Genomic DNA, 57,671 nt, shown 5'->3' with positions numbered 1-57,671 from the left:
GATTTGATGGAACAGCTCGTCGGCTTCTTCGACATTTTCCATGTCTTTCATCATGACAAGTGTGCCGTGAAGCCTTTCAAGCTCTTCTGTTGTAATGGTTTTAGCCGCGAGTGCAGCGATTTCACCTTCAACAAGAGCTCGAGCTTGTGTTAACTCAAAAGCATTCACGCTACTTGCGTTAACGCTTTGTTTTTGGTTGTTCACCACGTAAACACCAGAGCCTGTTTTGACTTCCACTTTTTCACGCACTTCTAACGCAATGATCGCTTCACGGATAGTCGGCCTGCTAACTTCAAACTTCTCTGCGAGCTCACGCTCTGGGGGTAAACGACTGCCTACGGGATACTCGCCACAAGCAATGGCAGCCTCTATCGTATCGACGATTCGCCAAAATAAACGACGGTTTTTCATATACCTTCCTTCGAAAAGTAAAACCAATTAAGTGGTTTAATACTGACATATTATCGGTTAAAACCGTGGCAGCAAACAACTAAATAACATGACATGCCACTCACATTATAAAAACAATAGCACACTGTCATACCATTAATAGCATTGGTAATAACAAATAACTATAAAAACAAACAAATTGGTAAGTCAATTTGGTTGACACGATGTTAATAGTTGGTTAGTTTCTATGCAGGCGCAGAGTAATACTCAATATGCCTTAAAAGCGGAGTGTTCCGCTAACAGAAAGAATGCACAGATCTGGGGTGATTAAAGTGAAATTTAACAAAATAAATGATACTACAAACAAAATAGAAGCGAAAAAACAACCTCATGTAATCATGTTGTGTGCCTCATATCATCATCTTTAATCCTTGAGCTATTCATTAATATCCTTTGACACAGACACGCAACCCCAATGAAAGACTGTGATACTCAAGCGCCAAAACGCATTTATTTATATCAAAGGATATCTGGTCTACCAATTTATACAGATGTATTGGTGGAAAATTAATTAGGTTCTACTAGAGAGACAACATGAGCCCATTCAACTCCCACACACCATTTTCATATGGGTTAGTCACAAAAATATTTCTGTTATCGCTGTTGATTCCTTTAACGGCTCAGGTGAATGCACAAGAGCACTTAGTTGCATCACAAGCACAATATCAACAAGTATTAAAACAACTGCAACCAGGCGATAGCATCATTTTACAAGATGGCACCTGGCAAGACTTTGAAATAGTATTTTCAGCTAAAGGCACAGCTAAACAACCAATCACATTAACTGCACAAACCAAAGGCCGTGTTATCCTGTCAGGGCAATCTGATCTAAAATTGGCAGGCGAATATTTACAAGTATCAGGTTTAGTGTTTAAAGATGGCTTTACACCAAGTAATGAAGTCATCGCCTTTAGAAAAAGTAATCATGATCTAGCTAACCACTCTCGAGTCACTGAAGTGGTAATCGATAATTATAACAACCCAGACCGACAAGAAGCCGACAACTGGGTCAGCCTATACGGGCAACATAACCGCCTTGATCACAACCATTTTGTTGGTAAACGTAATGCTGGTGTCACAGTAGCCGTTCGTCTAGAAGGCAAAAAAAGTCAACAAAACCATCATAAAATTGACCACAACTACTTTGGTCCTCGACCGATTTTAGGCTCTAACGGCGGTGAAACAATCCGAATTGGCACCAGCCCATATTCACTCACCGATTCATTTACCGTTATCGAAAATAACTATTTCGATCGCTGCGACGGTGAAGTTGAAATTATCTCGGTAAAATCAGGCAAAAACCGTATTCAAAATAACGTCTTTTATAGTTCACGCGGCACATTAACCCTAAGGCACGGCAACGGAAATATTATCGACAGCAATGTATTTTTAGGAAATGGCGTAGAACATACCGGTGGGATCCGCGTCATTAACCGCGATCAAACTATCACCAACAACTATCTAGAAGGGCTAACCGGTAACCGCTTCGGCAGTGGCTTTACCATCATGAATGGCGTACCTAATTCAGCTATCAATCGCTACCATCAAGTAGTTAACGCTAAGGTCAGCCATAATAGCTTTATCAACCTTGAGCATATCGAACTGGCCGCTGGCAGTGATAACGAGCGCACAGCAATACCACTCAACAGCACATTAAGCCAAAACTTATTCATAGGCTCAACCTCACCATTTACCATAAATGACGACATCAGTGGTCTTGAGTTTATCCAAAATGCAAGTAACTTTGACACTAAAGCACTCAACGACGCGCTGGCTAAGGGGATAAGCTCACAAACAATCACCATGGTACGAGCCGCAAATGGGCTGTTATACCCTAACAATGAAAAACTCGCTAAATACGGGGCGAACACATCACTCAAGCCAATATTAAAGCAAAATACTGGCGCACCTTGGTACCCTAAATCAGAACCCACAATAGCCTTCCAGTCTGGCAACACGATTAATGTAACGGCGACCGACGATGACTTAGTCAATGCGGTTAAACATGCAAAATCAGGCGACATCATATTACTCAGTGATGGAAAATATAACGTCACCCACATACTCAACATCAATAAAACATTAACCTTTAAAGCCGCTAACCCGCACAAAGCCATCATTCGCTTTGAACGCCCAACCCTATTTGAAATTCAAAACAACGGCAACTTGCAACTAGATGGTTTAGTGATAAATGGCTTAAGCAGCCCAGATTCTGCGGGCAATAGCGTCGTAAGAACTCGTAAATGGGGCATGTTAACTAATTATCGTTTTGACATGACAAACAGCATCGTTGAGCAACTTAATGTTAATCAAGCATTTCATTTTTTTGACTCAGGTGACCGTGCATTTGCAGATGCCATTAATGTAAGCCACAGTCAATTTCGTCATATCAGTGGCGACATATTCCGCCTAAATAAAGAAACCGATGACCTAGGGATCTATAACGCAGAGTACCTCACCCTAAACAACAATCAATTCATTGATATTGAAGGTGTTATTGCAACCGTATATCGAGGAGGAACAGACGAGAGCACTTTTGGCCCTCATGTATTGGTTAATAACAATCAGTTTACTCGCGTTAGCCTTGGTAAAAACAATCACACTGGTGCCGTGCTTAACTTACACGGGGTTCAGGTGAGCACGATTGAGCACAATCAATTTAGCCAAAGTGCGCCTATTATTGTTGAGCATACCGTGGGAGAGCCGCAAACACGCATTGCAAACAATCAACTCAATAACACTGCCCATCCTATTGTCACTGAGCTTGTGGCTGTGGGTAAGCAAACCGCAACAATCAACAATAATAAAGCGCAATCACTATGAACAACATCAAGCTAGCAACAGGCCACCCCATACCATCGTATATATTTACAAGCGCATTTTACAGACTAGCAATGTCAATAACTCGCCGTATTGGCAGCATCGCTTTACGGGTTTTAATCGCTTATACCGTGTCATTTTCGGCCACGGCTGCACAGCACCCTAATCTTGTCATCAACCAGCAAGATGTGGCCGACATGAAACAAGCCATTGCGCAACCTGGTGCATTTCAAGAGGCTTTTAACGCCACATTAGCGCGTGTGGACCAAGGGTTAACTCAAGCTATTGAAGTGCCTGTTCCACAGGATGCTGGCGGCGGTTATACCCACGAAAAACATAAAAGCAATTATCAGCAAATGTACGATACTGGCATTATTTATCAGCTGACGGGCGATAAAAAATATGCCCAATACGTTAAACATATGCTGCTGCAATACGCCAAGCTTTACCCAACACTGCCGCTGCATCCAAAACGTAAGAGCAGCAACGAAGGCAAACTGTTTTGGCAAGGGCTTAACGAGGCAGTGTGGTTAGTCCACACAATTCAGGCATATGATTTTATTTATGATGCCCTAACCCCTGCAGAACGTAACAGCATTGAAATGGGCGCAATAATGCCAGTGGCATTATTTTTATCTGAACAGTCGCCAAAAACATTTAATAAAGTCCATAACCACGGCACATGGGCAACAGCAGCTGTGGGTATGACGGGTTATGTATTAGACAAACCATTGTGGGTTGAACGTGCATTATATGACCTAAATCTAGCCAAAAAAGGCGGCTTTATGCGCCAGCTAGATGAGCTATTTTCACCCGACGGCTATTACAATGAAGGGCCATATTATCAACGCTATGCCTTAATGCCTTTTGTTACGTTTGCAAAAGCCATTGAGCAGAATGAGCCACAGCGTAAGATATTTGAATATCGAAATGGCATCTTACTTAAAGCCATCACAAGCTCGGTTGAGTTAAGTTACAACAAACTGCTTTTCCCGCTAAATGACGCCATTAATAGCAAAGGCATAGACACTATTGAATTAGTCCATGGCATTGCCATTGCTTATGGTCTTAATCACGATCCACGCTTACTTGATATCGCCCAGCAACAAAATAATATTTTACTCACTGGTGACGGCCTAAAAATCGCTCAAGGGTTAGATAACCAATTACAACAACCTTACCCGTTTGTGTCGTCGTTATACCGCGATGGCCAACAGGGTGATAACGGTGCTTTAGTGGTGATGCGTCAAGGTGGTAAAACCGATCAAACCTTGGTATTTAAAGCCACAGCACAAGGCTTAGGTCATGGCCATTTTGATAAACTCACGTGGCAATTTTACGACAAAGGCAATGAAATTGTATCGGACTACGGCGCCGCACGCTTTTTAAATATTGAAGCCAAGTTTGGTGGAGGCTACCTCCCAGAAAACAACTCGTGGGCTAAACAAACTATTGCCCATAATACCTTGGTGGTTGATGAGCAAAGCCATTTTAACGGCAAACTTAACATGGCCAATAAGCACCACCCACAACTTAAATTTTATGAGTCGCAGCCAAACTTAACCATTGCCTCAGCATCAATAGACACCGCTTATGAAGATGTCGCATTTAAACGCACACTTGCTCTGGTTAATATTAAACAGCGTGATGCAGTAATTGGTATTGATATCATGCACGTCAAGGCAAACAAGCCACACCAATACGACTTGCCTGTGCATTACCAAGGACAATTGATTGACACTAACTTTCAACGCAAAGCATCGCTCAATCAATTACAAGCTTTAGGGCAGCACCATGGTTACCAGCACCTATGGTTGTTAGCAACCGCTAACTTAACCACCCACAGCATGCTTAATCGATTGGCAAAAATTACCTGGCTTAATAACAATGGCCGTTTTTACACCTTAAGCACGTTAGTAAACGCCAACTCATCACAGCACAACGATGAGCAAATGTTATTTACACAGCTAGGGGCAAACGATCCCAATATGAATTTACGTCAGCAACAAGCGTTTATTCATCGGGTTAATGCCACAAACCACACCTTTATTAACGTGATAGAACCCCACGGTGAATACAACCCGTCAAAAGAATATACCCTTGGGGCCACCAGCAATGTGGCGGAGCTTAATCATTACCAACAAGCAGAATTAGCAGCGTTAACCATTCGTTTTACTGATGGTCAGCAATATCTACTCGCGATGAATCATTCAAATAACGTTGTAACAGAGCAAACCCAAAGCGTGATTACTGTTAATGGAGCCCAGTATCCATTTAAAGGCCGCGCACAGCTTATTGGGCCGCTTGCTAGCGCCCAGGCAATCCAATCAAAAAATTCGAAATAAAATAGGAGCTCCGACGATGAAACAGAATCAACATTTTGGCTTTGGCAATAAAACAGAAATACAAGACATTGGCGGCGGATTAAAGCGTCAAATGCTTGGATATAACCATGAATTGATGGCGGTTAAAATTTGGTTTGATAAAGGTGCTGAAGGCTACGTACACGCCCATCGTCATTCGCAAGTGTCATATGTTGTAGAAGGTGAATTCCATGTCAATGTCGACGGCGTGATTCAAATACTTCATGCTGGCGACAGCTTCTTTGTTCCCCCTCATGTAGATCATGGCGCAGTGTGCCCAACCGGAGGTATTTTAATTGATACCTTTAGCCCACCACGTGAAGACTTTGTTGAGGACTTAGTATGAAAAACAGTCCTTTTAAGCTAAATCATCTTCGGTGGTTGGTGGTCAGTTTAGTCGCCATTGCTACCGTGATTAACTATATCGACCGCTCAGCCCTTGCCATTATGTGGCCTGGCATTGCCGAAGATTTAGGCCTAGATAAAAACGATTACGCTAACATTATTACCGTATTCATGATTTCTTACGCCATTGGTCAATCACTGTTTGGTAAAATTTTTGATGCCATAGGTACACGGTTAGGCTTTTTATTATCAATCGTTGTCTGGTCGGTATCTATCGCCTTACACGCCATTGCAGCTACGGCTATGTCATTTGCCATCTTCAGAGCCATTTTAGGTCTTGGTGAAGCAGGTAACTGGCCGGGTGCCACCAAAGCCAACGCCGAGTGGTTTCCCATTAAAGAACGCGCGTTAGCACAAGGTATTTTTAACTCTGGCGCTTCGCTTGGCTCTATTATTGCGCCGCCATTAATTGCATTTTTGTATGCGTTTTTAGGATGGCAGGCCACCTTTATTGTGATTGGTGCACTCGGGCTTATTTGGATAATTCCATGGATGATTATTTATAAATCAGCCCCCGACTCTCACCCTTGGATCACCGAAACAGAACGCCAATATATTCTTACCGGCCAGCAATGCTCAACCGAAGAGAAACAAGCAAAAGAATACGTGCCAACCACAGGACAGCTACTGCAACACCGCGAAGCTTGGGGTGTTATTGCTGCACGCTTTTTTATTGATCCTATTTGGTGGTTATTTGTTGCCTGGTTACCCTTATATTTAAACGAAAAATTTGGCTTTGATGTTAAGCAAATCGGTGCATTTGCATGGCTGCCGTATGTTGGCGCGGCAATTGGTGCGTTATTTGGTGGCTGGTTTAGTGGTCATTTAATGAGCCGTGGCTGGACGGTGAACAAAGCACGCCGAAGCGCCATTGTACTCGGCTGTTTAGTGATGCTGCCAGCACTGCTGCTGACATCTCAAGCAGCCACACCTTGGCTAGCAATGGGATTAATCGCAGTAATTTTATTTGGCTTTCAAACGGCGATTGGCAATGTGCAAACCTTGCCGAGCGATTATTTCTCGGGTAAAACAGTGGGCACATTAGCTGGCATTAGCGGTACGTCGGCGGTGTTAAGTGTCATCATCACCATTCAATTAGTGCCTATGATGACTCAAGGCGGTGACTACACTCCATTCTTTATTTTGGGCGCGGCACTTGTACCATTGGCGTTAATATCATTATGGTTAGGCGGAAAAATAGAACCCGTAAAACCTAAGTTATAATATCTACTTTATCGGTAAAAAGGCTTGCTAACCAAACGTTAGCAGGCCTTTTTGTTTATATAAATACCATTCATCAATTAGCATACTGACAAGCAACCCAGTAATATGATGGTCAATAGTGAAAAAAAACAATAAGAAGACACAAAAATGGACTACATAGCAATTAATAAACACGCATGGGATCAGCGTACTAAAATTCATCTAAACTCATCATTTTATGACTTACACGCTTTTATAGCTGGCAAGTCATCATTAAATCCTATTGAACTTGAGCAAGTTGGCAATGTACAGGGTAAAAACCTGTTACACCTGCAATGTCATTTTGGTCAAGACAGTTTATCTTGGGCAAGACTTGGCGCAAAAGTCACTGGGGTAGACTTATCAGCCGAATCTATCGCCACCGCTCAGCAACTGGCAAACCAACTACAACTCGATGCACACTTTATTAACAGCGACATCTACCAGTTTGGGCAAGACAACACCGCACAATATGACATCGTTTTTACCTCATATGGCGTACTTGCCTGGTTACCCGACTTAACCCGTTGGGCAGATACTATTGCTGGTGCTTTAAGGCCTGGTGGTGAGTTTCATTTAGTCGAATTCCACCCTTTTAATGACGTGTTATCTGGCTATGGATATTTTGCACAGTTACAACCAGATGTAGAAGATGAAGCCACCTACACTGAAAATCACAACAACCAAATCGAAACTGTCGCCACATGGCCGCATCCCATAAGTGAAGTGATTAGCGCACTCATTAACGCAGGATTAACCATTGAAATATTTAACGAGCACCAATACAGCCCATATAATTGCAGCGAAGGGTTAACATTTGTGGATGGCAAAGGCTATCAATTTGAACACCAAGGCCACCCAATCCCGCTGATTTACTCTATTAAAGCAAAGAAACTAAGTTAGCTAGATTAAGTATCTGAATGAGTAGATTGATGTGTAGTAGGTGGAGAAAATAGTATCTGCAAACGCTGCTTTAGTGATAACGACTTTTGGCTCACATCACGCCACATATCGCGCCATTCGCTAAAGGTCACCACTAACGGATTAAAGCTGTTTACGGGTTTAGTAATACCATATTGCACGGTTTCATTTTCTGGCTCGAAGGTACCAAACATTTTGTCCCAAATGATTAATACTCCCGCGTAGTTTTTATCAATGTATTGTGGGTTACGCCCATGATGAACGCGGTGGTGCGACGGCGTGTTAAAAATCCACTCTAACGGGCCTAAGGTTTTAATCGCCTGGGTGTGAACAAAAAACTGCAGGCCTAAATTGAGCAATACAGCAAACACCACCCAGTTGGGGTCAAAGCCTATCACCACCAAAGGTAGCCAAAATAGCCACATACCTGCAAGTGGATACATTAAGCTTTGCCTAAAAGCGGTAGTGAAATTCATGTTTTCTGAACTGTGATGCACCACGTGGGCTGCCCACATCCACCTAATGCGGTGACTGGCACGATGAAACCAGTAATAACAAAAGTCCTGCGCAATAATTAATATAGCAAAGGTTAATAATGTCATTTCTATATTAAACAAACGCCAACCAAAAAAGTGTAAATACACCTTTGCAATCAGTAAGCCAGCAATAATGTCAGCCACTTGATGCATAGCCGCCAAAGCAAAATTACATAACACTTCAGTTAGGCGATATTGAGCATTTGCCGGTAAACGCTTAGCGCGCACACCAAACCACCACTCCAACAAAATACAGCCAAAAAAGATTGGGGCTAAAACAAGCAACAGCCACTCAGGGTGGGCAATTAATAAATCCATATCCATATTCACAATCCATTTATTGTTATTTTTTATTATTTTTTATCATAAAGTTATATCGAATACGTTACATTGTAAGCTAATTACCATTTGGCAAAATGATCTTCAGTAAGCCCAAGCTGATTGTGTAGCCGATATTGATGACCATTATTATCACTGATTATCCCGCTAAAATAGCCGATATATTGCCTAAAGTTATTTTTTAGCCAAATCAAATTGAGTTTTTCACTGCGCTGATTAAGTGGCCTAAAATACAAATCTACCTGGCCATCATTAGTGGTGATATGCCACATATCTGGCTGTGAATACCGATTAAAATCAAAGTGTGCAGCACCCAATAAATGACGCTCACCATTTATCCACATGACGTTTTCAGTTTGACCAGTCTCATTAACCCCCGCAGCAAGGTTAAGCCCGATAACCCCAGCCTCAGTTTGCGCATTAATCGACGCCCAGCGCCAACTGGTTTCGCGACGCATAAAGCCTGCCGAAAAATCGTAACCGGCAAGCGCATATTGCAATGGTTGCGGTTCATGGTGAATCGTTAACTGCCCAGACACAGCTAAGCCATTATGTTTTTGGGTATAAGTCCAGCCGTTATAGCCGGTTGGAGTGCATACACATAGTGGCAAACTTAGGGGGGCGGGTTGTATCTGCAAATTGGCCTGAATATCCGCCAAATTCATTTCAACATGCCATTGACCATCGACAATCTCAATGGCGATGTTTTTTCGGTTGTTACCTATTGCCGCTCGACCTTTTTTAGGTGAATCGCTTAACCGACACCCAATCCCTAACGGGGTTAGCCACTGGGTCTGGCTGAGTTTGTTAGCTTTAATGTCATAAAGGTAACAAAAACCATTAGCAACATAGCGGATATCAGCAATGGCGAGCGCAACTATGTAACGAGGAGTGATAATGTTAACAAATTGAAATTGCTTAAAATCAACATATTTCGATAACCTAGATGCTGGCTTGTCCATCTCGTTGTAATAAGCAAACTGTTTTACATTGAGTGCATCAACAATACCATCAAACACACCAAAAACAGGTTGGCCATCTTGGGCGATCAGTTTTTGTGGTGCTAATTGCGAATGAACATGCTGCATTAGATTTCCTATCAAGGCATCAATTTAATCTCACTAAACTGAATGAATGACCACCACAAGTCAACTTTTAGGCCAACACAGAAACAAATGCTGTAGCAAGGTATTCCACATAAGAGCATTTGCAGCAACAAAACGCTATTACACTGGAATGCCAAACAATTTCTGGTATCCTTTAACTACCTTTTGTTAAATAATATTGTCTTATGAAATCATTCATTGCGGTTGTACTGTCATCTTTATTACTGTCGGCTTGCGCCAGTTATGAGCCCACTCAAATTGGCTTAAATCCAACGTTGGGCCAGGTTAAGTTGCAGACCGAATCTGACCTTCCAGTGTTAATTGAAACCATCGACACCCGTGAAGCAAGTTATGTTTTACGGATCACCGAAGACGATAAAACACCTCAGTTGATTGGCACAACAGAGCCAATGCGCCAACAACTCGATAACGTGTTTCGTAACGGTATGATAAGGGCGGGTTATGCAGTAGATCCTGCCGCGCGAAACTCTATTCAATTTCAATTAAACTATTTACTAGCAGACGTAACTGACACTACATTCAGCTTTGAATCTAATACACGCCTAGTGATTAATGTACTGGCAAAAAATGCTCAGCAACAATTTACCAAATCATACAGTGCTAATGGCTACCTCAAAGGCTCACTCAGCCCTGACTTTGCTACACTCGAATTAGATATAAACCAGTTGATAGACAAACTGACAACCGAAATTCTTAATGATGATGAGCTGCATCAGTTTATACAACGCTAACCTACACCCCATCGATTTAATTTAGTGCATTGCGGCATTCATATAATGCCGCTATAAGGACACCAGCATGTTTAAGTGGATCATCTCCAGTTTGTTACTTGTTATGAGTTTATCAACTTCTGCAGCCGTTGATATTCAAAAAGACACCCTTTACCCACAAGTCGAATTCGACACATCTATGGGTAAAATTGTGGTTGAATTAGACCGAACTCGCGCGCCGTTAACCATAGATAATTTTTTAACATATGTGGTTAAGGGTGAATATGACAATACGATTTTTCATCGGGTGATTGCGGAGTTTGTTGTTCAAGGTGGTGGATTAACCACTAAACTTGAAGAGCGCCCATCGATGGCGCCAATTGTTAATGAGTCAGGCAATGGCTTATCTAATGCCATGGGCACCATTGCAATGGCACGCGATAACGACCCACACTCAGCAACAAGACAATTTTACTTCAATGTGGGCGATAACAAAAAATTAGACCCATCAAAACGTCGTTGGGGCTACACCGTATTTGGTGAAGTCACCGAAGGGATGGATGTACTTGAAGCTATCTCAAAGGTTGAAACCGCTCATAACAGCACATTAAATTGGCCTGATGTGCCGGTTAACACTGTGCTACTGAAAAAAGCCACGTTATTACCTCGATAAAACACCCATGGCGCGCTTAATCAATAACACAGATTAAGTGCGTTATCGGCTCCATGTCTATTTTCTAAACACACGTTACATTTCTGCAAAATATTTTTATTGTTCCTCTCACGCAAAAAAAAGCCTAAACACTTAATTTAATTGCAGATAGCTTTAAATTTTAACATAAATTAATTTTGTCATATTTCCCTGTCATGACCCAAATTTGTGTCTATACTCTAATTTTAATCAATCTAATCGCTGTTTCATCGTGCATTCATGACCAAGGACATTCTTTATGACAGCAAATGATTTTATCGAAACCAAAGCACCACAACTCGCTTACTATGGTAAAGCTTTTTTAGATAACCAATTAGATTACAAAGAAATTCAACTTTACATGTGGGACGTGTTAGAAGAATGGCAATGTATCTCAGGTTCGCAGCAGGCCGAACAACCGAGCGACACAGAGAAAGTGTTTTGGCATTTGCTTTATTGCTTCGATCACTGGTCTGGCTGGGCCATCAAAGGTAACCAGTATCTTAGACAGCAAATACATGAGTGCTGTGATTACATCAATATCGGCGGCAATGTTCCTCAAAGCTGTATAGGCATAAGGCCTTAAGCATTGTTAACCTAGATTGAATAAACTGCATGAATGGCTTGAACCTAAACCCCTTGCAACATAAGCTAGAGCCATTCTCCTTTATCTAGTTGTCTTATGCTGGTTTTCTTTGCTCAAATCCGTGAAGCCTTGTCGGTTTATTACCACAAACGCGTATTCATTTTACTCTTGCTAGGTTTTTCTGCCGGCTTACCCCTTATGTTGGTATTTTCAACATTAAGTTTTTGGCTGCGAGAAGCGGGCGTTGATCGGGCCGCCATTGGGTATTTTAGCTGGATAGCCCTTACCTATGCCTTTAAATGGGCATGGTCTCCATTAGTTGACCGCATGTCGCTGCCTTTATTTACGCGTTTTTTTGGACGGCGTCGTGGCTGGATGCTGTTTGCACAGCTTTGCCTAGTGGCAGCTATTTTAGGCATGTCAATCAGCGACCCGCTGGTTAATCTAGAACGTCTAGCGTTATGCGCATTATTACTCGCCTTCGCCTCTGCAACACAAGATATTGTTATCGACGCATTTAGGATTGAATCAGCCCCTGAAAAAATGCAAGCGGCACTAGCTGCGGCTTATCAAGTGGGTTATCGCAGTGCAATGATTATTGCCACCGCAGGCGCATTAACCATAGCCGCCTGGGTATCTCCTGGCGACGACTCTTATAATTTAGCCGCCTGGCAAACCGCCTATTTTGTGATGGCATTGCTGATGGGAGTGGGTATTCTCACCACGCTTTTTAGTCAAGAACCACAAGTGGATACCAAACAAGCCGACGAAAAAGAGCGGTTATTACGAGCCGAATTTGCGGCTAAATACCCAAAAAAAATGGCCAACTCAATGGCGTGGCTTTATAGCGCCAGTGTTTTACCCTTTATTGATTTCTTTAAACGATATGGTAAAAGCGCCATTTTAATCTTGTTGCTTATTTCTTGTTATCGTATTTCAGATATCGTCATGGGTATTATGGCCAACGTGTTTTACGTTGACATGGGCTTTAATAAAGAAGAAATCGCATTTATTAGCAAAGTCTATGGCTTAATTATGACCCTGGTTGGCGCTGCCTTTGGTGGCGTATTATTGATGCGTTATGGCACCATGAAAATCCTATTTTTAGGCGCATTGTTGGTGGCTATCACTAACTTATTGTTTGCATGGCAAGCCTACATTGGTTACAACATCCCTTTTTTAACCTTTGCCATTTCGGTCGATAACTTCAGTGCGGGTATTGCTACTGCTGCATTCATTGCCTACTTGTCTAGCTTGACTAGCAGCGGCTACAGCGCGACACAATACGCGTTATTGTCATCAATTATGCTGCTGTTTCCAAAGTTTATTGCCGGATTTTCTGGCGTGTACGTGGATGCATTTGGCTATATCAACTTCTTTGTTGCGGCCAGTTTGATAGGCTTTCCTGTGTTGCTGTTAGTGGTATTAGTCAATCGATCACAAAAACCTTTGGTGGTTACCGATATATCAACGCCAAGCAATGAAATGGATGCGGAAAAACCGCCACTATAAAAATAACAAAGGTACTACACCGCAACAATTTCTGTATCCTAAAATACAAAAAAGCCGATAAGGTTTCCCTATCGGCTTTTTATTTGGGTATTCAACGTTAACGCACAAGTGGCGTTAAGCGTTAGTCTTTAAAGTTATCAAACTGAAAAGGCTGGCCTAAGTCTGACTCTCTGGCCAATCTCATTACCGCTTGTAAATCATCACGTTTTTTACCTGTAACGCGAACTTTGTCGCCTTGAATAGCTGACTGAACTTTTAACTTACTGTCTTTAATTGCTTTAACCAGCTTTTTAGCCACTAAGGCATCGATCCCTTGCTTAAAGCTCACTTTTAAACTGAAGGTTTTACCGCTGTGTATCGCTTTGTCGTCAACCTCCATTGCAGATGGATCAACATTACGCTTACTCAGTTGCATGCGCAATATGTCAACGAGCTGCTTACAAATGAAGTCATCTTCCGCTTTTAAAGTCACTACATTGTCTTTCAGGTCAATATCAATCTCTTTGCCACGCAAATCAAATCGACTAGACACTTCACGACGGGAATTCTCTACCGCGTTGCGTAGCTCTTCTTCATTAATTTCTGACACAATATCCATAGATGGCATGTTGCTTTCCTCTTCGATACATCACGGGCTATTCACCCAAGCGCTATTCGTTTGAACCTATTTTACACTAGGTAGGATTATCGGCATAGTGAAGCAGTCGCTTCGCGCGTCTCTCAACTGAAAACTGCTACAAAGAATTACTTGATGAACAAAAAATCACTAAATGGGTGTTTTTGCTAAAATTGTATCTACAACGCCTATAATCATTGAAAAACTGTCATATCTATTCGCCATTCTTAAGACTGAAAAACAGCGCTTTAGAACAATTATCAACTCCATTAGAGGTTTATTCGTGACAATATCAAGCAGGTTTCTTATTATTAAGCATATTCTGATTTCACAAGGCTGATGTAACGCTCGTGATCACTTACAAAAACATGTTTAAACTTGCGTTAGTTGTCGCCGTGATTGTGACTAGCTATTTAGTTTTTTCAAAACCCAATTATCCACAATCCTTTTCACATATGGATAAAGTGGGTCATCTAGGCAGTTTTTTCGCGCTGTCTTATCTTGCTCATTATGCCTTTAAACCCAAATGGTATTATCTATGCGCCGCGCTGGCCACTTATGCTCTTTTAATTGAACTGGTTCAATCACGTCTACCTTATCGCAGCGCCTCTGTTGGCGATGTTGCGGCAGATCTTGGTGGCATAGCATTATTTTATCTGCTTCATTTTTCGATACTGCAATATCGAAAATTAAGACATAAACCTTAATTACGCATTACAATAAGGCCAGAAACGATGGTACATACAACAGCTCCCGCCTGTTCACCCAATATTGCAATATTAGGCGCCGGCGCTATTGGCCAATTGATGTATCATCAGCTGTGTCATACCAGCCCAAATCAACCGAGTCATGACGTCGTCTTAATTAGCCGCCAATCTCACACCCAGCTGCAGCCACTTAGGTTTACCGATATTAAAGGCCAGATCCATAATACTGATGCAGTGCTATTAGGCACCAAAGATCCTCGCCTTAATGAAGTCAAATTATTACTCGTGTGTGTTAAGGCTTATCAAGTTGAAGAAGCGCTTATACCACTGTTAAGTAAGTTATCACCTCAATGCCATATTATCTTGCTACATAATGGTTTAGGTCCTCACATTGCTGTGTCTACTGCCCTTAGACCATACCCAGAGCAAGGGTTAACTCTTGGTACAACATCTTTGGCCGCATTAGCAATAAATCAGTGGCATATTAAACATACAGGCGTTGGTGTAACGCAACTTGGCCATTACTGTGGGCATCCATTAGCAAATCATTTACACGCGCGCATTCAGGCAATAGCGAGCCAGGAGCAACCAGTTGAATGGCATCAGCCGGTATTAGCGGTGTTATGGCAAAAGCTGGCAGTAAACGCGGTCATTAATCCATTAACCGCATTACATCAATGCGCCAATGGTCAATTAGCTGATGATGAGTATCGAGAGCAAATAACGCTAATTATCAATGAGCTTGTCGCTGTCGCTCAATGCGATGGTATTGAGTTAGATCCAACCTTACTCACTGAACGAGTGTATAAGGTCATTGCGCTAACATCGGCTAACTTTTCGTCTATGTATCAAGATGTCACTCATCATAGAACAACTGAAATAGACTATATTAACGGCTATATTTGCCAACGCGCTCAACATCACAAACTTAATGTTCCAGTAAATCAATGTCTTGCTACTAAAGTTGCCTCACTGAGTTAACCCAATTAATTCCACATCACTAATATGGCTGCCAAGGCGATTAGCACTAGACCAGCAACATCGTTTATTTTTACTTTATCTTTAAGCCACAACGCGGCAATCATTAACGTAAAAAACACTTCAATCTGGCCAAGAGTTTTAACATAAGGCACAGCTTGCAAAGACATTGCACTGAACCATCCTATTGACCCAATGCAACTGGTAATACTGATTGATAAAGTGAGCTTTGGTCGTTGCCATAAGGCTGTTAATGTTGATTTGTCTTTTGCCAGTAAATAAGCAATGAGTACCATAGTTTGAATGCTAATCACCCACAGCAATACCCATGCAGCCCGATGAGTAAAAGGGCCTTCTAGCGTTAAACTGGCCTCGCGCACCCATAAAGATGTTAACGCAAAGGCAGTACCACAAGCCAAACCTAGCAAGACGGTGTTAATCGATAACTGTTTAAACCCTTGCTTACTGCTTAACAACATCACTGCAATGCCGCCAACAAGAACACCTATCCAACCTAATAATGACAGCTGCGTACCGAAAAAAAACACGCCTAAAATGGCGGCGACCAACGCCTCACTTTTTGCCAGCCCTGCCCCAATAGCAAAATTCTGCATTTTGAATAACTTAACCATTAAGCCTGTCGCCAATATTTGCATGGTTGACGCACCAATGACAAATCCCCAAAATGAGGAGCTAAAGTCAGGTAAAGCTGTCGGTTGATATTGATATAAACTGAATAAATACAGCGTCGCAATTGGGCCTGCCCAAATAAATCGCGCCAAGGTTACCCCAGCAACGCTAACCTCTTTACTCAGTTTACTCTGAAACGCATTGCGCCAAGCCTGCATAAATGCCGCGAGGAAGGTAAATAAAATCCACATCGTTAATTCCAAAAAGAAAAAGCCCTGACGTTGTAACAAGTCAGGGCTTATACAAGGGGCAACTAGATTACTGTTTACCGTGGATAAAAGACACTCATTGTGTGTCAAATTGATTAAAAATCAACTTACCCTAATTCAGAATCTAAAAACCTAGTTATTTACTGGTATCAATAAACTCAAATGATTTAACGAGTTCATCCACCGCTTTCATCTGAGTTAAATACTGTTCGAGCAAATGCAACGGCAAAGCACAAGGGCCATCACATTTGGCGTTATCTGGGTCTGGATGCGCTTCAATAAACAAGCCTGCTAAACCTAAGGCCATACCACTACGAGCAAGTTCTGTGGCTTGAGCACGACGACCACCAGCAGAGTCAGCTCGCCCACCTGGGCGCTGTAGTGCGTGAGTGGCATCAAAAATCACCGGATAACCGGTTTGTTTCATTTCATCCATACCAAGCATGTCAACCACAAGGTTGTTGTAACCAAAACTACTACCACGCTCACACAAAATAATCTTGTCGTTTCCGGCTTCATTAAATTTGGTGATGATATGACGCATTTCATGGGGCGCTAAAAACTGTGGCTTTTTCACGTTGATCACTGCGCCCGTTTTCGCCATCGCTACTACTAAATCGGTTTGACGAGCTAAAAACGCTGGCAACTGAATCACATCAACAACTTCTGCAACGGGTGCGCATTGATGCGTTTCATGTACGTCAGTAATTAATGGCACATTGAAGGTTGATTTAATTTCTTCAAAAATGCGTAACCCTTCTTCCATACCAGGGCCACGATAAGAATTAACCGACGAACGGTTTGCCTTATCAAATGAGGCCTTAAATACGTAAGGAATACCCAATTTTTGGGTTACTTCCACATAGTGCTCTGCAATAGACATGGCTAGATCGCGAGACTCAAGTACGTTCATGCCACCAAACAGAACGAATGGCTGGTCATTGGCAACCTTGATATTGTTAGCTAATTGAATAATTTTTTGATCCATTGGAACCTCTTTGCGCATTAACCTGCGACAACTTGTAATAACTGACCACATAGCCATGCCATGTAGGTACCTAATGCATAACCGAATACGGCCAATAACACCCCAACTGGCGCAAGGGCTGGGTGGAACGCTGCTGCAACAACAGGAGCGGAAGCCGCGCCCCCCACGTTAGCTTGACTGCCCACCGCCATATAAAACAACGGCGCTTTAATCAGTTTAGCCACAAATAGCATCAAGCCTGCATGTACAATCATCCACACAATGCCCACAAGGAAATAAATCGGTGTGTCCATTATTTTCGATACATCCATGTGCAAACCAATAGTGGCAACTAAAATGTATAAAAATGCCGACGCAATTTTAGAGGCTCCAGCGGCCTCAAGATGGCGAATAGGGCTAAACGAAAGGCCTAAACCGACTGTAGTTACAATCACCACTAACCAGAAAAATTTAGAGGTTAAGCTGTAATCTTCTGTCCAGGGATAATTAGCTTCAAAAAACGGCCCTAAGAAATCGGCAGCAAAATGGGCAAAACCTGTTACACCAAAACCAACGGCCACAATCATCATAATGTCGCGAAGTGACGGGATCCGCGAGTTTTCAGCGTGGTATTTTTCAACTTTTTGTTTAAGCGATTCAATTGCACTGGTGTCAGCACCGGTTTTGGCATCGATCTCTTTGGCTTTAGAAGCCATAAATAGCAACACCGCCATCCAAATGTTGGCCACAATCACATCGACTGTCACCATTACCGAGAAAATCTCACCACCAACCTCATAAATCTCTTTCATTGCGGCCTGGTTTGCACCGCCGCCAATCCAACTGCCTGCAAGAGTTGTCATACCGCGCCAAACGGCATCAGGGCCATTATTGCCAACCAAGCTTGGATCAATCATAGACACAAGTAACAAGGCAATAGGGCCACCAATTACAATACCTAATGTGCCGGTTAAAAACATGATTACCGCTTTAGGGCCTAGGCCTAAAATAGCTTTTAAATCGACACTTAAAATGAGCAATACCAAACAGGCTGGAAGCAAATAACGTGATGCAACAAAGTATAACTGTGATGCATGGCCATCAATAACGCCAAAGGTGTTAAGCAATGAAGGCAAGAAATAACATAACAGCAATGCAGGAATATATTTATAAAACTTTTGCCAAAATGGATGTGGCGACGAGCTGGTGTAAAACACAAACCCTAAAATAACGGCGAGTAAACCCAGTGCGGTGGCATCATTGCTCACCATAGCTGACGTGGTCATGCAGTATTCTCCCTTGCAAATGCAGTATTTATAATAGTTATAGGTACTTACTTTAACTGGCTTTTAAAAGCCTATTATTATGTTACGCTGCTTTACATACGTAAAACAGCGTGCGCCTAACTTAATGGTAAACCTGAGTATGTTGACTCAATTCTTTTAATTGAATCTTAACCAGTTCGATTACCGGATCATGTGGGCTTAAATCTATAAAATGTTGTAAATCAGACATCGCCACTTTAATACAGCCTAATTGCTGGGCAATAAAAGCGCGCTCACGATTGAGGTGAACATCATCAGGATGCCACTGCAATAATAAGTTACAACACTCCATTGCTGACTCAAACTTTTGATTAACAATACAACCTGCTTTTAACTCATGCAGCATTCGGCTAATCAAACGTTTTAAGGTAGCAGGTTTTAAATGGCTTGGTTTTAATTTAGCGGCATTACCCATTTCGCCACGCACTAACGCGTGCAGTTGGTGACGACTGAGCTCTTTACCGGTCAATGGATCATGGTATTTAACCACGTCATTAACCTGACTTTTGAGCACAGTATTGCCCGGAAGCAAGATAGCCTCAAGCGTTAAATCAAGTTGCTTTGCCAACAAAATCAGCAGTATAGACAAAGTCGTGCTGTTACCCTGGCGTTTAAGCACGCAATAACTTAAATCTGCGGCCTCAATACTAAAGTAGTTGTCACGAGCGCAAAAACCTAAGTCGTTGTAAAACCATTTAAATAAGCCTTGCAAACGCGATTGCTGGTCAACAACATAATGACTAAGCACAGCCCCGGCCATTTCATACCAAGCCCACATAGCAGGTTTAGATGCCGAAAAACCAAGGTGTTCAGAAAGTTCAAATGCAGTTTCTGGAATAGAAACTGCATCGTTGAGAAGATATTTTGCCATTAAACCCAATTAACCCATTAATACGACTTGTTTAAAATGAGCCAGCTTGGCCGCGAGCACTACCCAACCAATTGCACCGATAAACGCAAAAAACTTAAACAGTTTATTTCGGTTTGATTTAAGCGCCATAATCCCTAATGCAATGTAAGCCACCACACAGATGATTTTTTCGGTCATCCACGGGTCGACAAACGGATACTGTTTGATCATAAAGCAAAGCGTAAAGCCTGACAGTAGTAAAAAAGTATCAATGACATGCGGTGCCACTTTAACAAACTTTTTCTCCATGATTGGAGACTGACGTAAATGCAGCACAAAACGCACAACAAAAAAGGTCACACTTAATGCGACTAACAGCATGTGAGAGTGCTTTACTGCTGGATATAAACTGTAAAATGTTTCCATTGCTAAGTCTCTTAAGATAATAAATAAAATGGCGGCTAGTGTACTAGAACAGCTTTACGTATACCAATATCATGGTCTGTAAAAATATTCAGGGGAGTTGGCCGCGATGTGTAATTAGATAATCAATCGATCCATTGGCCTAAGGTACAACGGTCGTTACTACCAAAATCACGCACAGTAGCAACGTTTTGATAACCGAGTTCAATGAGTTTTTCACGCACTTTGATGGCTTGTTCATAACCATGTTCAAGCAACAGGTACCCACCAGCTAGCAAATGTGAACGCGCGGTATCGGCAATGTGAAATAAATCGGCGTAACCTTCGTCTGCTGCGGTTAAGGCGCTTTGTGGCTCAAAACGCACGTCCCCCATATTCAAATGCTCGTCAGCTTCATCGATATAAGGTGGATTAGAAACGATTAAGTCAAAGTCACGATGTTCAACGGCTGAAAACCAATTAGATTGAATAATTTCAACATCAGGTAGGTTCAAATTAGCACGATTTGCTTTAGCTAATTCAACTGCACCTGGCACATTATCAATGGCAGTAATACGCCACTTTGGACGCTCAGACGCCAGAGACAAGGCGATTGCGCCTGTGCCAGTACCTAAATCTAATACCTTAGCATTATGACGTAAGGTTAAATTCAGCGCCGTTTCAACCAAAATTTCAGTGTCGGGTCTTGGGATCAGTGTCGAATCATTAACAATAAAAGGGAGTGACCAGAATTCTCGCTCGCCAATGATATGTGCAACTGGCAAACCTGATTGGCGTTTAGCCACCATCTGGCTAAACGCTTTAAACTGATCTGTTGTGAGCTGCCGTTCAGGCCAAGTATATAAAAAGCTGCGGTTTTTATTCAAACAATGCAATAGCAACACCTCAGCATCTACGTGAGCAGATTCTGAAGTAGCCGCTAATTGTGAATAAGCCCATTGCAGGGCTTCAGCGATAGTTGAATACGAAGACTGAGACAAGTTCACTCCTTATTCGTCTGCAAGGGCTGCAAGCATATCAGCCTGATGTTCTTGCATGATGGGGTCAAGCAACGCATTTAAGTCACCTTCCATCACTTCATTTAAGCGATATAAGGTTAAGTTAATGCGATGATCGCTTACGCGCCCTTGTGGGTAGTTATACGTTCTGATGCGCTCAGAACGATCACCACTGGCAACCAGACTACGACGAGTCGACTCTTCGGCGCTACGGCGTTTTTCATCTTCAACAGCTTGAATTCGAGCTGCCAATACACTCATGGCTTGGGCACGGTTTTTATGCTGCGAACGTTGATCCTGACATTCAACAATAATGCCCGACGGAATATGGGTAATACGAATGGCAGAGTCGGTTTTGTTAACGTGCTGACCGCCCGCGCCTGATGCACGGAAAGTATCCACTTTAAGATCGGCAGGGTTAATCGAAATCGCTTCAGCTTCAGGGACTTCGTGCAGTACCACTACAGTACAAGCAGATGTGTGCACACGGCCTTGAGATTCGGTTTCAGGGACTCGTTGCACCCGGTGTCCGCCTGATTCAAATTTTAGTTTACCGTAGGCACCTTCGCCACTCACCTTGACAATGATTTCTTTAAAACCGCCATGCTCGCCTTCATTGAGGTTCATGACTTCCATTTGCCAACGGTTAGCTTCACAGTAGCGTGAATACATACGGTATAAGTCGCCAGCAAAAATCGCTGCTTCATCACCACCTGCACCAGCACGGATCTCAAGAAACGCGTTAGTGTCGTCGTTTGGATCTGTTGGCAATAACAAAATTTGTAATTCGGCTTCTAGCCTTTCAAGGATCTGCTTTGACTGCTTATACTCTTCTTGCGCCATTTCGCGCATGTCAGCATCGTCTTCTTCAAGCATTTCTTTGGCATATTCGAAGTCTTTTTGCGCTTGTTGAAATGCCTTAAAACTACTGACAACATCTTCAAGCTGTGAGTATTCTTTTGATAATGCACGGAAGCGGTCTTGATCCGCAATCACGCTAGCATCACTTAGTAATGCCAATACTTCTTCATTACGCTCAAGCAAGCCTTCTAGCTTGCGGATAACGGATTCTTTCATTTAGCTCGCTAACCTTAGTTTTTATCTAAACCAAGCGCAGTTCTTAATAAGCCCAACGTATTCAAATCGCCTTGACGACTGGCTGAGGTTAGCGATTGCGTAGGGGCGTGAATTAAGCGATTCGTTAGCCTATTTGCTAATTCGACTATCACTTGCTCACTGTCACCGCCCTGAGACAACTTGTTCAAGGCTCGCTCAACTAACTCATCTTTTATCGCCAAGCTCTGGCTGCGATATTCGCGAATACTGTCGACTGACTCTAAAGACCGGATCCACTCCATAAATAAGTGCGATTGTTCTTCAGTAATTAATTCTGCTTGCTCGGCGGCTTCCTTACGTGAAGCCATGTTCTGTTCAATAATGCTATGCAGATCGTCGACAGTATAAAGGAATGCGTCGTCTAACTCACCGACTTCTGCTTCAATATCTCTCGGAACTGCAATATCAACTAACAACATCGGTTGATGACGACGTTGTTTTAATGCTTTTTCAACCATTCCTTTACCTAAAATAGGTAAAGGACTTGCTGTAGAGGATATCACGATATCGGCTTTTGCGAGAAAGTCTGGTATTTGTTGTAAAGTAATTGCAGTGGCATTGAACTCTTCGCACATGGCTTGAGCACGCTCAATGGTTCGGTTTGCCACCACCATTGACGCGACGCCATTATCTTTTAAATGTTTCGCAACAAGCTCAATTGTTTCACCGGCACCAATTAACAACACTTTGGTTGTGCTTAACGACGAGAAAATATGTTTAGCCATGCTCACCGCAGCAAAAGCCACTGATACGGCTGCTGCACCAATTTCAGTATCTGTGCGAACTTTTTTGGCCACTGAAAACGTATTTTGAAACAGGCGATCTATTGTTGCGGCTGTGGTACCCGCCTCTTTGGCTTTAACAAATGCTTGCTTTACTTGCCCTAAGATCTGCGGCTCACCTAACACTAACGAATCAAGCCCTGAAGCTACACGCATTAAATGTTTAACCGCTACTTGTTCTTCATAGGCATAAATACACGGCATTAAATCATCATGATTGAGTTGATGATAATCTTCTAGCCACTCTATAATGTCTTGTTTTTCAGCATTATTACAGTAAAGTTCAGTGCGGTTACAGGTAGACACAATAACAGCCTCACCCGTGCGAGTGCGACTCGCCAAGCTTTTCATGGCGTCATGAATGCGGTCTGGAGAGAAAGCGACTTTTTCACGCAAATCTACCGTGGCGGTTTTATGGTTTATCCCGATTGCTACTAGGCTCATTTGACTGTATCAAGTTCTTTTCGGTAACGTTAATTAGGCTATTCTACTGAATTGAACCAACTAAAAACACAATTGGCTTAACAAAACCGAATAAATGTCTAAATTTTTATTTCTTAGATATAAAGCAATTATCTTATGGGTTAGATTAAAATCACATTAATTTTAGAAAAGCATTTTTACATCATAGCTTAAGCCCAGTATCATTAAGCCATCTTAAGCAACCGCTAGGCAAGCCATTGCGTTTATCCATATCCGCGTTACACACATCTGTTATTGTCATCCTGTTTTTGCTATCAGGTTGTACTATTACTCCGTCAGAGCAAATGACCCCTATAGATGTGAGCCAAGCTTCGCAAGCCAAAGCTTGGGAACTTCAAGGTAAAATTGCCGTTAAAACCGCAGAAGAAAAATTCAGTACCAATTTATATTGGTTACACCAACCAACTGCTAATGATTTACGCCTAACCACAGTATTAGGCACCACTGTGCTGGTATTAACCACCACAGAAGGCATGGCCACACTCGAAGTTGACGGAAAAACTTACCATGACAGAAATGCCCAAGAACTATTAACCGGTATTAGTGGCTGGTCCATTCCGTTAGACAACTTACCATTGTGGATTACAGGCCAAACGAGTAGCAAAGATGAGGTTGTAAGCTACAATTCTGATGGCACCATTAAACAACTTATTAGCAATGATCCACAAGCAGATTGGCATGTTACGTTTATGAGTTGGCAACAACAAAGTGGTGCCCCAGTACCTAAGCTATTAAAAATTGAACGTGATGATGTGCAAATAAAGATCCAAACAAACCAATGGACAGCGGTAAAGATCAACACCAAATAAGCACACGGTAAATTGATCTATCAACAAGGTAGTGAAAACATGAAATCAGCCAGCTCACTTAAATCAGTTGCCTCTAAAAGTTGGCCTGCGCCAGCAAAGCTTAATCTTTTTTTACACATCACAGGTCAACGGCCTGATGGCTACCACGAATTACAAACACTTTTTCAGTTTATTGACCATTGTGATTACCTGGACTTCCATGTAACAGAATCGGCCGATTTGGTGTTACATTCAAATCTTGGCGATTCTGTCGCTGACAGAGATAACTTAATTCTTAAAGCCGCAAAATCACTAAAACGTTACACCCAATATAAAGGTGGAGCGCATATTTGGTTAAATAAATTACTCCCTATGGGTGGAGGATTAGGTGGAGGTTCGTCTGATGCCGCCACCACATTAGTGGCGTTAAATGCGCTTTGGAATACCAATGTTTCTCGATCAAAACTTGCAGAAATAGGCTTGGCATTAGGTGCGGATGTACCTGTTTTTATTAATGGTTTATCAGCCTTTGCTGAGGGAGTGGGCGAACAACTTATTAACGTTCAACCTGCCGAGCCTTGGTACCTTGTCATTGTACCTAAAGTACATGTATCGACTAAAGAGATATTCCAAGATCCTGATCTGCCACGTAACACACCAAAATTAGACATGAGCAGTTTATTGACACAAAAATGGACTAATGATTGTCAGAAACTCGTCACAACTAAGTACCCTCAAGTTGCCAATGCCTTAAGCTGGCTGGTAGAATATGCGCCGTCAAGAATGACCGGAACTGGCGCATGCGTGTTCGGGGAATTTACACATTCGCAGCAGGCCCTAGATGCTTTAGCCGAATTACCGGCCGATATGCAAGGCTTTGTCGCAAAAGGGATGAACAAGTCACCGTTACTGACGCGGCTTGAGCAACTCTAACAACATATTTTTCTTCTGGGTCAGTTTTGAGTGATAACACGTAAAATTGATCTAGCCTTTAATAGTAAAGCAAACACCTGAGGTTCATAAAGTGCCCGACATCAAGCTCTTTGCTGGTAACGCTACCCCAAATCTAGCCAATAAGATTGCAGAACGTTTATTTTGTAAGCTTGGCGACGCAGTTGTAGGCCGTTTCAGCGACGGTGAAATCAGTGTTCAAATAAACGAAAATGTACGTGGTGCGGATGTATTTATCATCCAATCTACTTGCGCACCAACTAACGATAACCTCATGGAGCTTATTGTAATGGTTGATGCTCTTCGTCGTGCGTCTGCTGGTCGTATTACTGCCGTTATTCCTTACTTTGGTTATGCTCGTCAAGACCGCCGCGTGCGCAGTGCCCGTGTGCCTATCACCGCTAAAGTTGTTGCAGATTTTTTGTCTAGCGTTGGTGTTGACCGAGTATTAACATGCGACCTACACGCTGAGCAAATCCAAGGTTTCTTCGACGTACCAGTAGATAACGTGTTTGGTAGCCCTGTGTTACTTGAAGACATGCTAGCTAAAAAGCTTGAAAACCCAGTTGTGGTTTCGCCAGACATTGGTGGCGTTGTTCGTGCGCGTGCGGTTGCCAAGCTATTAGATGATTCAGATCTTGCGATTATCGATAAGCGTCGCCCACAGGCCAACGTTGCACAAGTTATGCACATTATTGGTGATGTACAAGGGCGTGACTGTATTATTGTTGATGACATGATCGACACAGGCGGTACGCTATGTAAAGCAGCTGAAGCCTTGAAAGAGCATGGTGCTAACCGCGTATTTGCATATGCAACTCACCCTGTCTTTTCAGGTAATGCAGCTGAAAACATTGCAAATTCAGTCATCGATGAAGTGATCGTAACCGACACAGTACCTTTAAGCCCAGAAATGCTTAAAGTGGATAAAGTGACTCAACTGACCATGTCAGCTGTACTTGCTGAAGCCATCCGCCGTGTTAGCAACGAAGAGTCTATCTCTGCGATGTTCCGCCACTAATATTGCCTTCAATTAGTCGCACACTAAAACGCACTCATTGAGTGCGTTTTTTATTGTCTCGATTATGCAGATAATGCCTGCGGCTGCATACCATGTTGGGCATGAAAGGCAACTGGCGATAACTCATCTTCATTACCTTGTTGAAAATTACCTGGTTGCAAATTAACTCGTTGCAAAAATGCATTCCCAGCAGCAACACCAGAGCGATAGTCTTGTCGCAAATCAGCATCGGTACTGCCAAGTAATTTGCTCTGCAAAGTGTCATCAGCAAAAATTTGCACTATTTCGACACCAGCAGGCGGATTAGCCATAAACGCAAGCTCTTCCTGATAAGCTTGTTCATGCTGTACTAGGTAATCAATGGTTTTAGGGCAATAACCTGAGACACAAATCCACGATTTAAGCTTATGCACCCACGCTGATTGCGCTTGAAAGTCAGCGTTTACCGTGCGGATCACCACAATTTTGCGCGCACCACGCTGATAAGCCTCTCGCACCGGTAATGGCGCAGCTAAGCCACCATCTAAAAAGAAGTCTTCTTGTATTGATGAAGTTTGCTCTGCAGATTGATTTGCCGCATCTGACGCCAACCATGGCGTTAACTTAACACCCTGCTTATAAAGGAACGGTAACGCACTTGATGCCTTTAACAGTTCGCGCCAGTGGTTACTATCATCACTAGGACTTAAAAAGTATCCTTGACGGTCTCTGGCATTGGTTGCAGTAATTAATAATTGTCGCTGCCCTAACGTTTTACTGGCGGTTTCAAAGTCTAATGCAAAGCTGCCACGTGTGGTTTTATCAAAGTACCAATCTAAATCCACCACATGACCACCAACAAGACCACGACCTAACTGGTAAAAACGTTTATGTCGCGATAAGCCGCGAATTAATCGCTTTGCATAGCCTTTTTGTCTGGCTAAAAAGCTGGTGAGGTTTTGCGATCCGGCAGAGGTACCAATAAATAAATCAAATGGGTCAAACTCAGCATCTAGCCACGCATCAAGTACCCCTGCAGTAAAAATACCGCGCTGACCACCACCCTCAGCAATGAGTGCAGTCATGGGCGCGGATCCTTGCTTAGCAGAAGTGAATGGTGAGTAGTCTTGGGTGTTCATAGTTGACCTGATACTAATAATTAATTGCATAAGGTCATTCTAAACAACGATGGCGTGGTTGGATAACCGATAGAATCAATTGTGTTAATAGGAAAAGACTATCGATACTTCACAAACACTAAAAAATACAAAGCAAAAAGCCCGTCATAAAGACGAGCTTTTTAGAATTTGGCTGGGGTACCAGGATTCGAACCTGGGGATGCCGAGATCAAAACCCGGTGCCTTACCGCTTGGCGATACCCCAATAATTTGTTTATTTATTATTTTTATTGTGGATCAAGAAGGTAAATCTATTTGACTCAATTTGATGGTACGGGAAGAGAGACTTGAACTCTCACACCTTGCGGCACCAGAACCTAAATCTGGCGTGTCTACCAATTTCACCATTCCCGCATCAAATTTTAACTTTGAGTATACCCTAATTATAACAAGAGTAAACTTTGACTTCTACAGGCAATAAGCAATCACTTAATGTTAAGACCTTACTCTACCCTGTAAAAATGGTAGCAATAGCGGGACTTGAACCTGCGACCCCAGCATTATGAGTGCTGTGCTCTAACCAACTGAGCTATATTGCCAAAGATGGCTGGGATACAAGGATTCGAACCTTGGAATGCCGAGATCAAAACCCGGTGCCTTACCGCTTGGCGATATCCCAATAATCTTTTTCTAACTAATAAATGGCTGGGATACAAGGATTCGAACCTTGGAATGCCGAGATCAAAACCCGGTGCCTTACCGCTTGGCGATATCCCAATCAAACTTGTTGAAATGCCCGCTTAACTAAGCCAGCGTTTCTAATTAATGGTACGGGAAGAGAGACTTGAACTCTCACACCTTGCGGCACCAGAACCTAAATCTGGCGTGTCTACCAATTTCACCATTCCCGCACTACGCTCTAGTTTTACATCTTGAGTAAGATGTGCAAAGTAATGGTAGCAATAGCGGGACTTGAACCTGCGACCCCAGCATTATGAGTGCTGTGCTCTAACCAGCTGAGCTATATTGCCACTACTTTTTTGCAATCCCTCTTGGCGAGGAACGGGGCGTATTATGCTTATTCAGGTTATCGAGGTCAACTGGTTTTTTTCGCTATTTTCATCAATTCGTATTGTTCGGCTATAACTTCACCAAACTGGATGCCGAATCGACAAAAAAACCAATTAATCTCCCCCTAATCTGACTTTACGCCCCATCACTATCTTAAATAACGCTTACACGTTAAATAAGAAATGCATTACGTCGCCGTCTTTAACGATATACGTTTTACCTTCTACACGCAATTTGCCAGCTTCTTTTGCACCGGCTTCACCTTTGTAGGTAATAAAATCACTATAAGCCATTACTTGCGCACGAATAAAGCCGCGCTCAAAGTCTGTATGGATAACACCAGCAGCCTGCGGCGCAGATGCACCAACCGGAACGGTCCAAGCACGAACCTCTTTTACGCCTGCAGTAAAATATGTTTGCAGATTCAGTAACTCGTAACCTGCACGAATAACACGGTCTAAACCTGACTCTTCTAGGCCTAGATCAGCCATAAACTCAGCACGGTCCTCTGCTTCCATTTCAGCAAGCTCTGACTCAATAGCGGCACAAACAGGCACCACAATTGCATTTTCTGTTGCAGCAATGGTACGCACAACATCTAAGTGTGGGTTATTTTCAAATCCATCTTCAGCAACGTTAGCAATGTACATTGTTGGTTTCATGGTTAAGAAGTTTAAGTAAGCAACGGCTGCTTTTTCTTCTTTAGTTAACTCCATTGAGCGCAACATTTTGCCTTCATCTAAAACAGGGCGCATTTTTTCAAGTACGCTCACTTCAAATTTAGCATCTGAGTCACCACCTTTGGCGCGTTTAGCTTGACGTAAAATAGCACGTTCACACGAGTCAAGGTCAGCTAAAGCAAGTTCAGTGTTAATAACTTCAATATCGCCCGCTGGGTCAATCTTGTTTGCCACATGAACAATGTTTGGGTCTTCAAAACAACGCACCACATGGCCAATGGCGTCTGTTTCACGAATGTTTGCTAAGAACTTATTACCTAAACCTTCACCTTTAGAGGCTCCTGCAACTAAACCTGCAATGTCTACAAACTCCATTGTGGTAGGTAATATGCGTTGTGGTTTTACAATTTCAGCTAACGCGTCAAGACGTGGGTCTGGAACAGGCACCACACCAGTATTTGGTTCAATCGTACAAAACGGAAAGTTTGCCGCTTCAATACCCGCTTGTGTTAACGCATTAAACAGCGTTGATTTACCCACGTTTGGCAAACCAACAATGCCGCATTTAAAACCCATATGCTTACCTTTATATATGTAGAATTATCCCACTGGATAATGATGTCGAATAAGGTGTTAAAACAAAACTAGCTGTGCTTATTCTGCTTTAAACGAATGTAATCTGTGCATGGCTTTCACCATGTCTTGTTTGAATAAAATCTCAGTAGCACGCACGGCTTCATCAATAGCAGCGTTTATAAGCTCTTGCTCTGCTGCGGGCGCTTTACCTAGCACATAACCGCTGACTTTATTTTTATCGCCTGGATGGCCAATGCCAATACGCAAACGATGGAAATTTTTGTCGTTTCCCAAACTGGCAATAATGTCTTTTAAGCCATTATGCCCGCCATGCCCACCGCCTAACTTAAATTTAGCGACACCGGGATCCATGTCTAATTCATCATGGGCCACTAAAATCTCTTCAGGCAAAATGCGGAAAAAATTGGCCAATGCAGCGACAGATTTACCGCTTAAATTCATAAATGTTGTTGGGATCAACAAACGGACATCTCTACCATGCAATATCGCACGAGCAGTGACACCAAAATATTTACTGTCAGCAACCAAAGGAGCGTTACAAATACGCGCTAACTCTTGCACGTACCACGCCCCCGCATTATGGCGAGTTTGTGCATATTCAGCACCAGGGTTTGCCAGCCCAACAATCAATTTAATGTTACTCATTACAACCTAATCTGTTTATCCGCAATAAACCTGTCGGCAACTTAACCCCCAATCAAGCGAGGTTGCAAGCGCATACATGATGCAAAACGCGGCATTTTAGCATTCAAATGGCTTGTCAACAAACCACAAGTTTAGCGGATGCAGACCTAAGGGGGTGCTAGTTCAATCCAAGAGCATACTTTAATACTTTACGTTTTATGGGGGAGTCGATATTGGCCAGTTTTAATGCACCATTACGCATTAATTTAAGTGGGAGTAAGTCATTGCTAAAACTGGCATAAAAGGCGTCCATCGCGGTCATCATGAGTTGATTATCATAATAACGCGACTGTTGATAACGCTTTAATACTGGCGCTTGCCACCACGCTTCATTACGACAAATTGCATTAGCCACTTGCGCCACCAACACATCAACGTCTTTAAAGCCGATATTGACTCCCTGGCCAGCAAGGGGATTAATGGTATGGGCCGCATCACCAATAATGACCAGGTTATCCTGGTAATAACGCTGGGCATGTCGGCGAGTTAACGTAAAACTGCCGCTGCTTTGAACGCTAAAGTTAGGATCTAATCTTGATGGGAAATGCTTTTTGATTTGTTCAGCCAATTGCAACTGACTTAATTGTGATAACTGCTTAATACGATTTGCATCGTCGTACCACACTAATGATGCATTATGACCTGGAAGGGGTAATAAACTTCGTGGACCAGCGGGAGTAAATTGTTGCCAGGTAACTGATTGCTGCTCAGTTTGAGTATGAATATTAATTAGCATTGCTGATTGAGCATAATCCCAACCTGTCACTCCTATTCCTGCCCATTGGCGCACTTGAGAGTTTGCACCATCAGCACCAACAAGTAACCTTGTGCGCAATACCAAGCCATTATCTAAGCTAATCTCAATTGCGTCCATCTCGCTGCTGCGAGTAAATTGATTTACTTTATTTGGACAAAGCAGATCAACATTATCCATGCAATTTATTTGATTCCACAAACTCAGTTGGATAAGACGATTTTCAAAAAAATACCCCAGGCGCGCCTGACCAACTTGCTCCGCTGTAAATGAGGTTAAACAACCGTCCATTTCCCAGGTTTCTAATCCGGTATATGGTGCATGACGCATGGTTAATAACGCTTCCATAACACCTAAACGAGTTAACAGCTGCTCGGTTGCCACACTGATAGCTGAAACTCGTACATCTAATGGTTGCTCAGGATCGTAATCTTGCACAGCACGGGCTTCAATCACTGCGACTTTTAATCCAAGCTGCCCAAGACCAATGGCGGAGGCTGCGCCCACCATACCACCGCCAACAATCACGGCATCGTAAGCAGTTGAAGATTGAGTATCCCTAGTGTCTCGAATGTCTTGCATCGTATCGATATCCATAAAAAGTAACTGAGTATTTTCGCGGCTAAAAGGTCCAAGCATGCTGTAAGAGCACTTAATAGGCCACTTATCAAAATAGATGGCTCACCAGCCAACGCCTAAGCTTAAGTCATCTTGTTCGACAAACCCATTTGTAATGCGATTAATTATGCCCTATATCCACAAAACACGGAAAGGTTTAGCCAAGTTTATCGTGCCCCCCACTAAAACGGCTGCCTCCCCAGGCTAAAGAACACGGTTAAATAGGCTTTTTATGTGTATATTCAGAATGTTTTGCCTAATCGCTTAAAACATTACATTTTGAAGGGGTATCAAAAACTTTACCGCTAAACGAGCGAAACTTGCACTAGTGCTAGCCAGAGCGCCCGACAACAGGTAAAATATCGCGCTATTTTTACTGTTGTTTACTGGCGAGCACTGATGAGTAAAAAACTTCATATTAAAACCTGGGGCTGTCAAATGAATGAGTATGACTCATCAAAGATGGCTGATTTATTAGACGACTATCAAGGGTACACCTTGACCGAAGACGCGAGCGAAGCAGACGTATTGCTGCTCAATACTTGCTCTATTCGTGAAAAAGCACAGGAGAAGGTTTTCCATCAGCTAGGGCGTTGGAAAACCTTAAAAGACAAAAATCCAAACCTCATTATCGGTGTGGGTGGTTGTGTTGCTTCACAAGAAGGTAAAGCCATTAAAGATCGCGCTCAATGCGTTGACATTATTTTTGGCCCTCAAACCTTACATCGCTTGCCTGAAATGATCGAACAGATCAAACGTGGCGAAAAAGCGGTTATTGATATTAGCTTTCCTGAAATCGAAAAATTTGACCGTCTGCCTGAACCTCGTGCTGAAGGCCCAACGGCGTTTGTGTCGATTATGGAAGGTTGCAGCAAATACTGCTCTTTCTGCGTAGTACCTTATACACGTGGTGAAGAGGTGAGCCGCCCATTAGACGACATCATTCTTGAAGTCGCGCAATTAGCAGCTCAAGGTGTACGCGAAGTCAATTTACTTGGCCAAAACGTTAATGCATACCGCGGCGCCACTCACGATGATCAAATTTGTACATTCGCAGAGTTATTACGCTTAATCGCCTCGATTGACGGTATCGATCGTTTACGCTTTACCACCAGCCATCCGATTGAGTTTACTCAAGATATTATTGATGTGTACGAAGACACGCCTGAACTTGTAAGCTTTTTACACTTACCAGTGCAATCAGGTTCTGACCGTATTTTAACCCAAATGAAACGCGGTCATATGGCAATTGAATACAAGTCAATCATTCGCCGTTTACGCAAAGCGCGTCCAGACATTCAAATTAGTTCTGACTTTATTATCGGCTTCCCTGGCGAAACCGCTGAAGACTTTGCAGACACCATGAAGTTAATTGAAGACGTGGCATTCGATCACAGCTTTAGCTTTATTTACAGCGCCCGCCCTGGAACACCAGCAGCAGATCTCCCCGATGATGTAAGTGAAGACGAAAAGAAACAACGTTTAGCCATTTTACAAGACCGCATCACCCAACAAGCGATGCGTTACAGCCGTCAAATGTTAGGCACGGTTCAACGTATTTTAGTTGAAGGTCCTTCAGTAAAGAATCCAATGGAGCTTCGCGGTCGTACTGAAAACAATCGTGTAGTGAACTTTGAAGCACCACACACTCACATTGGCAGTTTTGTTGATGTGAAAATTGTCGATGTATATACCAACTCACTACGTGGCGAATTTATTCGTGGCGAAAGTGAAATGGACTTACGCCGCAGTTTACGTCCGTCTGATATTTTAGCAAAACACAAACAAGATGATGTTTTGGGTGTGACCCAATTTAAGCCATAAATCAGCTTGATTAAGAATGCAAAATAAAGGCGGCTAGTCCGCCTTTATTTTTGCCAAAAATTAGGCGTATTATGGTAATTCAATAAAGACACTCGTAAACTGAGGTCATACAATCTATTTTCTTTTTTGTTGTTACAAACTAATCACTGGAGCCTTATTTGACCACTAAAGTCACTACCATGAACTTGTATCTTGAACCATCAGATACACGCCGTTTAGCCTCATTATGTGGCCCATTTGATGACAATATCAAACAGCTTGAACGTCGTTTAGGCGTAGAGATAATCCATAAAAACAACCACTTTACTATTGTTGGTTTGCCGCGTAATGCCTTAAATGCTAATAATTTATTACGTCAACTGTATATCGAAACCCAAACCGTCAAAGGCAGCACTCCAGATTTAGAACCCGAAGTTGTCCACCTAGCCATTCAAGAAGCAATCAATCTTGAAGCAGAGCAAGAGTCAGATGACAGCAGCATTCACATCAAAACCAAACGGGGTGTTATTAAGCCTCGCACGCCAAATCAAAGCGTATACATGCACAATATCACCCGCCATGATATTAGTTTTGGTATTGGCCCTGCTGGTACAGGTAAAACCTATTTGGCCGTAGCCGCAGCAGTCGATGCTTATGAGCGCCAAGAAGTACGTCGTATTTTACTAACCCGCCCAGCGGTTGAAGCGGGTGAAAAACTGGGATTCCTACCAGGCGATTTAAGCCAAAAAGTCGACCCTTACTTACGCCCGCTTTATGATGCGCTGTTTGAAATGATGGGCTTCGAGAAAGTTGAAAAACTCATTGAACGCAGTGTTATTGAAGTCGCTCCACTTGCTTATATGCGCGGCCGCACGCTCAATGATGCATTCATTATTTTGGACGAAAGCCAAAACACCACAGTAGAGCAAATGAAAATGTTCTTAACTCGGATTGGTTTTAATTCACGAGCAGTGATTACCGGTGACATCACTCAAATTGACTTACCACGCAGCCAAAAGTCTGGTTTACGCCACGCAATTGAAGTTCTGAGTGAAGTGCCAGAAATCAGCTTTAACTTCTTTATTGCGCAAGATGTAGTCCGTCATCCAGTGGTTGCGCGTATTGTTGAAGCTTATGAAGCATTTGAGCAAAAAGAACAGATTGAGAAGGCGGCAAAAGAGCAAGCTTACCGCGAACGCGAGCAAAAACGTCAGCAGCAAGAAAACCAGGAGTCGGCACAATGAGCCCACACGAGATATTGCTAGATCTGGACTTACAAATTGCAGCCGAAAATGTAAACATTCCAACCCAAGCTGAATTTGAAGCTTGGGTACGAACGGCCATCGGCCAAACCATGCCAGAGGTTGAACTGACCATACGGATTGTTGACATTGTCGAAAGCCAGCACCTTAACTTAACCTATCGTGGCAAAGACAAACCCACTAACGTGTTGTCGTTTCCCTTTGAGGCGCCACCTGAAGTGGAACTGCCTCTATTAGGTGATTTAGTCATTTGTGCAACGGTCGTTGAACAAGAAGCTATCGAGCAAAATAAACCCTTAAATGCCCATTGGGCACACATGGTCATACACGGCTGCTTGCATTTACTAGGTTATGACCATATTATCGACGAGGAAGCCGATGAGATGGAGTCATTAGAGACCCAACTTGTTGAAGGCTTAGGTTTTTCAGACCCCTATAAGGAAGCATAAATAAGCATGGTATATCTTATAGATAGCCTTGTTTAGAGAAATATTATGAGTGACGATATCCCCCCGAGTACAAACGCCCACAAGAGAAGCTGGTTCGACAAAATCAACCAACTATTTCAGGGCGAACCTCAAAATCGCGAAGACTTAGTTGACGTCATTGCAGGCGCTGAAATGCGCGACCTGATAACCGAAGACACTCGCGAAATGATTAAAGGTGTATTAGAGGTTTCCGACCTGCGTGTACGCGACATCATGATCCCGCGGTCACAAATAGTAACCATTCAAGTCGACTCTAGTGTCGAACAACTGCTAGAAACAGTTATCGACTCAGGTCATTCTCGCTTCCCGGTTGTCAATGAAGACAAAGATCATATCGAAGGTATCTTGCTAGCCAAAGATTTGATCAAGTACGGTTTCAAACAATCGGATGAACCCTTCACACTCGCTCAGGTGATCCGCCCAGCCGTGGTCGTGCCAGAAAGCAAACGCGTTGATGTACTACTCAAAGAGTTTCGCTCGCAACGTTATCATATGGCCATTGTAGTGGATGAATACGGTGGTGTGTCTGGATTAGTCACTATTGAAGATATTTTGGAAGAAATCGTTGGCGAAATCGAAGACGAATTTGACCATAACTCGGTAGAAGATACTGAAATTAAAAAACTCAGTAACACTGTGTTTATGGTGAAAGCCTTAACTGAAATCGACGATTTTAATGAAGCCTGTGGGACAAGCTTTAGCGATGAAGAGTTTGATACCGTTGGCGGTTTAGTGTCGCATGCCTTTGGTCATCTACCAGAGCGTAATGAAAGTATTGTTATCGACAATATTGAATTCAAAGTCATCAACGCAGATAACCGCCGTTTAGTGCAACTTCGTGTTAAGCTACCCGACCCCAACCTTAGCGAAGAATTCGACGACTAAATCGTGTTAAACAATCAATCTGTATACTCTAACTTGAGTATTGTCAGTCTGGTGACAGCATTTATTGCTGGCGCCAGCACTGCGTTATCTTTTGCGCCCTATGAAATTTGGGCCGCATACCCACTCGCGCTGACTTTTGCGCTATGGCAAAGCAAACCATTAAATGCAAAACAAAGCCTGTATTACTGGCTCAGCTTTGGATTTGGCTGTTTTGTTGTTGGTATCAGCTGGGTACATGTCAGCATAGACACCTTTGGTGGTATGCCCATTTTTGTGTCTATGGCATTAATGGCTATCTTGGCGCTTTATTTAGCTATTTATCCTGCAATTTGCGGCTATTTACTCAAAAAGCTATCTCAAAAAGAGCGCTATACCTTATCGCCAATCTTACTGTACCTAGGCTTATTTCCTGCATTGTGGGTATTAACAGAATGGCTACGCGGTTGGGTGCTAACAGGATTTCCGTGGATATGGGCAGGTTACAGCCAAACCGCTGGACCATTAAGTGAATTAGCCAGTTTTATTGGCGCACTTGGGTTAAGCTTTGTCGTCGCTCTTGTTGCTGGAGCATTAATGCTGCTAACACAAAAGCGGGCATTACCAGCGTTAATCATATTTCCTGTTTTAGTATTAAGCGCTTGGGCAGCACCGCAGCTCAACCCGATTTCTGCCAGCGGTAAAACGGTAAAGGTGGCGTTAGTCCAAGGTAACATTCCACAAAGTATGAAGTGGGAACCTGAAGCGCTTTGGCCTACCATGCTAAAATACATGGATCTTACTCGCGCTCAATTTGATGAAACCTCAAGCGTTGATATCGTCATTTGGCCAGAAGCCGCCATACCCGCTCCAGAAGCCATGGTTGAAGATTTTTTAGCTAATGCAAATCAAGTTGCTAACATCAATAACATGGCCATTATCACTGGAATAATTAGCCACCAGCAACAAGACTTTTATAATTCGCTGATTGTATTAGGTAATCATAATAAAAAGCAGCAACAAGGTGCTGATTACCTTGGCGATGGCAGCAATGAGTTTAAAAAACACCATTTGTTGCCTATTGGTGAATTTGTGCCCTTTGGTGATTTACTTCGCCCCATTGCACCTTTTTTTAATTTACCAATGTCATCATTTCAACGAGGTGACTACACACAGAAAAACCTTACCGCTGTCGGTTACCATATTGCGCCGGCTATCTGTTATGAAATCGTATTCCCAGAACAAGTTAGAGCAAGTGTAACTAATCAAACCGATATGTTACTCACCGTCTCAAATGATGCTTGGTTTGGTGCATCGAATGGGCCATTACAGCATATGGAAATCGCTCAAATGCGCGCCATCGAAATGGGTAAACCACTATTACGAGGCACAAATAACGGTGTTACTGCGATTGTAGATCCCCGAGGGCGAATAACAGATGCCATTCCACAATTTGAGACTGGTGTGCTGGTTGCAGAAGTCCCACTTTACAAAGGGGAAACCTGGTTTAGAAAAATAGGTCAATACCCCCTACTGATATTATGTGGATTGCTGTTAATGATAGCTGTGGTCAATTATTTACGTAAATAATCTACGTAAACAATCTACGTAAACAATCCACATAAATGTACATCTTCCATAATAGGTTATCTCATTGAGGTAACCTATTTTTTTATCCTCCAGTTTATCATCGATTAAATATTGAACTATATCCACCTAAGCATCGTAATACACGTTACACAGCAACGGAGGCGATTATGCAACTACCAGAAATAAAGTCAGCCATTAGCCAGCAGGCCCAGCACCCAACCATTATCAGTTATGCTGATTCAAACCATTATTTATTGGGTATAGAAGATGAACAAGGGAACTTTAAAAGTGCTCGTGATAAAACGGGTAAATTAATGAGCCTTAATTCCATTACACAAGCAAAAGAGCTGCTTAAACAACATGGAATTCATTACGCCATGATAGAGATCCAAACGGCTTATGATGAAATGATCGGTAACAGCAGTAGTCATCATTGCCGTTACCGAGTCGAGTTTTAACCAAACTAGGGCCTTTATGGTGTGAGTGGCTCGCGTGAAAATTCATCAAAGTCACATTTAGGGCAATCGGGGATTACCCCAGGAAAATCGATTTGCATTTCGTGACCACACTTATTGCACTTCAACTTTCCTTGGTTAATGATTTCCCCAGACTTATAAACCCCATGATGCTTAAAATCTTGCAGTAACTCGTGCCACTCAACCTGGCTTCTGTCAGTTATTTCACTGAGCCACCGCCATAACGTGTTCTCAATACCAATAACCGTTGGACTAAAACTAAAATTATCGGCGTTTTTTTCATTTAAAAAGTCTGCGATGTCTCGCTTTAAAAATTCTTCTACTAGAGCTAACTCTTCTTCATCGGCATTTGATTTTAGTTGTAAATATGCTTTTCCTTGAGTAACAGATTTAAACAAACTTTTAGCTGTCAATGAGTTATCTTTATCGAACGTGGTTTTAACCTGTTCAAATAGTGATTGATATAAGGCTAATAGTGCTGAACTTTTTCCACTCATAAGTAATACTCCTTAATACGCACCTTTTTAATAGATCACTTCTGGTTTATTCTATGCAGTTATAAATCGCGCTGTTGAGCGTTAGATCAAACAATGGGCGGCATGGCCGGAAATAGATTGATGCAAGAGCAATATAATCCCTCAGAAATTGAAGCCATAGTGCAAAAGCACTGGCAAGAACATAAAACCTTTGAAGTGACTGAAGATGAAAGCAAAGAAAAGTTCTATTGTCTTTCTATGTTCCCGTATCCTTCAGGTCGTCTTCACATGGGCCACGTCCGTAACTACACCATAGGTGATGTTGTGGCTCGTTACCAACGTTTGCAAGGTAAAAATGTGTTGCAACCGATTGGCTGGGACTCATTTGGTTTGCCAGCAGAAAACGCCGCAATCAATAATAAGACTTCGCCAGCACCTTGGACATACGAAAATATCGACTACATGAAAAACCAGCTTAAATTATTAGGCTTTGGTTATGACTGGAGCCGTGAAATAGCCACTTGTACGCCTGAGTATTATCGTTGGGAGCAATGGTTTTTCACTAAGTTGTATGAAAAAGGCTTAGTTTACAAAAAAACCTCATCAGTAAACTGGTGTCCAAACGACGAAACTGTACTGGCTAACGAGCAAGTACAAGACGGTTGTTGCTGGCGCTGTGACACTGAAGTGGTGCAAAAAGAAATTCCGCAATGGTTTATTAAAATTACTGACTACGCGGAAGAACTGCTTAACGACATCGACACATTAGATGGCTGGCCTGAACAGGTTAAAGCCATGCAGCGTAACTGGATTGGCCGCAGTGAAGGTATAGAAATGACCTTTGCGGTAGCAGACAGTGACGCAAGTTTTGATATCTATACCACTCGCCCTGACACATTAATGGGTGTGACCTATGTTGCCATTGCAGCGGGTCACCCACTTGCAATTCAAGCGGCAGAGAACAACCCGCAGTTGGCGGCGTTTTTAGAAGAATGCAAAAACGCTGACACCACAGAAGCCGCCATGGCCTCTATGGAGAAAAAAGGCGTGGCAACGGGCTTAAACGCCGTGCACCCTATTTCAGGCAAGCTTGTGCCAATTTGGGTTGCTAACTTTGTGCTAATGAATTACGGCACAGGTGCAGTGATGTCAGTGCCTGCCCATGATCAACGTGATTATGAGTTTGCTACCAAGTACAACCTAGCCATTGAAGCTGTAATTAAACCGCTTGAAGGTGAGTTAGACGTCAGCAAAGAAGCTTTCACAGAAAAAGGCGTGGTATTTAATTCTGGCAACGCATTCCCAGAATTAGACGGCTTAGAGTTTCAAGCCGCATTTGACACCATCGACGCTCGCTTAACCGCTGAAGGTAAAGGTAAACGTCAGGTTAACTATCGTCTACGCGATTGGGGTGTTTCTCGTCAACGTTACTGGGGTGCGCCTATCCCAATGGTAACCCTGGCTGACGGTACTGTGATCCCAACACCAGAAGAGCAACTGCCGGTTATTCTTCCAGAAGATGTGGTGATGGACGGGATCCAAAGCCCAATTAAAGCCGATAAAGCCTGGGCAGAAACCACAGTCAATGGCCAAGCTGCACTTCGCGAAACCGATACCTTTGATACCTTTATGGAATCATCTTGGTACTACGCGCGTTACTGTAGCCCACATGCTGATGAAATGTTAGATCCAGCTAAAGCCAATTACTGGTTACCGGTTGATCAATACATTGGTGGTATTGAACACGCGTGTATGCATTTACTTTACTTCCGTTTCTTCCACAAGTTATTGCGTGATGCCGGTTTAGTGAACAGTAATGAGCCAGCCAAACAGTTATTAACTCAAGGCATGGTATTAGCTGACGCTTACTACTACACCAACGATAAAGGCGCTCGTATTTGGGTGTCGCCATTAGACGTAACCGTAGAAGAAAAAGACGACAAAGGCCGTATTCTTAAAGCGGTAGACAATCAAGGTAACGAACTGGTTTATACCGGTATGTGCAAGATGTCTAAATCAAAAAATAACGGTATCGACCCACAAGTGATGGTTGAAAAATACGGTGCTGACACTGTCCGTTTATTTATGATGTTTGCCTCACCTCCAGAGCTAACACTTGAATGGCAAGAGTCTGGCGTTGAAGGCGCGCACCGCTTTATTAAGCGTTTCTGGAAACTGGCTAGCGACCATGTAACAGCAGGTCCTACTGAAGCACTTGATACCAGCAAATTAACCGCTGATCAAAAAGCACTACGCCGTGAATTACATAAAACAATTGCTAAAGTCAGCGATGACATTAGCCGTCGTCAAATGTTTAACACAGCAGTTGCCTCAATCATGGAATTGATGAATCACCTGCTAAAAGCACCACAAGAAAGTGCACAAGACCGTGCCTTGCTAACTGAAGCGCTCAGTGCTGTGACACGCCTGCTTTACCCAATCGTGCCACACATTGCCTTTACCGTGTGGAAAGAGCTAGGTAATGCAAACAACATCGAAGACAGCCGCTGGCCAGAAGTCGACGAATCCGCATTAGTTGAAGACAGTAAACTGATTGTGGTTCAAGTTAACGGTAAAGTGCGTGCAAAAATCACTGTTGCAGCAGATGCATCAAAAGAAGATGTTGAAGCACTTGGCATGAGTGATGAACACGTACAAAAGCACACTGAAGGCCTAAGCATTCGTAAAGTAATTTACGTGCCAGGCAAACTGTTGAGCATTGTCGCAAACTAAAAGACTACGCCCTGTGAGCGTGTTTAACGCTCACGGGGCGTCATCTATCATAAAGTACGCGATAAGTGTTTTATGTTATTCCGTACATATACAAGGACGCCTCTCCTCACTATGCTAGCCAATAAAATCTGTTTAGCCATAATGACAATGGTGCTGCTAACCAGTGCCGGATGCGGCTTTAAATTGCAGCGCAGCTACTCTATTCCTGCAGAATTAGCACAACTGCACTTAAGTAGCACAGATGAATACAGCGAATTAACCCGTTTAGTTCGTGACAGATTGCGTATCAACCGTATTAGCCTGGTCGACGCCGCCGAAAAAACACCAACACTTCGATTAATCAACGACTCGCTTGAGCGCGCCACACTTTCTCTTTATCCAACGGGTAATGTTGCAGAATATGAATTAATCTATGTGGTTCATTACTCAGTGACTTTTCCTGGTGAAGAAGTACAAGAGTTTGACACTGAAATTCGCCGTGATTATCAAGACGATCCACGCACAGCGCTTGCTAAAAGCCGTGAAATGGAATTACTGGTAAAAGAAATGCGGGTCCAAGCCGCAGATTATATTATCCAGACCCTGGCATCGATTGGAGCAAAATAATGCGGGTCTACCCCGATCAACTCAAACAACACCTAAAAAACTTACCTGATTGTTTTTTATTATTTGGTGATGATCCTTGGTTGATTGAAAACTGCAAACAACAAATTTTAACCGCAGCCAAAAAACAAGGGTTTGAGGAGCGAGTACAACTCAGCCAGGAAACCGGGTTCAATTGGAGTGATTTAACCCAAGAATGGCAAGCAATGAGTTTATTTGCCGATCGCAGGATCATTGAGTTAACCCTACCACAAGGCAAACCAGGAACCGACGGTGCTGCGGCATTTCAAACGCTGTTACAACACCCAAACCCAGATATGCTGTTAATTGTACAAGGGCCCAAAGCGGGGATTGAACAAACCAACAGTAAATGGTTTAAATCGCTAGATGCCAAAGGCATATATTTACCTTGCACCACACCAGAAGGCAAACAGTTTGAACGCTGGCTCGACAGCCGAATTGCTCATTACAGCCTCATAGTAAACCATGATGCCAAAGCCATGCTATTTACCTTATTTGAAGGTAATTTATTAGCGGCAGAACAAGCTATGCAAATGTTGCAGCTGTTAAGCCCTAAGCAACAAATCACGCCAGAACAACTGAGCGAGTATTTTGAAGACCAATCCCGTTTTAGTGTGTTTCAACTTTGCGATGCGATACTGGCTAATCATCAAAAGCATGCACAACACATGCTGGCACAGCTACAGGCAGAAGGGACAGCAATGCCCATCCTAATGTGGGCATTATTTAAAGAAATCAATCTACTGCTCACTTTAAAACTCGCACTTCATCAGGGTGAACAGATAAATCAGTTGTGGGGTAAACACCGTATTTGGGACAAACGCAAACCACTTTATCAAGCCGCACTGACACGATTAGATCTCGATCAAATTGAACACATGTTGGCATTTGCTTCACAACTTGAGCTAAACCTGAAACAAAAAGGCATAGAGGATTGGGTTGGCATCAGCCATTTTTGCATTTTATTCGACCCTCGCGCTCACAACCGCTTGGCTCACATCGAGTTAGCTGACTAAGTATTCTCACAAGCAAGGACTTCACATGCGCATTGGAATATTAGGTGGCACATTTGATCCCATCCACCTAGGACACATCAATCCGGCTTTAGACGTCAAACAACAGCTTAACCTAGATCAAATTTGGCTAATGCCAAACCACATTCCTCCGCATAAAAATACCACCATGGTGAGCAGTTTCCATCGTATTGAGATGGTCAAACTTGTGTGCCAACATTACAGTGACTTTCAACTATGCGATATCGAAATTAAGCGCGATACTCCATCCTATAGTGTAACAACGCTAACATTACTCACACAGCAATATCCTGAGCATGAATTCTTTTTTATTATGGGTATGGACTCTTTTATCCAGTTACCACTTTGGTATCAATGGCAGTCACTGTTTTCATTATGCCACATCGCCCTGTGTCAGCGCCCAGGCTGGAAACTCGAAGAGCACAGCGAAATGGCCAAACAGCTGTTATTTAGACACGCATCTATTAACGATAATCATCAAATTAAGCACGGTAAAATATTCAGTGTGAACAGTCAGCTCATTGATATTTCATCAACCGAAATACGCCAGCGATTACATCAACATACTGACTTGCAATCTGTGTTGCACCCCAGTACACGTAACTATATTGAACAGCATCATTTGTACCGCTAACTCAAAAGATAAATTTAACTCGGATTAAATAAGCTTAATTGCGCATTTGCAGCGAATTTGAGTATAATACTCCGTTAATTTTTACTAATGAGGTACTTCGCGTGCAAGGCACCGAGCTAAAAGATTTCGTCATCGATAAAATCGATGATTTAAAAGCAAAAAACATCACTGTTTTAGATGTGACTAAGCAGTCAACCATTACAGACACCATGATCATCTGTACTGGTACATCAAAAACTCACGTTCGTTCAATCGCAGAGCACGTCATTGTGTCAGCTAAAGAAGCTGGCGAGCAGCCTTTAGGTGTTGAAGGCCGTGACAGCAGCGAATGGGTATTGGTTGATTTAGGTTCAGTTATTTTGCATGTGATGCAAGAACAAACTCGTGATTACTACGAGCTTGAAAAACTATGGTCTGAACATAGCGCCTAATGAAGTTACAACTTATTGCCGTTGGCACCAAAATGCCTGACTGGGTTACCCGAGGTTTCGAAGAATATCAACGCCGTTTTCCCCGAGATATGGCCTTGGAACTTGTCGAAATCCCTGCGGGAAAACGCGGAAAAAATGCTGACATAGCCCGAATTTTACAAAAAGAAGGCGAATTAATGCTAGCGGCGGTAGCCAAAGGGAATCATATTGTCAGTTTAGATTTACCCGGCAAAAACTGGACAACACCAGATCTTGCCGAGCAAATGACAAAGTGGCAATTAGACGGAAGAGATGTCAGCTTACTCATTGGTGGCCCAGAAGGACTCTCACCTGCTTGTAAAGAGGCGGCCAACCAAAGCTGGTGTTTATCAGCACTCACCTTACCTCACCCATTGGTTAGGGTTATTGTTGCCGAAAGCCTATATCGTGCCTGGAGCATTAACAACAACCATCCGTATCACAGAGAATAATTCAGTGTCATCGATAATTAAGCTTATTGGTAATGATTATCATGTAACCCTTTTTTTCATATTCGCCAGCTGATACAGTGATTTTTTTTATTCAACTTTCTATTTGATAACGACGGGGATAGCATAAGTGCCGCCAAAAAAGCGCATTACCATGCATGATCACGCCGCAGAAGCAGCGCTATTTAAACGCCGTGCATTGTTTACGTTTATTTGCGTATTTGTTCTGCTTTGCGTGCTATTTTCCAATCTATATCATTTACAAGTTGTGTCTTATAAAGACTATGAAACACGCTCAAATGACAATCGGATCCGAGTTGTCCCTACTGCACCAAGTCGTGGCTTAATTTACGACCGCCACGGTGTCTTATTGGCAGAAAATCAGCCTTATTATTCACTTGAACTCATTCCAGAGAAAGTGAGCGACATCAATGCCACTCTCGATGAGCTAAACACACTGATCGCATTAACGCCTGAAGAACGTGAAAACATCACCGAATTGCTTAAATTTCATCGACGCTTTAAGCCGTTAACCATCAAAAATAAACTCACTGAAGAACAAGTTGCCACCTTCAGCGTAAACCAGCATAAATTTCCCGGACTTTATGTCGAAGCGGGCTTAAAACGCCATTACCCTTACAATGAACTCATGACTCATGTTCTTGGGTATGTGGGTAAAATTAACACACGTGACAAAGCGCAGCTCGAAAAAAGTCAGCAATGGAAAAATTACGCCGCCACGAAAGACATTGGTAAGCAAGGCATTGAAAAATACTATGAGGGCTTACTGCACGGTATTCCGGGGCACCTCGAAGAAGAAGTAAATAACCGTGGCCGTGTTATTCGCACCTTAAAAGTAACGCCACCACTCCCAGGGCAAGACATTTACTTAACGTTAGACTTAAAACTACAACAAAAGGCAATGGAGTTATTAGCCGGTCGTCGAGGTTCTGTAGTGGCATTAGACCCTCGTGATGGCGGCGTTTTAGCTATGGTCTCAAGCCCATCGTACGATCCAAACCAATTTGTGCATGGTATTAGTGCAAAAGCCTATTCAGACTTATTAAATGACAAATCTCGCCCGTTAATCAATCGCTCTACACAAGGCCAATATTCACCTGCATCAACCGTCAAACCGCATGTGGCATTACTAGGGTTAGAAGAAAGAATCATCAACGAACGCACCAGAGTATGGGATCCTGGCTACTGGCAAATGCCTGGTGTTGAACGTAAATGGCGCGACTGGAAAAAATGGGGCCATGGCTGGGTAGACATCTATCATGCCATTGTCGACTCGTGCGATATTTATTTCTACGACTTAGTGTACAAAGTCGGTATCGATAAAATGGCGACATTTATGGAACCATTTGGATTTGGTAAAAGTACCGGGATTGATATTTTTGAAGAGTCCGAAGGTGTAATGCCTTCACGAGACTGGAAACGTATGCGATATAACCAGCCTTGGTATAATGGCGACACCATTTCAGTGGGTATTGGTCAAGGCTATTGGACAACCACACCATTGCAACTGGCTAACGCCGCGGCCATTATGGCTAATAAAGGTAAGCGCTTTACTCCGCACTTATTAAAGTCATTTAAAAACAATACCGTTAAAATTGACACTCCGGTTGATGAGCTGCCACCCATTGAGCTAAAAAACCCTCGTAATTGGGACATTATCAATGAAGCAATGCGTCAAACTGCAGACAAATCTCGCTTTACCGATGCCACTTACACCGCAGCCATGAAAACCGGTACAGCCCAGGTCTTTAGTGTTGCTAAAGATCAAAAATACGACGCGGATAAAATTGCAGAGCACTTACGAGATAACGCCTTAATTATTGCTTATGCCCCATACGAAAACCCACGCATTGTGTTAGCAGTGGTGTTAGAAAATGCGGGATGGGGTGGCGCAAACGCTGGGCCATTAGCAAGGGCATTACTCGATGAGTACATTTTACGTGACGAATGGGCAATCAAACCTTGAATAATCATCCACATCAACAGTCATTTTGGCAAAAAATACACATAGATCTGCCGCTACTTTGTGGCATTTTAGTGATCATGCTATTCGGTTTATTTGTGATTTATTCAGCCAGTGGTGAAGACCCAGCCATGATGGAGCGCCAATTGGTGCGTATGACATTATCGCTCGGTGTAATGTTTTGTTTTGCTCAAATTAACCCAGAAATATTACGACGCTGGGCTTTACCTATTTATTTAGCTGGGGTGGTGTTACTACTTGGCGTTGAATTATTTGGCACCATCAATAAAGGCGCGCAACGCTGGTTAAACTTAGGCTTTATGGAGTTTCAACCTTCAGAGTTAATCAAGCTGGCCTTTCCAATCACCATGGCCTGGTACATCAGCAAATTCCCCCTCCCCCCTAAAAAACGCTATCTTGCTGGCGGCGTCGTGATTTTATTGATCCCCACGTTACTCATCGCCAAACAACCTGATTTAGGCACCTCGATATTGGTTGCCGCATCAGGCGTGTTTGTATTGTTTATGTCGGGAATGAGCTGGATTATTGTGGGTGGCGCCGTCGCCGCAGTACTGTTGTTTCTGCCCATATTGTGGTTTTTCTTAATGCACGATTATCAACGCACAAGGGTATTAACCTTATTTAATCCAGAACAAGATCCACTCGGCGCAGGTTATCATATTATCCAATCAAAAATTGGTATTGGCTCAGGTGGAGTATGGGGCAAAGGTTGGCTCAACGGCACGCAGTCGCAATTGGAGTTTTTGCCAGAGCGTCATACCGACTTTATTTTTGCGGTGATCGGCGAAGAATTTGGATTGATTGGGAGCTTATTACTGCTGTCGATGTATTTATTTGTCATTGGCCGCGGCTTAATTATCGCCTCACAAGCACAAACCAGTTTTGCTCGGTTATTAGCCGGCAGTATTACCTTAACCTTTTTTGTATACGTTTTTGTTAATATTGGTATGGTATCGGGTATTCTACCGGTCGTTGGCGTCCCACTCCCACTGATTAGCTACGGAGGCACCTCCATGTTAACCTTAATGACAGGGTTTGGTATTTTAATGAGCATTCAAACACATAGACGATTTGTCGACAGATAGGAATAGAGTTCAATGGCTAAAATAACATTACAAATCGCCAGCCTGACATTGCTTTGCAGTGTGCTTTTTCATGCTAATGCTGCCACTAACAGTGATCCTGAAGCACTGAAAACCGCGTTTATCAAAGAGCAAATCAGTAAAGGTGTTCAGCAAGCTGAAGTAGAACAATTTTTAGCAACATCGACATTTGATCAAAGCATCATCGATGCTATAACCAAGCCTTGGGAAGCCAAGCCCTGGCATCAGTATTACCCCATTTTTCTAACCGATAAACGCTTAGAAAAAGGCTTAGCCTTCTGGAAAGAAAACCACGCTGTCATCAACAAAGCGGCTGAAAAATTTAACGTCGACCCACAAATAATTGTCGCCATTATCGGGATTGAAACCTTTTATGGTGGCTACATGGGTAACCACAGAGTACAAGATGCTTTGTATACTTTAGGATTTTATTATCCGCCAAGAGCGACGTTTTTTAGAAGTGAGTACGCTAATTTAATGTCGTTAATTAAAGAAGAACAACTCGACAACAGCACACTCAAAGGCTCTTATGCCGGAGCAATGGGCTATGGTCAGTTTATCCCATCAAGCTACCGTCATTATGCCGTTGATTTTGATGGCGATGGTAGAAGAGATCTATTAACAAGCAAAGCTGATGCGATTGGCAGTGTAGCCAATTATTTTCATCAACACGGGTGGCAAAAAGGCCAACCTGTCGCATTGTTGTTAAACCACACATCAACTCAAGCCCCCAAGGCCAAAGTGTGGACCAAAGAAAAACTTCACTACAAGGTATCGGATATCCTAAGCCCCACGCTGAGTTTAGCGACTAACCAAGATATTGATGCCTCTCAAAAAGCATTACTAGTTAAGCTAGAGCAACCCGATAATGCTGAATATTGGTTAGGTCTTAAAAACTTTTATGTCATTACTCGCTATAACAGAAGCCCACTTTATGCCATGGCGGTTTATCAGTTTAGCCAGCAACTTAATGCTCACTATCAACGCTAGGTAAATCAGCATGCCAATGTCTATTCGCCATATTCTACTTGTGCTTTTTTGCAGTGGATTTTTAATTAGTTGCTCGTCTAATGACACTAATAATGTCGTTAATAAACCGGCTAACAAAAGCCGTTATCAAATGGAAAACGACCGCTATCCCGATGACGCACCAGACGTTAGCTTAGTTAAGAACGCACAGCCCAAATATGAACCTTACAGCCGCCAAGGTAACCGTGATTACACAGTGCTTGGTAAACACTACAAGGTTTTAGATAGCGGAAAAGGCTTCAAAGAGCGAGGCCATGCCTCTTGGTATGGCTCAAAGTTTCATGGCCACTTAACCTCAAATGGCGAAACCTATGACATGTACACCATGTCAGCGGCGCATAAAAACTTACCCCTACCAAGCTATGTAAAAGTCACTAACTTAGACAACAACAAGCAAATTATTGTGCGAGTAAATGATAGAGGTCCATTTCATGAAGGCCGGGTTATTGACCTGTCTTACGCTGGGGCATACCACCTAGGCATGCTAGCCAAAGGCACTGCTAGAGTTGAAATAGAAACAATATATGTACCTTCACCAACACAGCGAGTCATTAGCGACCTAAAAGACAACGAAAATCACTTTATCCAAGTGGCTGCGTCTAAAGATAAGTTGCGCATAAACATGCTTGCAAAACAGTTAGAGACAAAATATGGCGTGCCTTACCGGGTTAGTTCCGCTAATGGTTTACACAGATTACAACTTGGACCAATTAAGCAAATTCACCTAACCAATAAGTTGCTCGATAAATTGCAATCCGACGGCTACCCGCAAAGTTTTATTGTGCCTTAACACGTTAATGATTTGCATTGAATGAAAGAACCTTAATGCGAAATGATTGTCTACTCATGTATAATCATTAACAATTATTAAAATGGCTTTTTTGTCTTTTCTTCGACTAACTAGAGACGTACCTAATTCATGATGACTAACAAGACCGCTCAACTCACTTCAATGCTATTTGCATCTGTAGTGTCTTTTTCTTCGCTTGCAGCAACGCCACAGCCAGACCCTCGTCCAACACCTAATCGCGCCCCAATGGTAACACCTGATGCGCCGAGTGTTGCCGCAAAAGCTTATGTACTAATGGATTATCATTCAGGCCGAGTTATCGCTGAAGAAAACGCCTACGAAAGTCTAAACCCTGCAAGCTTAACGAAAATGATGACTAGCTATGTTATTGGTCATGAAATTCGTGAAGGTAATATTTCATTAGAAGATGATGTCACCATCACCAAAAATGCCTGGTCTAAAAACTTCCCAGACTCTTCAAAAATGTTTATTGAAGTCGGCAAAACAGTAAAAGTACACGACTTAAACCGCGGTATTGTCATTCAATCAGGTAATGATGCTTGTGTGGCAATGGCAGAGCACATCGCAGGAACTGAAGGTGCGTTTGTTGATTTAATGAATTCATGGGCCAAACAGTTGGGCATGAAAGACAGTTATTTTGAAAATTCGCACGGACTCGATTCAGAAAACCACAAAACCACTGCATACGACATGGCATTATTAGGGGCTGCACTCATCCGTGACGTGCCTGATGAGTACCGCGTATATTCTGAAAAGTCATTTACTTACAACGGTATCAAACAGTACAACCGCAACGGCTTATTGTGGGATAAAAGTTTAAATGTTGACGGGATTAAAACGGGTCACACATCAGGTGCGGGTTACAACTTAGTAGCCTCTGGCACAAGCGAAGGTATGCGCTTAATTACTGTGGTTATGGGTACTACAAGCGAGTCTGCCCGAAAAGCTGAAAGTAAAAAATTGCTTAACTATGGTTTCCGCTTTTTTGAAACCATTACCCCATACAAAGCGGGTGATACTTTTATTACTCAAAAGATTTGGTATGGTGACAGAGAAACCGTTGATCTAGGTGTAATGACAGACACCCCTATCACCATAAATCGTGGTAAAGCTAAAGATTTACAAGCCAACTTTGAGCTCACAAAAGAATTAACCGCACCATTAGCAAAAGGCGAAACAGTAGGCCGCGTGTATTTCCAGCTTGATGGTCAAGACATTGCTCAATACCCACTTGTTACGTTAAATGCTGTAGAAGAAGGCAGTTGGTTTAGCCAATTGATGGACTACTTCAAACAAATGTTTTCGAGCTGGTTTGAATAATTAGTCTAATAAACTAATTTGAATCAACCAATTAAAGCCGCATTTATGCGGCTTTAATTTTTTCAGCCTTATCAGGCTTGAATCGGGTATAATCGCCACCATATTAAACAGATAACCAACCAAATTGAGTAGCCAATGTTAGATACCACTTTTGACCAAGTAATGGAATTTCCGAACTCATGCCCATTCAAAGTGATTGGTGATGCCGATGACACTCTTGCAGATCGCGTTGTTGCTGTTGCCCAACAACTTGCACCGGGTGACTACGTGCCAACAGTAAAAGCATCGAGTAAAGGCAACTACTATTCGGTCACAATCCGGATTACTGTGACCAGTAAAGAGCACATTGAAAAAGCGTATATTGATCTTGCCGCTATCGAAGGTGTTAAACGCGTTCTGTAATTCAAAAGAGACAGCATTTGCGTAAAACTTGAGTATAATACTCAAGAATTAAACACACCATTTACCTAGGGGAGACGTTGCCCTTGCAAGCAAATACTTTGCACATTCGCCATTTAGGCATGCAAGACTACGAGTCGATTTGGCATGCCATGCAAGACTATACTGACACAAGAGATGCAGACAGCCAGGATGAACTATGGATTGTTGAACACTCACCAGTATTTACCCAAGGCCAAGCAGGTAAAAGCGAGCACATTCTCAACCCAGGTAACATCCCCGTTATTCAGGTCGATCGTGGTGGTCAAGTGACCTATCACGGCCCAGGGCAATTAGTGGTATATCCACTTATCGACATCAAACGTAATAAACTCGGCGTACGTCAACTAGTTAATCATATCGAACAAAGCATCGTCGATATGTTAGCCCAATATGATATTGAGGCTTATGCAAAAGCCGATGCGCCAGGTGTGTATATTAACGAACGTAAAGTCGCGTCCCTAGGGCTTCGTATTCGTAAAGGTTGTTCGTTCCATGGTTTAGCACTGAATGTTGACATGGACTTAGCCCCATTCCAACGTATAAACCCTTGTGGTTATGCCGGTTTAGAAATGGTGCAATGTAAAGCCTTAGGTGGACCGCAAACCGTTCGAGAAGCCGGCGAAAAATTAATCCAAACCTTTAGCCAAATTATGGGCTATCAACAACTTGTACATCATCAAGGATTAGCAGAATAATGAATAGGCCTGAAAGATTACAACCAGGTGTTAAACTACGCGACGCAGAAAAAGTCGCGCGTATTCCTGTCAAAGTGGTGCCATCTGAGCGCGAAACCATGTTACGTAAACCTGACTGGTTACGCGTAAAACTGCCAGCATCAAACCAGCGTATTTTGGATATCAAATCAGCTTTACGCAAAAATGGATTGCACTCAGTTTGCGAAGAAGCATCATGCCCTAACCTTGCTGAATGCTTTAACCACGGCACGGCTACATTCATGATTTTAGGTGCCATTTGTACTCGTCGCTGCCCATTTTGCGACGTTGCGCACGGCCGCCCATTAAAGCCAGATGAACAAGAGCCACAAAAGCTCGCGCAAACCATTAAAGACATGAAGCTGAAATACGTGGTGATCACCTCTGTAGACCGTGATGACTTACGTGATGGTGGCGCGCAACATTTTGCCGACTGTATCCGCGAAATCCGTCTATTAAACCCAGAAATCAAGATCGAAATTTTAGTGCCTGATTTCCGTGGTCGTATTGATGCTGCACTCGACATTCTTGCCACCGAGCCACCAGATGTGTTTAACCACAATCTTGAAACAGCACCAGCGCATTACCGTAAAGCTCGCCCTGGCGCTAACTATCAGTGGTCGTTAGACTTACTAAAACGCTTTAAAGAGCGCCACCCAAATGTACCGACTAAGTCGGGCTTAATGATGGGACTGGGTGAAACCAACGAAGAGATAGCTCAGGTATTGCGAGACTTACGAGCTCATAACGTAGAAATGCTTACCCTTGGTCAATACTTACAACCGTCTAAATTCCATTTACCGGTTGAGCGCTACGTGCCACCTGCTGAGTTTGATGAGCTAAAAGCACTCGCTGATGAGCTCGGTTTTACTCATGCAGCTTGCGGACCTTTAGTTCGTTCAAGTTACCATGCCGACTTACAGGCTCAAGGTAAAGAAGTAAAATAACTGCTTACTGAGTTTGAATAACACAAATAAAAACAGCGCATTAAGCGCTGTTTTTTTGCTGAAAAATAAAACTTATAAGGCTTTATCCATCAAAATTGCATCTTCATTACCAGTACTTGTTTGGTAATAGTTTTTACGCCTACCCGACTCAGCAAAACCCACTTTTTCGTACAAACTTTTGGCCGCAGTATTTGACTCTCGCACCTCTAGCATCATCACAACAGCCTCAGCCTGTTTTGCATCAGTTAAAAGGTGACGAATAAGTAATAAACCTAAACCTTGCCCTTGGTTAGCGGGCGCAACACAAATATCAAGCAAAGTCGCTTCGTCAATGATCTGCTGCACAATCGCAAACCCCAATAACTCACCTTGCTGTTTAATGCCAATAATACGGTACAAAGGCCCAAAACAATCGGCAATAACAGCCTCTGTCCATGGGTGAGTGTGAGCCTGGTTTTCAACGGCAACCATCGCTGCCACGTCATCTATGCTTAGATGAACAATTTGATAAGCTTCAGTGTTGTGCATTATGGCCGCCATCTGTCGTGTGTTGTTTATCAAGATGCAGGCTTATTTGCTGCCAAAGTTGCCGCTTCTCTTGCGGATTAACAGGTAATTCACTTATGGGGGAGCTCACTATCCAGGCAACGCGTGGTCTCACTTTCACTTTACGCATATCCCAAACCACTTGAGGGCCTTTGACCATTTCGCAATCAAATTCACATTCTTCAATTTTCACGCCCAATAACCGTAATACATCATTGATTAGGGATTCATCAGAAAGATCAGCATCAAGATCATGTAATACAAGGTAAGGCTTTATCGGCTTATCAGCACTACGCCACCGCGTAATATTCATTGCGTCTAAAAAAGCAGATTGGTCCATTAGGCTCTCATTGTTAGCATTTAATTCATCGCTAAGCATAGCAGCTAAGTGTTAGGGTAAAAAGAGAGCTACCACATGCATTTACTCTGAACTGCATTTTTAGCCGCTATAACATGGGACTAATGATATTGAATATCCACCCAACTAAGGTAAATGAAATCAATAAAATACTAAAAACTATCATCAGTAAACGCCATTGCATTACCTGCTTAAGTAAAATGAATTCTGGAAAGCTTGCAGCAACCGTAGCCATACAGAACGCCAAGGTGGTGCCAATGGGTAGGCCATTAATAATAAGGCTCTCCATGATAGGAATAACTCCTGTGGCATTGGAATATAACGGAATACCCACCAATACCGCTGCTGGCACAGACCACCATTGACCATGACCTAAATGGGTTTCAATCCAGCCATCAGGCACAAATCCATGGAGTGCAGCGCCAAGCCCTACCCCAATAATGACCCATTTCCAAACCCTAGCAAATATTTCGAGCATCTCATCTTTGGCAAATTGATGGAGCTCAGCTAGTGTCAGTGAGGTAGATGGGGTTTGGTTAGGCAGATTATCATTCGTTTTTGCCTGGCCCCTCTCTAACGCTTTAGCCGCGAAAGATTGCAGCCAACGTTCTGCGTGAATGGCATCTAAAAATGCCCCGGCTAATATGCCAATCGACATCCCCACAACCACATAAATAACGGTAAACTTCCAACCAAGCAGGCTAATAAGTAACAAAATAGCCACTTCGTTGATCAGTGGTGAGGTAATCAAAAAAGCCATAGTGATCCCAACCGGGATCCCAGCTGAGGTGAAGCCTAAAAACACAGGAATACTCGAACAAGAACAAAAAGGAGTGACAGAGCCAAAAAACGAACCCATAAAATAGCCGACAAATCGATTTTTGCCGGCTAAATAGTCTCTCACACGTTCAACATTCAGCGAGGCTCTAACCAGTGCGATGACGTAAATCATCAACACAAGCAGTGCAAAAATCTTAGTAGTATCTTCAATAAAGAAATGAACCGCATCGGCAAGCTTGGTAGTTGGGTCTAAATTAAAGACTGTAAACGTTAACCACGTTGCCAAATCAGAAAAAATTTGCAACATAATGAAACTGCCTTAAAGCATATTGTTATCAAAACACTTATGCATACAAGTGATTAGGTAATAACATTATCCGTCTTATATATGAAATTTCATATATTACAGATCAAGTTTTGAAATCATTTTCAGCTTACCAAAACCAGATTAATCATTAGAAGACAAATCAGATTATTTATAAACGTTCACGAGGGTCTAGTTACTGATTAACAAAATCATATCCAAGCATAATCATTATTAATCACATTTGACTCTATTAATTTCAAGCGTATAGTACATGCGAAATTTCATATATATCTCGCAACACTTATTGCTAAATCTAATCAGAAACAGCATAAAACGGGATTTGAGTAATAACATCAGCGAAAATTATCTTTTGGAGGTTGTATGTGGTTGGCCGGAGCCATTTTTGTTCTTACCATAGTGTTAGTCATTTGGCAGCCTAAGGGTTTAGGCATTGGCTGGAGTGCCTCTTTAGGGGCAATACTCGCCTTGATGTTAGGTGTAGTGCATTTAGGCGATATCCCCGTTGTATGGGATATTGTTTGGAATGCGACGGCTGCATTTATCGCGATTATTATCATCAGTTTATTATTAGATGAGTCAGGCTTTTTCGAATGGGCAGCGCTTCATGTTGCACGATGGGGCCACGGTCGTGGGCGGTTATTGTTTAGCTATATTGTGCTATTGGGCGCGAGCGTGTCAGCGTTGTTTGCCAATGATGGGGCCGCACTAATATTAACCCCTATCGTCATCGCAATGTTATTAGCATTAGGCTTTAGCAAAGGGGCAACGCTAGCCTTTGTCATGGCAGCAGGCTTTATCGCAGACACCGCAAGCCTACCCCTAATTGTTTCTAATTTGGTTAATATCGTGTCAGCTGACTTTTTTGATATTGGGTTTAATCAGTATGCCGCGGTTATGGTTCCTGTTGATATAGCAGCCATTATTGCCACATTAATCATGTTACATTGGTTTTTCCGTAAAGATATTCCTGCCACTTATGACGTACAAAAGCTGCGCCAACCCAAAGAGGCGATTAAAGATTTACACACCTTTAAAACCGGTTGGGGCGTATTAGCGCTGCTGTTAGTTGGATTTTTTGGCCTAGAACCACTTGGAGTACCAGTCAGTTTAGTGGCTGCGGTTGGGGCATTAATTTTATTTGTTGTGGCTAAAAAGGGACACATCATCGACACCACCAAAGTAATTCGTGGTGCCCCATGGCAAATTGTGGTGTTTTCGCTTGGTATGTATTTAGTGGTTTATGGTCTGCGTAATGCAGGGTTAACCGACTACTTATCTAGCATATTAAATAGTTTAGCTCAGCAAGGCCTTTGGGTTGCGACCATGGGTACAGGCTTTTTAGTCGCGTTTTTATCATCCATAATGAATAACATGCCAACTGTTCTGGTTGGCGCCTTGTCTATTGATGGCAGCGATGCCACTGGCGTGATTAAAGAAGCAATGATTTACGCCAATATCATCGGCAGCGATTTGGGCCCTAAAATCACACCAATCGGTAGTTTAGCCACCTTGTTATGGCTGCATGTTTTGGCTAAAAAAGACATTAAAATCACCTGGGGATACTATTTCAAAGTCGGTATTGTAATGACCTTACCCGTGTTATTTGTCACGCTTGCAGCACTTGCACTGCGCCTCTCTATGTAACGCTGGTAACAGGCACTAAAATCAGTTTTAGTGCCTGTTATAAAGAAGCATCTTATGCTTGAACACCACAGAACTTTTGTTCTTAAAACTGAGCAGACTCAATATTAAACACACTTTGACAGTACATTATGAGCATGAATCAATTAAGTATACGCTTTTAATAATGATACGATTTCATCTACGCTTGCTAGCCTGCCACTTAATATAACCTTGTCATCTACCACTAGAGCTGGGGTAGACATCACATCATACTCCATGATTTTAGCAACATCTGTTACTTTTGACACACCAGCATCAACACCCAAAGATTTCACAGCTTGAACCGTTGCCTCTGAAAGTTTCTGACATTTCGTGCAACCTGTTCCCAGTATTTTGATTTCCATCTTACCTCTCCTATGATTAATCAAAATTGAAAAAATCTTTATATCGTGTCAGCAAAAGTATGATAACCGTGAGTATATTAATGTGATCAAATACTGAGTTTAGTGATTCAACTAACTTTTCAATTTTAAAATCATTCATGTAAAGCTATACATAGACAGGATCTTTAGCGATAACGCTATATTTTAGGTAGAAAAAAGGCCTTATTTATGATCTGATAATTGTCGCCAAACAAACTACCATGAGCAATAAATAAAGCCGATGACGATTATCTCCTTA

The 57,671-nt window shown here is 42.6% G+C and carries 56 protein-coding genes and 7 tRNA genes (1 of these 63 running past the window's edge); 35 read left to right on the top strand and 28 right to left on the bottom strand.

Annotated elements, in window-relative coordinates; genetic code table 11:
- On the bottom strand, positions 1-411 hold the 5' portion of the coding sequence (locus IEW93_RS11325; RefSeq protein WP_188739433.1) for a FadR/GntR family transcriptional regulator. The gene continues 330 nt to the left of window position 1, outside the view; 411 of the gene's 741 nt are visible here — the first part of the coding sequence; the start codon lies at positions 409-411; its stop codon lies beyond the left edge, outside the window.
- Positions 412-984: 573 nt separating this feature from the next.
- Between IEW93_RS11325 and IEW93_RS11320 the strand changes: the two genes are divergently transcribed.
- From IEW93_RS11320 to IEW93_RS11300, 5 genes are all read left to right on the top strand, one after another.
- On the top strand, positions 985-3,273 hold the full coding sequence (locus IEW93_RS11320; RefSeq protein WP_188739432.1) for a polysaccharide lyase 6 family protein: 2,289 nt from the start codon (positions 985-987) through the stop codon (positions 3,271-3,273).
- A gap of 71 nt (positions 3,274-3,344) precedes the next feature.
- Positions 3,345-5,615: a heparinase II/III domain-containing protein gene (locus tag IEW93_RS11315; protein ID WP_188739431.1), complete on the top strand. Its 2,271-nt coding sequence runs from the start codon at positions 3,345-3,347 to the stop codon at positions 5,613-5,615.
- Positions 5,616-5,631: 16 nt separating this feature from the next.
- Positions 5,632-5,979 (top strand): cupin domain-containing protein, encoded by a 348-nt coding sequence (locus IEW93_RS11310; RefSeq protein ID WP_188739430.1) that lies wholly within the window; start codon positions 5,632-5,634, stop codon positions 5,977-5,979.
- Complete coding sequence (locus tag IEW93_RS11305) at positions 5,976-7,262, top strand: MFS transporter (RefSeq protein WP_188739429.1); 1,287 nt, start codon at positions 5,976-5,978, stop codon at positions 7,260-7,262. The genes IEW93_RS11310 and IEW93_RS11305 overlap by 4 nt, the downstream gene beginning before the upstream one ends.
- 147 nt (positions 7,263-7,409) lie before the next feature.
- A complete protein-coding gene (locus tag IEW93_RS11300) occupies positions 7,410-8,183 on the top strand; it encodes a class I SAM-dependent methyltransferase (RefSeq protein WP_188739428.1) in 774 nt (257 codons plus the stop codon).
- Positions 8,184-8,188: 5 nt separating this feature from the next.
- On the opposite strand, the gene IEW93_RS11295 is transcribed toward IEW93_RS11300, so the two are convergent.
- Positions 8,189-9,061 carry a sterol desaturase family protein gene (locus IEW93_RS11295; RefSeq protein ID WP_188739427.1) on the bottom strand — a complete coding sequence of 291 codons (873 nt, stop codon included), beginning with the start codon at positions 9,059-9,061 and terminating at the stop codon, positions 8,189-8,191.
- A 77-nt stretch (positions 9,062-9,138) separates the two neighbouring features.
- A complete protein-coding gene (locus IEW93_RS11290) occupies positions 9,139-10,164 on the bottom strand; it encodes a DUF2804 domain-containing protein (protein ID WP_188739426.1) in 1,026 nt (341 codons plus the stop codon).
- 203 nt (positions 10,165-10,367) lie between these two features.
- Here IEW93_RS11290 and IEW93_RS11285 point away from each other — a divergent pair, with 203 nt between their 5' ends.
- The 4 genes from IEW93_RS11285 (at position 10,368) to IEW93_RS11270 (ending at position 13,702) form a co-directional block, all read left to right on the top strand.
- The gene (locus tag IEW93_RS11285; RefSeq protein ID WP_188739425.1) at positions 10,368-10,934 is read left to right on the top strand and encodes a YajG family lipoprotein; all 567 of its coding nucleotides are present in this window, start codon (positions 10,368-10,370) and stop codon (positions 10,932-10,934) included.
- A gap of 67 nt (positions 10,935-11,001) precedes the next feature.
- Positions 11,002-11,586: a peptidylprolyl isomerase gene (locus IEW93_RS11280; RefSeq protein WP_188739424.1), complete on the top strand. Its 585-nt coding sequence runs from the start codon at positions 11,002-11,004 to the stop codon at positions 11,584-11,586.
- A 277-nt stretch (positions 11,587-11,863) separates the two neighbouring features.
- Positions 11,864-12,190, top strand: coding sequence for a hypothetical protein (locus tag IEW93_RS11275; RefSeq protein ID WP_188739423.1), 327 nt, complete (start codon positions 11,864-11,866; stop codon positions 12,188-12,190).
- Positions 12,191-12,286: 96 nt separating this feature from the next.
- A complete protein-coding gene (locus tag IEW93_RS11270) occupies positions 12,287-13,702 on the top strand; it encodes an AmpG family muropeptide MFS transporter (protein ID WP_223418742.1) in 1,416 nt (471 codons plus the stop codon).
- Between the two features lie 121 nt (positions 13,703-13,823).
- Here the strand turns inward: IEW93_RS11270 and IEW93_RS11265 are convergent, their stop codons facing one another.
- Entirely contained in the window at positions 13,824-14,309 is a 486-nt protein-coding gene (locus tag IEW93_RS11265; RefSeq protein ID WP_188739422.1) for a YajQ family cyclic di-GMP-binding protein, read from the bottom strand.
- 359 nt (positions 14,310-14,668) lie between these two features.
- Between IEW93_RS11265 and IEW93_RS11260 the strand changes: the two genes are divergently transcribed.
- Positions 14,669-15,025 carry a VanZ family protein gene (locus IEW93_RS11260; protein WP_188739421.1) on the top strand — a complete coding sequence of 119 codons (357 nt, stop codon included), beginning with the start codon at positions 14,669-14,671 and terminating at the stop codon, positions 15,023-15,025.
- Between the two features lie 27 nt (positions 15,026-15,052).
- On the top strand, positions 15,053-16,006 hold the full coding sequence (locus IEW93_RS11255; protein WP_188739420.1) for a ketopantoate reductase family protein: 954 nt from the start codon (positions 15,053-15,055) through the stop codon (positions 16,004-16,006).
- A gap of 5 nt (positions 16,007-16,011) precedes the next feature.
- On the opposite strand, the gene IEW93_RS11250 is transcribed toward IEW93_RS11255, so the two are convergent.
- The 8 genes from IEW93_RS11250 to hemA all read right to left on the bottom strand — a co-directional run bounded on the left by IEW93_RS11250 (position 16,012) and on the right by hemA (position 23,807).
- Positions 16,012-16,884, bottom strand: coding sequence for a DMT family transporter (locus IEW93_RS11250; protein ID WP_188739419.1), 873 nt, complete (start codon positions 16,882-16,884; stop codon positions 16,012-16,014).
- 154 nt (positions 16,885-17,038) lie between these two features.
- On the bottom strand, positions 17,039-17,890 hold the full coding sequence (gene kdsA, locus IEW93_RS11245; RefSeq protein WP_188739418.1) for a 3-deoxy-8-phosphooctulonate synthase: 852 nt from the start codon (positions 17,888-17,890) through the stop codon (positions 17,039-17,041).
- A gap of 17 nt (positions 17,891-17,907) precedes the next feature.
- On the bottom strand, positions 17,908-19,155 hold the full coding sequence (locus IEW93_RS11240; protein WP_188739417.1) for a DUF819 family protein: 1,248 nt from the start codon (positions 19,153-19,155) through the stop codon (positions 17,908-17,910).
- A gap of 121 nt (positions 19,156-19,276) precedes the next feature.
- Positions 19,277-20,065, bottom strand: coding sequence for a transglutaminase family protein (locus IEW93_RS11235; protein WP_188739416.1), 789 nt, complete (start codon positions 20,063-20,065; stop codon positions 19,277-19,279).
- Between the two features lie 9 nt (positions 20,066-20,074).
- Positions 20,075-20,470 (bottom strand): SirB2 family protein, encoded by a 396-nt coding sequence (locus IEW93_RS11230; RefSeq protein ID WP_188739415.1) that lies wholly within the window; start codon positions 20,468-20,470, stop codon positions 20,075-20,077.
- A 122-nt stretch (positions 20,471-20,592) separates the two neighbouring features.
- On the bottom strand, positions 20,593-21,447 hold the full coding sequence (gene prmC / locus IEW93_RS11225; protein WP_188739414.1) for a peptide chain release factor N(5)-glutamine methyltransferase: 855 nt from the start codon (positions 21,445-21,447) through the stop codon (positions 20,593-20,595).
- A 9-nt stretch (positions 21,448-21,456) separates the two neighbouring features.
- Positions 21,457-22,542 carry a peptide chain release factor 1 gene (gene prfA, locus IEW93_RS11220; protein WP_188739413.1) on the bottom strand — a complete coding sequence of 362 codons (1,086 nt, stop codon included), beginning with the start codon at positions 22,540-22,542 and terminating at the stop codon, positions 21,457-21,459.
- A gap of 14 nt (positions 22,543-22,556) precedes the next feature.
- Positions 22,557-23,807, bottom strand: a complete 1,251-nt coding sequence (hemA, locus tag IEW93_RS11215) for a glutamyl-tRNA reductase (protein WP_188739412.1) — start codon at positions 23,805-23,807, stop codon at positions 22,557-22,559.
- 236 nt (positions 23,808-24,043) lie between these two features.
- Here hemA and lolB point away from each other — a divergent pair, with 236 nt between their 5' ends.
- The 3 genes from lolB to IEW93_RS11200 all read left to right on the top strand — a co-directional run bounded on the left by lolB (position 24,044) and on the right by IEW93_RS11200 (position 26,606).
- A complete protein-coding gene (lolB, locus tag IEW93_RS11210; protein ID WP_223418744.1) occupies positions 24,044-24,655 on the top strand; it encodes a lipoprotein insertase outer membrane protein LolB in 612 nt (203 codons plus the stop codon).
- A gap of 39 nt (positions 24,656-24,694) precedes the next feature.
- Complete coding sequence (gene ispE, locus IEW93_RS11205) at positions 24,695-25,567, top strand: 4-(cytidine 5'-diphospho)-2-C-methyl-D-erythritol kinase (RefSeq protein WP_188739411.1); 873 nt, start codon at positions 24,695-24,697, stop codon at positions 25,565-25,567.
- Positions 25,568-25,658: 91 nt separating this feature from the next.
- Positions 25,659-26,606, top strand: coding sequence for a ribose-phosphate pyrophosphokinase (locus tag IEW93_RS11200; RefSeq protein WP_188739410.1), 948 nt, complete (start codon positions 25,659-25,661; stop codon positions 26,604-26,606).
- A 62-nt stretch (positions 26,607-26,668) separates the two neighbouring features.
- Here the strand turns inward: IEW93_RS11200 and IEW93_RS11195 are convergent, their stop codons facing one another.
- The 11 genes from IEW93_RS11195 to IEW93_RS11145 all read right to left on the bottom strand — a co-directional run bounded on the left by IEW93_RS11195 (position 26,669) and on the right by IEW93_RS11145 (position 32,086).
- Positions 26,669-27,724: a patatin-like phospholipase family protein gene (locus IEW93_RS11195; protein WP_188739409.1), complete on the bottom strand. Its 1,056-nt coding sequence runs from the start codon at positions 27,722-27,724 to the stop codon at positions 26,669-26,671.
- Positions 27,725-27,893: 169 nt separating this feature from the next.
- A tRNA-Gln gene (locus IEW93_RS11190) sits at positions 27,894-27,968 on the bottom strand.
- A 64-nt stretch (positions 27,969-28,032) separates the two neighbouring features.
- Positions 28,033-28,117: transfer RNA gene (locus tag IEW93_RS11185), tRNA-Leu, on the bottom strand.
- A gap of 108 nt (positions 28,118-28,225) precedes the next feature.
- Positions 28,226-28,302 (bottom strand) — tRNA-Met (locus IEW93_RS11180).
- Between the two features lie 5 nt (positions 28,303-28,307).
- Positions 28,308-28,382, bottom strand: a tRNA-Gln gene (locus IEW93_RS11175).
- A 23-nt stretch (positions 28,383-28,405) separates the two neighbouring features.
- Positions 28,406-28,480, bottom strand: a tRNA-Gln gene (locus IEW93_RS11170).
- A 49-nt stretch (positions 28,481-28,529) separates the two neighbouring features.
- Positions 28,530-28,614, bottom strand: a tRNA-Leu gene (locus IEW93_RS11165).
- Positions 28,615-28,657: 43 nt separating this feature from the next.
- A tRNA-Met gene (locus IEW93_RS11160) sits at positions 28,658-28,734 on the bottom strand.
- Positions 28,735-28,938: 204 nt separating this feature from the next.
- Positions 28,939-30,030: a redox-regulated ATPase YchF gene (gene ychF / locus IEW93_RS11155; RefSeq protein WP_188739408.1), complete on the bottom strand. Its 1,092-nt coding sequence runs from the start codon at positions 30,028-30,030 to the stop codon at positions 28,939-28,941.
- Between the two features lie 78 nt (positions 30,031-30,108).
- Complete coding sequence (gene pth, locus IEW93_RS11150; protein WP_188739407.1) at positions 30,109-30,696, bottom strand: aminoacyl-tRNA hydrolase; 588 nt, start codon at positions 30,694-30,696, stop codon at positions 30,109-30,111.
- Between the two features lie 157 nt (positions 30,697-30,853).
- The gene (locus IEW93_RS11145) at positions 30,854-32,086 is read right to left on the bottom strand and encodes an FAD-dependent monooxygenase (RefSeq protein WP_188739490.1); all 1,233 of its coding nucleotides are present in this window, start codon (positions 32,084-32,086) and stop codon (positions 30,854-30,856) included.
- 420 nt (positions 32,087-32,506) lie between these two features.
- On the opposite strand from IEW93_RS11145, the gene miaB reads away from it, so the two are divergent.
- The 6 genes from miaB to IEW93_RS11115 all read left to right on the top strand — a co-directional run bounded on the left by miaB (position 32,507) and on the right by IEW93_RS11115 (position 38,569).
- Entirely contained in the window at positions 32,507-33,931 is a 1,425-nt protein-coding gene (gene miaB, locus IEW93_RS11140; RefSeq protein WP_188739406.1) for a tRNA (N6-isopentenyl adenosine(37)-C2)-methylthiotransferase MiaB, read from the top strand.
- A gap of 158 nt (positions 33,932-34,089) precedes the next feature.
- Complete coding sequence (locus IEW93_RS11135) at positions 34,090-35,154, top strand: PhoH family protein (protein ID WP_188739405.1); 1,065 nt, start codon at positions 34,090-34,092, stop codon at positions 35,152-35,154.
- Positions 35,151-35,621 carry an rRNA maturation RNase YbeY gene (gene ybeY / locus IEW93_RS11130; protein ID WP_188739404.1) on the top strand — a complete coding sequence of 157 codons (471 nt, stop codon included), beginning with the start codon at positions 35,151-35,153 and terminating at the stop codon, positions 35,619-35,621. Before IEW93_RS11135 ends, ybeY begins: the two co-directional genes overlap by 4 nt.
- 45 nt (positions 35,622-35,666) lie before the next feature.
- Positions 35,667-36,545 carry a CNNM family magnesium/cobalt transport protein CorC gene (gene corC, locus IEW93_RS11125; RefSeq protein ID WP_188739403.1) on the top strand — a complete coding sequence of 293 codons (879 nt, stop codon included), beginning with the start codon at positions 35,667-35,669 and terminating at the stop codon, positions 36,543-36,545.
- Between the two features lie 3 nt (positions 36,546-36,548).
- A complete protein-coding gene (gene lnt, locus IEW93_RS11120; RefSeq protein WP_188739402.1) occupies positions 36,549-38,111 on the top strand; it encodes an apolipoprotein N-acyltransferase in 1,563 nt (520 codons plus the stop codon).
- A gap of 167 nt (positions 38,112-38,278) precedes the next feature.
- The gene (locus IEW93_RS11115; RefSeq protein ID WP_188739401.1) at positions 38,279-38,569 is read left to right on the top strand and encodes a DUF6482 family protein; all 291 of its coding nucleotides are present in this window, start codon (positions 38,279-38,281) and stop codon (positions 38,567-38,569) included.
- A 14-nt stretch (positions 38,570-38,583) separates the two neighbouring features.
- On the opposite strand, the gene IEW93_RS11110 is transcribed toward IEW93_RS11115, so the two are convergent.
- Positions 38,584-39,084, bottom strand: a complete 501-nt coding sequence (locus tag IEW93_RS11110; protein WP_188739400.1) for a zinc ribbon-containing protein — start codon at positions 39,082-39,084, stop codon at positions 38,584-38,586.
- Positions 39,085-39,204: 120 nt separating this feature from the next.
- On the opposite strand from IEW93_RS11110, the gene leuS reads away from it, so the two are divergent.
- The 14 genes from leuS (at position 39,205) to lipA (ending at position 53,355) form a co-directional block, all read left to right on the top strand.
- Positions 39,205-41,796, top strand: coding sequence for a leucine--tRNA ligase (gene leuS / locus IEW93_RS11105; protein ID WP_188739489.1), 2,592 nt, complete (start codon positions 39,205-39,207; stop codon positions 41,794-41,796).
- 111 nt (positions 41,797-41,907) lie between these two features.
- Positions 41,908-42,402, top strand: coding sequence for an LPS-assembly lipoprotein LptE (locus IEW93_RS11100; protein ID WP_188739399.1), 495 nt, complete (start codon positions 41,908-41,910; stop codon positions 42,400-42,402).
- A complete protein-coding gene (gene holA, locus IEW93_RS11095; RefSeq protein ID WP_188739398.1) occupies positions 42,402-43,436 on the top strand; it encodes a DNA polymerase III subunit delta in 1,035 nt (344 codons plus the stop codon). Before IEW93_RS11100 ends, holA begins: the two co-directional genes overlap by 1 nt.
- A gap of 25 nt (positions 43,437-43,461) precedes the next feature.
- Positions 43,462-44,088, top strand: coding sequence for a nicotinate-nucleotide adenylyltransferase (gene nadD / locus IEW93_RS11090; protein ID WP_188739397.1), 627 nt, complete (start codon positions 43,462-43,464; stop codon positions 44,086-44,088).
- A gap of 101 nt (positions 44,089-44,189) precedes the next feature.
- Positions 44,190-44,519 (top strand): ribosome silencing factor, encoded by a 330-nt coding sequence (rsfS, locus tag IEW93_RS11085; RefSeq protein ID WP_188739396.1) that lies wholly within the window; start codon positions 44,190-44,192, stop codon positions 44,517-44,519.
- Entirely contained in the window at positions 44,519-44,989 is a 471-nt protein-coding gene (gene rlmH / locus IEW93_RS11080) for a 23S rRNA (pseudouridine(1915)-N(3))-methyltransferase RlmH (RefSeq protein ID WP_188739395.1), read from the top strand. Before rsfS ends, rlmH begins: the two co-directional genes overlap by 1 nt.
- Positions 44,990-45,116: 127 nt before the next feature.
- Positions 45,117-46,973, top strand: coding sequence for a penicillin-binding protein 2 (mrdA, locus tag IEW93_RS11075; RefSeq protein WP_188739394.1), 1,857 nt, complete (start codon positions 45,117-45,119; stop codon positions 46,971-46,973).
- Positions 46,955-48,076: a rod shape-determining protein RodA gene (gene rodA, locus IEW93_RS11070; protein ID WP_373284914.1), complete on the top strand. Its 1,122-nt coding sequence runs from the start codon at positions 46,955-46,957 to the stop codon at positions 48,074-48,076. Before mrdA ends, rodA begins: the two co-directional genes overlap by 19 nt.
- Before the next feature lie 12 nt (positions 48,077-48,088).
- Complete coding sequence (gene mltB / locus IEW93_RS11065; RefSeq protein WP_188739392.1) at positions 48,089-49,084, top strand: lytic murein transglycosylase B; 996 nt, start codon at positions 48,089-48,091, stop codon at positions 49,082-49,084.
- 16 nt (positions 49,085-49,100) lie between these two features.
- Positions 49,101-49,913 (top strand): septal ring lytic transglycosylase RlpA family protein, encoded by an 813-nt coding sequence (locus IEW93_RS11060; protein ID WP_188739488.1) that lies wholly within the window; start codon positions 49,101-49,103, stop codon positions 49,911-49,913.
- A 129-nt stretch (positions 49,914-50,042) separates the two neighbouring features.
- A complete protein-coding gene (locus IEW93_RS11055; RefSeq protein WP_188739391.1) occupies positions 50,043-51,254 on the top strand; it encodes a serine hydrolase in 1,212 nt (403 codons plus the stop codon).
- A gap of 135 nt (positions 51,255-51,389) precedes the next feature.
- Positions 51,390-51,656: a DUF493 family protein YbeD gene (ybeD, locus tag IEW93_RS11050; protein WP_188739390.1), complete on the top strand. Its 267-nt coding sequence runs from the start codon at positions 51,390-51,392 to the stop codon at positions 51,654-51,656.
- An 83-nt stretch (positions 51,657-51,739) separates the two neighbouring features.
- The gene (lipB, locus tag IEW93_RS11045) at positions 51,740-52,390 is read left to right on the top strand and encodes a lipoyl(octanoyl) transferase LipB (protein WP_188739389.1); all 651 of its coding nucleotides are present in this window, start codon (positions 51,740-51,742) and stop codon (positions 52,388-52,390) included.
- A complete protein-coding gene (lipA, locus tag IEW93_RS11040) occupies positions 52,390-53,355 on the top strand; it encodes a lipoyl synthase (protein ID WP_188739388.1) in 966 nt (321 codons plus the stop codon). Before lipB ends, lipA begins: the two co-directional genes overlap by 1 nt.
- Positions 53,356-53,427: 72 nt before the next feature.
- Here lipA and rimI read toward each other — a convergent pair whose 3' ends face one another.
- The 3 genes from rimI to IEW93_RS11025 all read right to left on the bottom strand — a co-directional run bounded on the left by rimI (position 53,428) and on the right by IEW93_RS11025 (position 55,346).
- Positions 53,428-53,883 carry a ribosomal protein S18-alanine N-acetyltransferase gene (gene rimI, locus IEW93_RS11035; protein WP_188739387.1) on the bottom strand — a complete coding sequence of 152 codons (456 nt, stop codon included), beginning with the start codon at positions 53,881-53,883 and terminating at the stop codon, positions 53,428-53,430.
- Positions 53,870-54,241: a DNA polymerase III subunit psi gene (locus IEW93_RS11030; RefSeq protein ID WP_188739386.1), complete on the bottom strand. Its 372-nt coding sequence runs from the start codon at positions 54,239-54,241 to the stop codon at positions 53,870-53,872. Before IEW93_RS11030 ends, rimI begins: the two co-directional genes overlap by 14 nt.
- 106 nt (positions 54,242-54,347) lie before the next feature.
- Complete coding sequence (locus tag IEW93_RS11025; protein ID WP_188739385.1) at positions 54,348-55,346, bottom strand: permease; 999 nt, start codon at positions 55,344-55,346, stop codon at positions 54,348-54,350.
- Between the two features lie 381 nt (positions 55,347-55,727).
- Here IEW93_RS11025 and IEW93_RS11020 point away from each other — a divergent pair, with 381 nt between their 5' ends.
- A complete protein-coding gene (locus IEW93_RS11020; protein ID WP_188739384.1) occupies positions 55,728-57,011 on the top strand; it encodes an arsenic transporter in 1,284 nt (427 codons plus the stop codon).
- A gap of 143 nt (positions 57,012-57,154) precedes the next feature.
- On the opposite strand, the gene IEW93_RS11015 is transcribed toward IEW93_RS11020, so the two are convergent.
- The gene (locus IEW93_RS11015; RefSeq protein ID WP_188739383.1) at positions 57,155-57,394 is read right to left on the bottom strand and encodes a thioredoxin family protein; all 240 of its coding nucleotides are present in this window, start codon (positions 57,392-57,394) and stop codon (positions 57,155-57,157) included.
- Positions 57,395-57,671: the final 277 nt, after the last annotated feature.

The organism is Shewanella inventionis (assembly GCF_014641855.1).
In the GTDB taxonomy this organism is placed as follows: domain Bacteria; phylum Pseudomonadota; class Gammaproteobacteria; order Enterobacterales; family Shewanellaceae; genus Shewanella; species Shewanella inventionis.
This window is presented reverse-complemented; position numbering and strand designations above follow the sequence as displayed.

Excerpts from the sequence above, each read along its gene's own strand:
- IEW93_RS11320 (WP_188739432.1), top strand. The coding sequence starts at position 985 with ATGAGCCCATTCAACTCCCACACACCATTTTCATATGGGTTAGTCACA.
- IEW93_RS11315 (WP_188739431.1), top strand. The coding sequence starts at position 3,345 with ATGTCAATAACTCGCCGTATTGGCAGCATCGCTTTACGGGTTTTAATC.
- IEW93_RS11310 (WP_188739430.1), top strand. The coding sequence starts at position 5,632 with ATGAAACAGAATCAACATTTTGGCTTTGGCAATAAAACAGAAATACAA.
- IEW93_RS11305 (WP_188739429.1), top strand. The coding sequence starts at position 5,976 with ATGAAAAACAGTCCTTTTAAGCTAAATCATCTTCGGTGGTTGGTGGTC.
- IEW93_RS11300 (WP_188739428.1), top strand. The coding sequence starts at position 7,410 with ATGGACTACATAGCAATTAATAAACACGCATGGGATCAGCGTACTAAA.
- IEW93_RS11295 (WP_188739427.1), bottom strand. The coding sequence starts at position 9,061 with ATGGATATGGATTTATTAATTGCCCACCCTGAGTGGCTGTTGCTTGTT.
- IEW93_RS11290 (WP_188739426.1), bottom strand. The coding sequence starts at position 10,164 with ATGCAGCATGTTCATTCGCAATTAGCACCACAAAAACTGATCGCCCAA.
- IEW93_RS11285 (WP_188739425.1), top strand. The coding sequence starts at position 10,368 with ATGAAATCATTCATTGCGGTTGTACTGTCATCTTTATTACTGTCGGCT.
- IEW93_RS11280 (WP_188739424.1), top strand. The coding sequence starts at position 11,002 with ATGTTTAAGTGGATCATCTCCAGTTTGTTACTTGTTATGAGTTTATCA.
- IEW93_RS11275 (WP_188739423.1), top strand. The coding sequence starts at position 11,864 with ATGACAGCAAATGATTTTATCGAAACCAAAGCACCACAACTCGCTTAC.
- IEW93_RS11270 (WP_223418742.1), top strand. The coding sequence starts at position 12,287 with ATGCTGGTTTTCTTTGCTCAAATCCGTGAAGCCTTGTCGGTTTATTAC.
- IEW93_RS11265 (WP_188739422.1), bottom strand. The coding sequence starts at position 14,309 with ATGCCATCTATGGATATTGTGTCAGAAATTAATGAAGAAGAGCTACGC.
- IEW93_RS11255 (WP_188739420.1), top strand. The coding sequence starts at position 15,053 with ATGGTACATACAACAGCTCCCGCCTGTTCACCCAATATTGCAATATTA.
- IEW93_RS11250 (WP_188739419.1), bottom strand. The coding sequence starts at position 16,884 with ATGTGGATTTTATTTACCTTCCTCGCGGCATTTATGCAGGCTTGGCGC.
- kdsA (WP_188739418.1), bottom strand. The coding sequence starts at position 17,890 with ATGGATCAAAAAATTATTCAATTAGCTAACAATATCAAGGTTGCCAAT.
- IEW93_RS11240 (WP_188739417.1), bottom strand. The coding sequence starts at position 19,155 with ATGACCACGTCAGCTATGGTGAGCAATGATGCCACCGCACTGGGTTTA.
- IEW93_RS11235 (WP_188739416.1), bottom strand. The coding sequence starts at position 20,065 with ATGGCAAAATATCTTCTCAACGATGCAGTTTCTATTCCAGAAACTGCA.
- IEW93_RS11230 (WP_188739415.1), bottom strand. The coding sequence starts at position 20,470 with ATGGAAACATTTTACAGTTTATATCCAGCAGTAAAGCACTCTCACATG.
- prfA (WP_188739413.1), bottom strand. The coding sequence starts at position 22,542 with ATGAAAGAATCCGTTATCCGCAAGCTAGAAGGCTTGCTTGAGCGTAAT.
- hemA (WP_188739412.1), bottom strand. The coding sequence starts at position 23,807 with ATGAGCCTAGTAGCAATCGGGATAAACCATAAAACCGCCACGGTAGAT.
- ispE (WP_188739411.1), top strand. The coding sequence starts at position 24,695 with ATGAAATCAGCCAGCTCACTTAAATCAGTTGCCTCTAAAAGTTGGCCT.
- IEW93_RS11195 (WP_188739409.1), bottom strand. The coding sequence starts at position 27,724 with ATGAACACCCAAGACTACTCACCATTCACTTCTGCTAAGCAAGGATCC.
- ychF (WP_188739408.1), bottom strand. The coding sequence starts at position 30,030 with ATGGGTTTTAAATGCGGCATTGTTGGTTTGCCAAACGTGGGTAAATCA.
- pth (WP_188739407.1), bottom strand. The coding sequence starts at position 30,696 with ATGAGTAACATTAAATTGATTGTTGGGCTGGCAAACCCTGGTGCTGAA.
- IEW93_RS11145 (WP_188739490.1), bottom strand. The coding sequence starts at position 32,086 with ATGGATATCGATACGATGCAAGACATTCGAGACACTAGGGATACTCAA.
- miaB (WP_188739406.1), top strand. The coding sequence starts at position 32,507 with ATGAGTAAAAAACTTCATATTAAAACCTGGGGCTGTCAAATGAATGAG.
- ybeY (WP_188739404.1), top strand. The coding sequence starts at position 35,151 with ATGAGCCCACACGAGATATTGCTAGATCTGGACTTACAAATTGCAGCC.
- corC (WP_188739403.1), top strand. The coding sequence starts at position 35,667 with ATGAGTGACGATATCCCCCCGAGTACAAACGCCCACAAGAGAAGCTGG.
- IEW93_RS11115 (WP_188739401.1), top strand. The coding sequence starts at position 38,279 with ATGCAACTACCAGAAATAAAGTCAGCCATTAGCCAGCAGGCCCAGCAC.
- IEW93_RS11110 (WP_188739400.1), bottom strand. The coding sequence starts at position 39,084 with ATGAGTGGAAAAAGTTCAGCACTATTAGCCTTATATCAATCACTATTT.
- leuS (WP_188739489.1), top strand. The coding sequence starts at position 39,205 with ATGCAAGAGCAATATAATCCCTCAGAAATTGAAGCCATAGTGCAAAAG.
- IEW93_RS11100 (WP_188739399.1), top strand. The coding sequence starts at position 41,908 with ATGCTAGCCAATAAAATCTGTTTAGCCATAATGACAATGGTGCTGCTA.
- holA (WP_188739398.1), top strand. The coding sequence starts at position 42,402 with ATGCGGGTCTACCCCGATCAACTCAAACAACACCTAAAAAACTTACCT.
- nadD (WP_188739397.1), top strand. The coding sequence starts at position 43,462 with ATGCGCATTGGAATATTAGGTGGCACATTTGATCCCATCCACCTAGGA.
- rlmH (WP_188739395.1), top strand. The coding sequence starts at position 44,519 with ATGAAGTTACAACTTATTGCCGTTGGCACCAAAATGCCTGACTGGGTT.
- rodA (WP_373284914.1), top strand. The coding sequence starts at position 46,955 with ATGGGCAATCAAACCTTGAATAATCATCCACATCAACAGTCATTTTGG.
- mltB (WP_188739392.1), top strand. The coding sequence starts at position 48,089 with ATGGCTAAAATAACATTACAAATCGCCAGCCTGACATTGCTTTGCAGT.
- IEW93_RS11060 (WP_188739488.1), top strand. The coding sequence starts at position 49,101 with ATGTCTATTCGCCATATTCTACTTGTGCTTTTTTGCAGTGGATTTTTA.
- IEW93_RS11055 (WP_188739391.1), top strand. The coding sequence starts at position 50,043 with ATGATGACTAACAAGACCGCTCAACTCACTTCAATGCTATTTGCATCT.
- ybeD (WP_188739390.1), top strand. The coding sequence starts at position 51,390 with ATGTTAGATACCACTTTTGACCAAGTAATGGAATTTCCGAACTCATGC.
- lipA (WP_188739388.1), top strand. The coding sequence starts at position 52,390 with ATGAATAGGCCTGAAAGATTACAACCAGGTGTTAAACTACGCGACGCA.
- rimI (WP_188739387.1), bottom strand. The coding sequence starts at position 53,883 with ATGCACAACACTGAAGCTTATCAAATTGTTCATCTAAGCATAGATGAC.
- IEW93_RS11030 (WP_188739386.1), bottom strand. The coding sequence starts at position 54,241 with ATGGACCAATCTGCTTTTTTAGACGCAATGAATATTACGCGGTGGCGT.
- IEW93_RS11025 (WP_188739385.1), bottom strand. The coding sequence starts at position 55,346 with ATGTTGCAAATTTTTTCTGATTTGGCAACGTGGTTAACGTTTACAGTC.
- IEW93_RS11020 (WP_188739384.1), top strand. The coding sequence starts at position 55,728 with ATGTGGTTGGCCGGAGCCATTTTTGTTCTTACCATAGTGTTAGTCATT.
- IEW93_RS11015 (WP_188739383.1), bottom strand. The coding sequence starts at position 57,394 with ATGGAAATCAAAATACTGGGAACAGGTTGCACGAAATGTCAGAAACTT.